This window comes from Nitrosomonas ureae, assembly GCF_900108305.1.
GTDB lineage: Bacteria > Pseudomonadota > Gammaproteobacteria > Burkholderiales > Nitrosomonadaceae > Nitrosomonas > Nitrosomonas ureae_B.
Genome location: NZ_FNUX01000002.1, coordinates 1 through 57671, shown reverse-complemented (window position 1 = coordinate 57671; position 57671 = coordinate 1). Strand labels below are relative to the sequence as shown.

53 protein-coding genes (1 of these 53 running past the window's edge) are annotated in these 57671 nt (G+C 47.4%); 17 read left to right on the top strand and 36 right to left on the bottom strand.

Annotated features, from left to right (window positions below):
* The 5 genes from rhuM to C4S39_RS15215 form a co-directional block, all read right to left on the bottom strand.
* Positions 1-396: the start of a virulence protein RhuM/Fic/DOC family protein gene (gene rhuM, locus C4S39_RS01705; protein WP_103965334.1), read on the bottom strand. Its footprint begins 591 nt before the window's first position; the window shows 396 of its 987 coding nt (coding positions 1-396); it begins with the start codon at positions 394-396; the stop codon falls past the left edge of the window.
* A gap of 71 nt (positions 397-467) precedes the next feature.
* The gene (locus C4S39_RS01700; protein WP_103965333.1) at positions 468-662 is read right to left on the bottom strand and encodes a type II toxin-antitoxin system VapB family antitoxin; all 195 of its coding nucleotides are present in this window, start codon (positions 660-662) and stop codon (positions 468-470) included.
* Between the two features lie 78 nt (positions 663-740).
* The gene (locus C4S39_RS01695; protein ID WP_219817899.1) at positions 741-1910 is read right to left on the bottom strand and encodes a restriction endonuclease subunit S; all 1170 of its coding nucleotides are present in this window, start codon (positions 1908-1910) and stop codon (positions 741-743) included.
* Positions 1907-3535, bottom strand: coding sequence for a type I restriction-modification system subunit M (locus C4S39_RS01690; RefSeq protein ID WP_103965332.1), 1629 nt, complete (start codon positions 3533-3535; stop codon positions 1907-1909). The genes C4S39_RS01695 and C4S39_RS01690 overlap by 4 nt, the downstream gene beginning before the upstream one ends.
* A 190-nt stretch (positions 3536-3725) precedes the next feature.
* Entirely contained in the window at positions 3726-3887 is a 162-nt protein-coding gene (locus C4S39_RS15215) for a hypothetical protein (protein ID WP_181023725.1), read from the bottom strand.
* 18 nt (positions 3888-3905) lie between these two features.
* Between C4S39_RS15215 and C4S39_RS01685 the strand changes: the two genes are divergently transcribed.
* Positions 3906-4511 (top strand): LexA family protein, encoded by a 606-nt coding sequence (locus C4S39_RS01685; RefSeq protein WP_103965331.1) that lies wholly within the window; start codon positions 3906-3908, stop codon positions 4509-4511.
* A gap of 181 nt (positions 4512-4692) precedes the next feature.
* Here C4S39_RS01685 and C4S39_RS01680 read toward each other — a convergent pair whose 3' ends face one another.
* Positions 4693-4878 carry a hypothetical protein gene (locus C4S39_RS01680; RefSeq protein WP_103965330.1) on the bottom strand — a complete coding sequence of 62 codons (186 nt, stop codon included), beginning with the start codon at positions 4876-4878 and terminating at the stop codon, positions 4693-4695.
* A gap of 201 nt (positions 4879-5079) precedes the next feature.
* Complete coding sequence (metH, locus tag C4S39_RS01675) at positions 5080-8790, bottom strand: methionine synthase (protein ID WP_103965329.1); 3711 nt, start codon at positions 8788-8790, stop codon at positions 5080-5082.
* Between the two features lie 432 nt (positions 8791-9222).
* On the opposite strand from metH, the gene C4S39_RS01670 reads away from it, so the two are divergent.
* A complete protein-coding gene (locus C4S39_RS01670; RefSeq protein WP_103965328.1) occupies positions 9223-9609 on the top strand; it encodes an exosortase system-associated protein, TIGR04073 family in 387 nt (128 codons plus the stop codon).
* A 964-nt stretch (positions 9610-10573) separates the two neighbouring features.
* On the opposite strand, the gene C4S39_RS01660 is transcribed toward C4S39_RS01670, so the two are convergent.
* From C4S39_RS01660 to C4S39_RS01635, 6 genes are all read right to left on the bottom strand, one after another.
* Positions 10574-11257 carry an OmpA family protein gene (locus tag C4S39_RS01660; RefSeq protein WP_103965327.1) on the bottom strand — a complete coding sequence of 228 codons (684 nt, stop codon included), beginning with the start codon at positions 11255-11257 and terminating at the stop codon, positions 10574-10576.
* 223 nt (positions 11258-11480) lie between these two features.
* Complete coding sequence (locus C4S39_RS01655; protein ID WP_181023724.1) at positions 11481-11693, bottom strand: hypothetical protein; 213 nt, start codon at positions 11691-11693, stop codon at positions 11481-11483.
* A 98-nt stretch (positions 11694-11791) separates the two neighbouring features.
* Positions 11792-12139 (bottom strand): hypothetical protein, encoded by a 348-nt coding sequence (locus tag C4S39_RS01650; RefSeq protein WP_258039230.1) that lies wholly within the window; start codon positions 12137-12139, stop codon positions 11792-11794.
* A 40-nt stretch (positions 12140-12179) separates the two neighbouring features.
* The gene (gene cbbX, locus C4S39_RS01645; protein ID WP_074719744.1) at positions 12180-13121 is read right to left on the bottom strand and encodes a CbbX protein; all 942 of its coding nucleotides are present in this window, start codon (positions 13119-13121) and stop codon (positions 12180-12182) included.
* 303 nt (positions 13122-13424) lie between these two features.
* Complete coding sequence (locus C4S39_RS01640; protein WP_062558470.1) at positions 13425-13859, bottom strand: ribulose bisphosphate carboxylase small subunit; 435 nt, start codon at positions 13857-13859, stop codon at positions 13425-13427.
* 20 nt (positions 13860-13879) lie between these two features.
* Complete coding sequence (locus C4S39_RS01635; RefSeq protein ID WP_258039249.1) at positions 13880-15355, bottom strand: ribulose-bisphosphate carboxylase large subunit; 1476 nt, start codon at positions 15353-15355, stop codon at positions 13880-13882.
* A 168-nt stretch (positions 15356-15523) separates the two neighbouring features.
* On the opposite strand from C4S39_RS01635, the gene C4S39_RS01630 reads away from it, so the two are divergent.
* The 3 genes from C4S39_RS01630 to ppsR are packed head-to-tail and all read left to right on the top strand — an operon-like array spanning position 15524 to position 19758.
* Positions 15524-16513: a LysR family transcriptional regulator gene (locus C4S39_RS01630; protein WP_103965324.1), complete on the top strand. Its 990-nt coding sequence runs from the start codon at positions 15524-15526 to the stop codon at positions 16511-16513.
* 39 nt (positions 16514-16552) lie between these two features.
* Positions 16553-18934 carry a phosphoenolpyruvate synthase gene (gene ppsA, locus C4S39_RS01625; protein WP_103965323.1) on the top strand — a complete coding sequence of 794 codons (2382 nt, stop codon included), beginning with the start codon at positions 16553-16555 and terminating at the stop codon, positions 18932-18934.
* Positions 18931-19758 carry a posphoenolpyruvate synthetase regulatory kinase/phosphorylase PpsR gene (gene ppsR, locus C4S39_RS01620; protein WP_103965322.1) on the top strand — a complete coding sequence of 276 codons (828 nt, stop codon included), beginning with the start codon at positions 18931-18933 and terminating at the stop codon, positions 19756-19758. Before ppsA ends, ppsR begins: the two co-directional genes overlap by 4 nt.
* A gap of 113 nt (positions 19759-19871) precedes the next feature.
* Here the strand turns inward: ppsR and C4S39_RS01615 are convergent, their stop codons facing one another.
* From C4S39_RS01615 to adk, 3 genes are all read right to left on the bottom strand, one after another.
* Complete coding sequence (locus tag C4S39_RS01615) at positions 19872-21929, bottom strand: sodium-translocating pyrophosphatase (RefSeq protein ID WP_103965321.1); 2058 nt, start codon at positions 21927-21929, stop codon at positions 19872-19874.
* 225 nt (positions 21930-22154) lie between these two features.
* Complete coding sequence (locus C4S39_RS01610; RefSeq protein ID WP_103965320.1) at positions 22155-23414, bottom strand: 6-phosphofructokinase; 1260 nt, start codon at positions 23412-23414, stop codon at positions 22155-22157.
* A 133-nt stretch (positions 23415-23547) separates the two neighbouring features.
* Positions 23548-24201: an adenylate kinase gene (gene adk / locus C4S39_RS01605; RefSeq protein ID WP_103965319.1), complete on the bottom strand. Its 654-nt coding sequence runs from the start codon at positions 24199-24201 to the stop codon at positions 23548-23550.
* A gap of 229 nt (positions 24202-24430) precedes the next feature.
* Here adk and recA point away from each other — a divergent pair, with 229 nt between their 5' ends.
* The 5 genes from recA (at position 24431) to C4S39_RS01580 (ending at position 29530) form a co-directional block, all read left to right on the top strand.
* Positions 24431-25465, top strand: coding sequence for a recombinase RecA (gene recA, locus C4S39_RS01600; RefSeq protein WP_103965318.1), 1035 nt, complete (start codon positions 24431-24433; stop codon positions 25463-25465).
* A 5-nt stretch (positions 25466-25470) separates the two neighbouring features.
* Positions 25471-25929, top strand: a complete 459-nt coding sequence (gene recX, locus C4S39_RS01595) for a recombination regulator RecX (RefSeq protein WP_103965317.1) — start codon at positions 25471-25473, stop codon at positions 25927-25929.
* Positions 25926-26291, top strand: a complete 366-nt coding sequence (locus tag C4S39_RS01590; RefSeq protein WP_103965316.1) for a hypothetical protein — start codon at positions 25926-25928, stop codon at positions 26289-26291. The genes recX and C4S39_RS01590 overlap by 4 nt, the downstream gene beginning before the upstream one ends.
* Positions 26288-28879 (top strand): alanine--tRNA ligase, encoded by a 2592-nt coding sequence (alaS, locus tag C4S39_RS01585; protein WP_103965315.1) that lies wholly within the window; start codon positions 26288-26290, stop codon positions 28877-28879. Before C4S39_RS01590 ends, alaS begins: the two co-directional genes overlap by 4 nt.
* Positions 28880-29242: 363 nt before the next feature.
* Positions 29243-29530 carry a YceK/YidQ family lipoprotein gene (locus C4S39_RS01580; protein ID WP_219817898.1) on the top strand — a complete coding sequence of 96 codons (288 nt, stop codon included), beginning with the start codon at positions 29243-29245 and terminating at the stop codon, positions 29528-29530.
* A gap of 43 nt (positions 29531-29573) precedes the next feature.
* Here C4S39_RS01580 and C4S39_RS01575 read toward each other — a convergent pair whose 3' ends face one another.
* The 3 genes from C4S39_RS01575 to sbcB all read right to left on the bottom strand — a co-directional run bounded on the left by C4S39_RS01575 (position 29574) and on the right by sbcB (position 33466).
* Positions 29574-30710: a PilT/PilU family type 4a pilus ATPase gene (locus C4S39_RS01575; protein ID WP_103965313.1), complete on the bottom strand. Its 1137-nt coding sequence runs from the start codon at positions 30708-30710 to the stop codon at positions 29574-29576.
* A gap of 40 nt (positions 30711-30750) precedes the next feature.
* Entirely contained in the window at positions 30751-31794 is a 1044-nt protein-coding gene (locus C4S39_RS01570; RefSeq protein ID WP_103965312.1) for a type IV pilus twitching motility protein PilT, read from the bottom strand.
* Positions 31795-32029: 235 nt separating this feature from the next.
* A complete protein-coding gene (sbcB, locus tag C4S39_RS01565; protein WP_103965311.1) occupies positions 32030-33466 on the bottom strand; it encodes an exodeoxyribonuclease I in 1437 nt (478 codons plus the stop codon).
* A gap of 115 nt (positions 33467-33581) precedes the next feature.
* Here sbcB and C4S39_RS01560 point away from each other — a divergent pair, with 115 nt between their 5' ends.
* Positions 33582-33974, top strand: coding sequence for a RidA family protein (locus tag C4S39_RS01560; protein WP_103965310.1), 393 nt, complete (start codon positions 33582-33584; stop codon positions 33972-33974).
* Positions 33975-34063: 89 nt separating this feature from the next.
* Here the strand turns inward: C4S39_RS01560 and C4S39_RS01555 are convergent, their stop codons facing one another.
* The 14 genes from C4S39_RS01555 to C4S39_RS01490 all read right to left on the bottom strand — a co-directional run bounded on the left by C4S39_RS01555 (position 34064) and on the right by C4S39_RS01490 (position 47911).
* Entirely contained in the window at positions 34064-34972 is a 909-nt protein-coding gene (locus tag C4S39_RS01555; protein ID WP_103965309.1) for a hypothetical protein, read from the bottom strand.
* Between the two features lie 36 nt (positions 34973-35008).
* Positions 35009-35392 carry a type II secretion system protein gene (locus C4S39_RS01550; protein WP_258039229.1) on the bottom strand — a complete coding sequence of 128 codons (384 nt, stop codon included), beginning with the start codon at positions 35390-35392 and terminating at the stop codon, positions 35009-35011.
* A gap of 8 nt (positions 35393-35400) precedes the next feature.
* Positions 35401-35913 (bottom strand): type IV pilin protein, encoded by a 513-nt coding sequence (locus C4S39_RS01545; RefSeq protein ID WP_103965307.1) that lies wholly within the window; start codon positions 35911-35913, stop codon positions 35401-35403.
* A gap of 5 nt (positions 35914-35918) precedes the next feature.
* Positions 35919-38189 (bottom strand): secretin and TonB N-terminal domain-containing protein, encoded by a 2271-nt coding sequence (locus C4S39_RS01540; protein ID WP_103965306.1) that lies wholly within the window; start codon positions 38187-38189, stop codon positions 35919-35921.
* Positions 38189-38755: a hypothetical protein gene (locus tag C4S39_RS01535; protein ID WP_103965305.1), complete on the bottom strand. Its 567-nt coding sequence runs from the start codon at positions 38753-38755 to the stop codon at positions 38189-38191. Before C4S39_RS01535 ends, C4S39_RS01540 begins: the two co-directional genes overlap by 1 nt.
* A gap of 4 nt (positions 38756-38759) precedes the next feature.
* Complete coding sequence (locus C4S39_RS01530) at positions 38760-39311, bottom strand: hypothetical protein (RefSeq protein ID WP_103965304.1); 552 nt, start codon at positions 39309-39311, stop codon at positions 38760-38762.
* 35 nt (positions 39312-39346) lie between these two features.
* A complete protein-coding gene (locus C4S39_RS01525) occupies positions 39347-39895 on the bottom strand; it encodes a PilN domain-containing protein (RefSeq protein ID WP_103965303.1) in 549 nt (182 codons plus the stop codon).
* Positions 39883-40716 (bottom strand): hypothetical protein, encoded by an 834-nt coding sequence (locus C4S39_RS01520; RefSeq protein WP_103965302.1) that lies wholly within the window; start codon positions 40714-40716, stop codon positions 39883-39885. The genes C4S39_RS01525 and C4S39_RS01520 overlap by 13 nt, the downstream gene beginning before the upstream one ends.
* Entirely contained in the window at positions 40697-42385 is a 1689-nt protein-coding gene (locus C4S39_RS01515; protein WP_103965301.1) for a GspE/PulE family protein, read from the bottom strand. Before C4S39_RS01515 ends, C4S39_RS01520 begins: the two co-directional genes overlap by 20 nt.
* On the bottom strand, positions 42385-43569 hold the full coding sequence (locus C4S39_RS01510) for a type II secretion system F family protein (protein WP_103965300.1): 1185 nt from the start codon (positions 43567-43569) through the stop codon (positions 42385-42387). The genes C4S39_RS01515 and C4S39_RS01510 overlap by 1 nt, the downstream gene beginning before the upstream one ends.
* Before the next feature lie 8 nt (positions 43570-43577).
* Positions 43578-44012: a type II secretion system major pseudopilin GspG gene (gene gspG, locus C4S39_RS01505; RefSeq protein ID WP_103965299.1), complete on the bottom strand. Its 435-nt coding sequence runs from the start codon at positions 44010-44012 to the stop codon at positions 43578-43580.
* A 149-nt stretch (positions 44013-44161) separates the two neighbouring features.
* Positions 44162-44845: a zinc metallopeptidase gene (locus C4S39_RS01500; protein WP_103965298.1), complete on the bottom strand. Its 684-nt coding sequence runs from the start codon at positions 44843-44845 to the stop codon at positions 44162-44164.
* 273 nt (positions 44846-45118) lie between these two features.
* Positions 45119-46525 (bottom strand): GTPase/DUF3482 domain-containing protein, encoded by a 1407-nt coding sequence (locus C4S39_RS01495; RefSeq protein WP_103965297.1) that lies wholly within the window; start codon positions 46523-46525, stop codon positions 45119-45121.
* Between the two features lie 3 nt (positions 46526-46528).
* Positions 46529-47911 carry a DUF2868 domain-containing protein gene (locus tag C4S39_RS01490; RefSeq protein ID WP_103965296.1) on the bottom strand — a complete coding sequence of 461 codons (1383 nt, stop codon included), beginning with the start codon at positions 47909-47911 and terminating at the stop codon, positions 46529-46531.
* Between the two features lie 167 nt (positions 47912-48078).
* On the opposite strand from C4S39_RS01490, the gene C4S39_RS01485 reads away from it, so the two are divergent.
* The 4 genes from C4S39_RS01485 to ribD all read left to right on the top strand — a co-directional run bounded on the left by C4S39_RS01485 (position 48079) and on the right by ribD (position 52106).
* Positions 48079-48780 carry a type 1 glutamine amidotransferase gene (locus C4S39_RS01485; RefSeq protein ID WP_103965295.1) on the top strand — a complete coding sequence of 234 codons (702 nt, stop codon included), beginning with the start codon at positions 48079-48081 and terminating at the stop codon, positions 48778-48780.
* A gap of 343 nt (positions 48781-49123) precedes the next feature.
* Positions 49124-50371 (top strand): serine hydroxymethyltransferase, encoded by a 1248-nt coding sequence (gene glyA, locus C4S39_RS01480; protein ID WP_103965294.1) that lies wholly within the window; start codon positions 49124-49126, stop codon positions 50369-50371.
* 70 nt (positions 50372-50441) lie between these two features.
* Positions 50442-50888 carry a transcriptional regulator NrdR gene (nrdR, locus tag C4S39_RS01475; RefSeq protein WP_062558500.1) on the top strand — a complete coding sequence of 149 codons (447 nt, stop codon included), beginning with the start codon at positions 50442-50444 and terminating at the stop codon, positions 50886-50888.
* A 108-nt stretch (positions 50889-50996) separates the two neighbouring features.
* Positions 50997-52106, top strand: a complete 1110-nt coding sequence (ribD, locus tag C4S39_RS01470; protein WP_103965293.1) for a bifunctional diaminohydroxyphosphoribosylaminopyrimidine deaminase/5-amino-6-(5-phosphoribosylamino)uracil reductase RibD — start codon at positions 50997-50999, stop codon at positions 52104-52106.
* Between the two features lie 2 nt (positions 52107-52108).
* Here ribD and C4S39_RS01465 read toward each other — a convergent pair whose 3' ends face one another.
* Together C4S39_RS01465 and C4S39_RS01460 are read right to left on the bottom strand one after the other, a co-directional pair.
* Positions 52109-52672 (bottom strand): response regulator transcription factor, encoded by a 564-nt coding sequence (locus C4S39_RS01465; RefSeq protein WP_103965292.1) that lies wholly within the window; start codon positions 52670-52672, stop codon positions 52109-52111.
* On the bottom strand, positions 52669-53937 hold the full coding sequence (locus C4S39_RS01460) for an ATP-binding protein (protein WP_103965291.1): 1269 nt from the start codon (positions 53935-53937) through the stop codon (positions 52669-52671). Before C4S39_RS01460 ends, C4S39_RS01465 begins: the two co-directional genes overlap by 4 nt.
* A gap of 266 nt (positions 53938-54203) precedes the next feature.
* Between C4S39_RS01460 and C4S39_RS01455 the strand changes: the two genes are divergently transcribed.
* Together C4S39_RS01455 and ispH are read left to right on the top strand one after the other, a co-directional pair.
* Entirely contained in the window at positions 54204-55322 is a 1119-nt protein-coding gene (locus C4S39_RS01455; protein WP_103965290.1) for a 3-deoxy-7-phosphoheptulonate synthase, read from the top strand.
* Between the two features lie 104 nt (positions 55323-55426).
* Positions 55427-56371: a 4-hydroxy-3-methylbut-2-enyl diphosphate reductase gene (ispH, locus tag C4S39_RS01450; RefSeq protein WP_103965289.1), complete on the top strand. Its 945-nt coding sequence runs from the start codon at positions 55427-55429 to the stop codon at positions 56369-56371.
* 10 nt (positions 56372-56381) lie between these two features.
* Here the strand turns inward: ispH and thiO are convergent, their stop codons facing one another.
* A complete protein-coding gene (gene thiO / locus C4S39_RS01445) occupies positions 56382-57488 on the bottom strand; it encodes a glycine oxidase ThiO (RefSeq protein WP_103965288.1) in 1107 nt (368 codons plus the stop codon).
* Positions 57489-57671: the final 183 nt, after the last annotated feature.

Sequence of the window (57671 nt, the reverse complement as noted above, 5' to 3'; positions counted from 1 at the left end):
GAGCTTTTCTTGTTGTGCTTGCAGTTTCTTTTCATTCAAAGCATAGCCTTGAACCAGGTATTGTTTGAGAATATGGCTGGCCCAGATGCGGAACTGCGCGCCTTTTTTGGAATTGACGCGATAGCCGACGGAAATGATCGCATCGAGATTAAAATACTCAACCCGATAGATTTTTCCATCGGCGGCAGTTGTTGCATTTTTTGCAACAACTGAATCTCTGATTAATTCGCCAGAGTCAAAAATGTTTCTCAGATGACGGGAAATAACCGATTTATCGCGTTCAAATAATTCGGCAATTTGTAGCAAACTAAGCCACAGGCTATCCCGGTCAAACTTGACCTCAATATGAGTTTGTCCGTTTTCGGCTTCGTAGATAACAATTGAGCTTTGGGGCATCGTAACTTCAGTAAGTTTGGACTCTGAGATAATGCCATCAGGTTAATACATATTGCGGTCGTCAGCAGCGTTTAGTCACTGGTTTTTCGACGAAATATCTCGTTCAATTGCGGCTCGGAGCCACCCAGGTTCGCCAGCTTTCTGGCGCTTTCCCGTTCGATCAGGGCTTTCAACGCTTCCTTAACCAATACGGATTTCTCCTGAATCTGAGTCAACACCTGCGCTTTTTCCAAAAGCGCATCATCCAATATGATCGTGGTTCTCATGATTTACCTCCAAAAGAATCACCGAATGATGCACTTTACTGCGCACACAGACAAGTAGAGACGAAAAATCTATTGCCGCTACGCATAATCAACGCGCACCTCGCCGCTCATCAGTTTGGAGAGCAGGGTGTCGCGGAGGGTTTCGAGGGTGCGGATTTGAATATGGTTTTTCTCGATTTTCTCCCATGAACTTTGAGTGATAAATGAAAATTCTTCCAGCTTGCCGCATGGTGGAAGTTGGAAAACAATAGAACCAATATCCGAAGGCTTCAAAGATGGATAAGTTGACGTAGAGCCTTCGGCTATTGTATGTAAATAGTCCGTCATTTCATCATTGGTTAAAAGCAAGTATATGAAGTGTGGATCAATTTTTTTGCATGTTAAAACACAGAAACCAGTAGATACGACTAAATTTTCAATCGGATTTTTGATAATTCCATAGTGCTTTTGATCTGGCCTTACTGTAGAAATCAGAACATCATTGTGTTGAACGAGGCGCTTTGCCCTACTTGGCGCGTCATCCAAGGCAAAAGATTGGAAGCTTTCAATCTTGCCCTCTGTTAAAGATCCAGTATCTAAATATTCAATTGCTTGATACGGGTAGTTCTTGTCGATGCTTGCACGATTTAATTCAACAAAATCACCGATAGTTACCTCTTTCCAATCCTCCTGTGCTTCCTCCACAAACCATTGCCTGAACAGTGTTTCAGCCATGGCTTCGAGGGTTTTGTTCTGGCAGTGCAGCAGGTCGATTTTGTCGTCAAGGCTGCTGAGGACGGAGGCGATGGCTTTTTGTTCAGCGAGTGGAGGAATTGGAATTGTCATATCAAGCAAGTGTGGAACTTTGATGCTTGGTTGAACTCCTCCGATATCTAAACTTAACATCAAATCTTTACCAAGTGGACTTGATAAGAAATAGTAAACATATCTACTATCAACTCCAATTTTTAATCGAAGTGCAATTAAATTTTGTGCGATAGTTCCACGACGCTCTTCAACCAGCGCGACATTGCCTGTTGGAACTAATATATCCCCTGGTTGTGGATGGCCTTTTCTAAACCAATTCCTGTACGTCTCTTCCGAAACAAATTTTCTAATCTTTGAATAATCTGGAGTGCGATTACCATGAGAAATTGCGTTAACTTCTAGCAATTCATGGCCAATTTTAGAAATTGGTGGTGTTTTTCCTCGATTATCTACTACAGTATCAACTAAATTTCCCAGTGAAATTTCATGCCACTCACTCACACCTTCACCCTAGCCAAATTCTCAACAATCGCCTGATTCAACGCCGCTTCTTCCTGCAACTGCGCTTCAAATTCCGCCTTCAACGCAGCAAAACGTTCGGGAAAATTAAAATCATCCTCTTCATCCGGCAGGCCGACATACCGTCCCGGCGTCAGCACGTAATCCAGTTCAGCCACGCGCTCCAGTGGTACGGAGGCGCAGAAGCCTTTGATGTCTTCATACGGGTTGTGGATTCCCGCTTGCGCGGGAATGGCTGCGGGGTTGCGCCAGGCGTGGTAGGTGCTGGCGATTTGCTGGATGTCGTCATGCGACAATTCGCGCGTGCGGCGATTGATCAAATGGCCGAGGTTGCGGGCGTCGATGAACAGAATTTCGTGGATTCGTGGGTGGCATGGTTGGGGCAAATGATTATTTGCCCGTACATCATTTGCCCCTACGTTATTCGCCCCTACGGTTGCGGTAATGCGATTCCGATTCAAAAACCACAATGCCGCCGGAATCTGCGTATTCAGAAACAACTTACCCGGCAAGTTAACGATGCAGTCGATCAGGTTGCCTTCTGCAATGAGGTTCTTGCGGATATCCCCTTCGCCGGAGGTTTTGGAAGTCAGTGAGCCTTTCGCCAACACCACCCCGGCAATGCCGGTAGGCGACAGGTGGTAAACAAAATGCTGCAACCAGGCAAAGTTGGCGTTACCGGCAGGTGGCGTGCCGTATTGCCAGCGCGCATCGCTGCGCAATTGCTCGCCGCTCCAGTCGCTGACGTTGAACGGCGGGTTGGCGATAATGAAATCGGCCTTCAAATCTTTGTGCGCGTCGTTCAGGAACGAGCCTTCGTTGTTCCATTTCACTTGTGAGCTGTCGATACCGCGGATGGCGAGATTCATTTTCGCCAGGCGCCAGGTGGTCTGGTTGCTTTCCTGCCCGTAAATGGAAATATCGTTGATGCGGCCTTGGTGTTCTTCGACAAACTTTTCCGATTGCACGAACATGCCGCCGGAACCGCAGCACGGATCGAATACGCGCCCTTGGTACGGTTCGAGCATATTCACCAGCAGTTCGACGATGCTGCGCGGGGTATAGAACTGGCCGCCTTGCTTGCCTTCCGCCAATGCAAATTCACCGAGGAAATATTCGAACACATGACCGAGTACGTCTTGACTGCGCGCTTTGGCATTGCCCAGTGCGATATTGCCGATCAGGTCGATCAATTCACCCAGTGAGGTGGGATCGAGGTTTTGCCGTGCGTAGACTTTGGGCAGCACGCCCTTGAGCGATGGATTTTCCTTTTCAATCGCATCCATCGCGGCATCCACATGGGTTCCGATATCGGGTTGCCTGGCTTGTGCTACCAGATGCGACCAGCGCGATTCGGCGGGAACAAAGAATACATTCTCTGCTTTGTATTCATCTTTATCTTCCGGGTCGGCTCCGGCAAGATCGCCTTCACCCGCCTTGAGCCGGTCATACCATTCCTCAAAAGCATCGGAGATGTATTTCAGGAATATCAGTCCCAGTACCACATGCTTGTATTCCGCTGCATCAATGTTTTTTCGTAACTTGTCAGCAGCCTTCCACAGTTGTTTTTCCAATGGCTCTTCTTTGATTTCTTTTGCCTTAGCCATGGTTATGTATTCTTTCCTTTTAGTATCAGTATAAACATCATGATGTTTGAATTGGATTGCAACGATACAACAAACAACAAGATATCAATAGCAGATCATTTAATAAAGACCAGAATATAACGACCTGGCGATCTTCATTCATTTATTACAGAGATAATCTTTGCATGTGTGGCGGCATTCAATGCCAGGATCATAAAATCTGATTTCCGCAGTCCGATGCAAAATTGCCGATAAAACCGCGTAATGGCGGCGTCACCTGGATGGTACCCGGCATGGCTATCCAGACATAGATTCTTTCAGCATATTTGACATCGCTATGGCTGGTGTGTTTGAATGCTGTTTCGTATTTCAAACATGGAGTTATTCGAAAATGTCAAATCGTGGCGGGAAAAGAGAGAATGCAGGCAGGCCGCTTGGCCAGGGTAAATATGGTGAACCGACAGTTACCATGCGCATACCGCAAAGTCAGGGAGCTACCATCAAAAACTTTCTGGACGCATACCAGCTTAAACAAACAGGCTCCGATCATGCAGCAACTAACGTGGATGAGTTCTTTATTCCTTCCATTAGCGATCAACCAACCTTGCTACCGCTTTTTTCCACCAAAGTGGCGGCGGGTCTCCCCAGCCCGGCGGATGATCACGTCGAGAAAAGCCTCGATGTCAGTGAATTTCTGATTGATCATGCCGCATCGACATTCTTCGTTACGATAAAGGGGGATTCAATGATTGATGTCGGTTTGCTGCCAGGCGATAAAATTGTGGTAGATAGATCAAAGACACCAGGCATCGGTGACATTGTGCTTGCAGTGGTTGACCGTGAATTCACCATCAAAATCCTTGATTACGGGGCGAACAAAATGCCACGGCTTATGCCAGCCAATTCATCAGGTGCTTACAGACCCATTTACATTCGTCCAGATACGCAATTTGAAATATTCGGCGTCGTTACAGGATCATTCCGCCGTTTTAAATGAGTAGGTTGTTGCCGTGTTATGCACCGTTGGATATGGAAACGACAGGACTACCTCAACCCAGGATCGTATCACTGAAATTGGCTTAATCCGTTGCGAATCAAACATGTCAGCAGACCTGATCCCTGTTTCCCTAAAAAAAAATATGCATAGGGAAAGCAGGGCTGCACTAGAAATTTTCTTGCTATTTTTTCTGTTCCCCGGTGCTACTCTTCTTTTCCTTTGTAATGGGATTCTGCACCCCATAACCTTCTTCCTTAGCCTTGTAGCCGCCATATGCACCGGCTCCCCCTGCAGCAAGAAGCCAGCATCCCGACATCAGTGGAATAGCAAGTAAAATTATCATGAAGCGCATCAATTTTGATTTCATCGCAACCCCCAAAATTTATCCAGATAAAACTAAATTACTATCATAAAATTAAACAGGTTCACACCCAATTCAATCTTAACTATATCGTATAAGATACGTGAGGTACAAGAAAAAGTCGATGGGGAACACCGGCTCCACAATACTACCGCCTGCGTTTTATATGCGCCACTATATCCATGAATAATTGCAAGATCATGACATTTATCGCTCATACGCCAGTACCGGCGCCAACCATCGTTCTGCTTCCTGTACTGACCAATCTTTCCGTTTGGCGTAGTCTTCCACCTGGTCTTTGCCAATCTTTCCGACAGCAAAAAATGTTGAATCAGGGTGTGCGAAATAGAAACCAGACACCGCAGCGGTCGGAACCATGGCAAACGATTCGGTAATGATGATTCCGGCATTCTCGGTTGCGCTCAAAGTCGAAAACAGCGCACCTTTTTCGGTATGATCCGGACAAGCAGGGTATCCAGGCGCAGGGCGAATGCCGCGATATTCTTCATTGATCAGTTGCGCGTTGGTTAAAGCCTCATCTTTGGCATAACCCCAGAATTCACGGCGCACCCGCGCATGCATATGCTCAGCGAATGCTTCCGCCATACGATCCGCCAATGCTTTAAGCACAATCGCACTGTAATCATCATTAGCATCCTCGAAGGCTTTAACGCGCTCGTCAATACCAAATCCCGCGCCTACCGCAAATAAGCCGATCGTATCTTGAATGCCCGTTTCCCTGGGTGCGATAAAATCAGACAAGCACCGATTCGGCTTGCCTGATGGTTTTTGATCCTGTTGCCGCAGACAATGATAAGTCATGGCAAGCTTATTGCGTGAAGGATCAGTGTAAATTTCGATGTCATCGCCGACGGAATTAGCTGGAAACAAACCGATCACTGCATTGGCACTCAACCATTTTTGTTCGATTATTTTCTTCAACATCGTTTGCGCATCGCGAAACAGTTGACTGGCTGTTTCTCCAACCACCTCATCTTGCAGAATATCCGGATAACGTCCGGCAAGCTCCCATGCTTGGAAGAAAGGTGTCCAATCGATATAGGGCACAATTTTTTCCAGCGGGTAATTATTCAGTGTACGGATGCCCATCAGTTCAGGCTGATGAGGCTGGTAATTTGTCCAGTCAGTCTGGAACGCATTGGCGCGTGCTTCAGCAAGCGTCAACAATTTCGCCGGCCCTTTCTTGTTCTTGTGTTGAGTGCGCACTTTCTCGTATTCGTCTTTTATTCCTTGCACATAATTTACCTGCAAATCCTGTGACAGCAGATTACTACACACACCCACCGCACGGCTGGCATCCGGCACCCAAACAGTCGGGCCTTCATAGTGTGGCGCAATTTTGACTGCGGTATGAACTCGCGATGTCGTTGCGCCGCCGATCAACAACGGAATGGTAAATCCCTCACGCTGCATTTCCTTGGCGACATGTGCCATTTCTTCCAAAGAAGGCGTAATCAGGCCGGATAAACCGATAATATCGGCTTTTTCACGCCGCGCCATATCAAGAATTTGCGCGCTTGGCACCATCACGCCCATATTGATCACTTCGTAGTTATTGCATTGCAAAACCACTGTAACTATATTTTTGCCAATATCATGCACATCACCTTTGACAGTAGCGATAACAATTTTTCCTTTAGGCTTGTTATCTCCCGATAATTTCTTTTCGGCCTCGATAAAAGGTAAGAGATGCGCCACCGCCTGCTTCATCACGCGCGCCGATTTAACTACCTGCGGCAAAAACATCTTTCCGGCGCCGAATAAATCACCAACCACGCTCATGCCTTCCATCAACGGCCCTTCAATCACCTGGATCGGACGGCCGCCCTGCCTGTCGATTTCCAAACGCGCAGCTTCCGTATCTTCCACAATAAAGGTGGAAATGCCTCTAACCAATGCGTGCGTCAAGCGCTGTTGCAGAGGCTCATCACGCCACGCCAGATCTTCAACCTGCTCTTTCTTTTGGCCTTTAAAATTTTCTGCGAACTCAACCAGAAGCTCAGTCGCATCCTTGCGCCGATTGAGGATGACGTCCTCCACCTTTTCCAGCAATTCTGCGGGAATATCCGAATAAACTCCCAGTTGTCCGGCATTGACGATACCCATCGTCATACCGGCCTTAATCGCGTGATACAGGAAAGCGGTGTGAATCGCCTCGCGGATCGGCTCATTGCCGCGGAAGGAGAACGAGACATTGGAGACTCCGCCGCTTATTTTGGCGTATGGAAGAGCCTGCTTGATGATATGTGTTGCTTCAATAAAATCGACGCCATAGTTATTATGTTCCTCAATTCCCGTCGCAATGGCGAAAATATTCGGGTCAAAAATGATGTCTTCGGGTGGAAAACCTATCTTATCCACCAGCAGATGATAGCTGCGACTACAAATCTCCACCTTGCGCTGCAAGGTATCGGCCTGACCCTGTTCGTCAAATGCCATCACAATCACCGCTGCACCATAACGGCGCGCCAATTTTGCATGATGAAAAAATTCCACTTCGCCTTCTTTCATGCTGATCGAATTGATAATGGGTTTGCCTTGCACGCATTTCAAACCGGCCTCGATCACGGTCCACTTGCTGGAATCGAGCATGATCGGCACCTTGCAAATATCCGGCTCGGCCGCCAGCAGATTCAGGAAAGTCACCATGGCTTTCTGCGAATCCAACATGGCTTCGTCCATATTGATATCAATAACCTGCGCCCCATTCTCTACCTGACTGCGCGCCACGTTCAGCGCTTCCGCGTAATCGTCGTTGAGAATCAAGCGGGCAAAGGCTCTGGAACCAGTGACATTGGTGCGTTCCCCGACATTGACGAACAATGAATCATCACCGATGTTCAGTGGCTCCAGCCCGGATAAGCGTAATTTCTTCGGAATTTCGGGCACCTGGCGTGGCGCGATATCGGCAACCGCTTGTGCGATGGCTTTGATATGCGCCGGTGTAGTGCCACAGCACCCCCCGACAATATTGACAAAGCCGGATTCCGCAAACCCCTTGATCTGATTCGCAGTATATTCCGGCGATTCGTCGTAACCCGTTTCGGATAAAGGATTCGGCAAACCGGCATTGGGATGCACGCTGGTATACACATCCGCCACACTTGCCAATTCTTCAATATACGGACGCATCAATTCTGCACCCAAAGCGCAATTGATCCCCACCGATAGCGGCCGTGTATGACTGATCGAATTCCAGAATGCTTCCGGTGTTTGCCCTGACAGTGTACGCCCGGAAGCATCGGTTATGGTAACCGAAATCATGATCGGCAGCCGTATGCCATGATCTTCAAAGTATTGATCGATAGCAAATAACGCCGCTTTTGCATTAAGCGAATCGAAAATGGTTTCAACCAGCAGGATATCCACCCCGCCATCGATCAATCCGCGAATCGATTCAGTATAATCAGCTACTAATTGATCAAATGTAATGCCGCGAAAACCCGGATCGTTGACATCGGGCGAAATAGATGCGGTTTTGGTGGTGGGACCGAGCACACCGGCAACAAAACGCGGCTTATCCGGTGTTTTTTCTTCATAAATCCGTGCTGCCTCGCACGCCAGTTTTGCCGCAGCAACGTTTAATTCATACACCACATCCTGCAAATGATAATCGGCCATTGATGCCGCGGTGGAATTGAACGTATTGGTTTCGATAATATCGGCGCCCGCTTCCAGGTATCCGCTATGGATCGATCGAATAATGTCAGGTTGAGTCAATGTCAGCAGGTCATTATTCCCTCTCAGGTCATGCGGAAAAGCGGCAAAACGCTGCCCGCGGAAATCCGCCTCTGAAAGCTTGAATGTCTGGATCATCGTACCCATCGCACCATCCAGAATCAGAATGCGTCGTGCAAATAAGCTTTTCAATAAAGCAGTGCGGGAATCTCTAGTCATCGATTTGAAAATGAGTAAAAGGTAGGGATGCGATATTATAACGTAGATCGCAGCGCTAATAAGTGAAGAGCTATCCACCAGAACAGCTCGAACAGCGCAAACATATTTCAGACTAACAGTCTGCATAGAAAAATTGAGCTGAACTAATTCAGCAAAATAAAATTTTTGTTATTTCCCTGTACTTCGCATTTCAGATGTGTTTTATACTTTAACGTTGGTTTACGGCCAACGTTGCTACGGATATGAATTTGATCAATCGTTAATCTTCTGATTTTATGACAATCCTTAGAATACATCACGTTTAAGCATCGTACTGGATATAATCAGTTCAGCAATCTGCCGATCAAAAAAGCAGTGAAACGCATTCATTGATGATAATCCGCTGACCATCGCCGACAATACCAAGAATCTTACAATTAAAAGGGAGTTTTGATGAGATCCATTTCCAAATTAGCTTTAGCGGTTTCCATGTCTTTTCTTTTTTCGTCTCAAGCTATCGCAAATGAAGAAATAACCGAAGATTCGTACCTTAGCAAAGCAGGCCTGAAATTTCTCTCCGGTGTGGTCAACATAGCTACCGGATGGGTAGAATTGCCCAAAAATATCAACTTAACCGGCCAAAAAGATACTCCGGTTTCAGGATTGACCGCCGTAACCTTAGGCGTACTGCAAGGTGCCTGGTATACCATTAATCGCACTGGATGCGGCGTAGTAGACCTTGTGACTTTTATGATTCCGACCAACCCACTGGTTGATCCCGTTTTTGTCTGGAATGATTTCCTGCGGGAAACGGAATTTAAGGGATACCAGATGAACTGATAGTGTCTATGGATTTTATCAATTCGTCCTTGTTTCTAGCCTGCTTCCGTTTATTTTGTTGAGAGTATTCGGGCGCCAATAATATGTGATCCCTTTCGTTGTTCAAACTCCAAGCACACTGCTCGCTCTCTTACTCCCGCTGAATAGCCGATTCTATTTTTCATCTCTGTCTCTCTTAAATCATCTCACTCCCGGAAAATCCGGGGTCATTCATTTGCATTTCTGACAAGCTTGTCAAGACTGACTCAATGCAATTTTCTTCGTAGACTGACGCCATGACTCAACGACAACTTTATTTGGCAGCTTACGATGTTTCTTGCAACCGAAGACTGCGGAAAGCCTTATGTGTGCTTCGAAGCTATGCATCAGGTGAGCGGGGTCAATATGGGTTATTCAGATTTATTTGAGAATGATAATAAGAATCGTTTGCAATTATAAAAATTATTGTGTAATATGCGAATTGTCCATCAGTTAATGATTGGCATACCGCAGCAACCAGCGCATCCCCACGCGTAGCCGGATGGTAGCAGATTACATTTCTTGTTCTTCCTTGCTGCGTGAACATAAGCCCTCACGCATCACTTGCCCGGCACATTTTGTTCTCCTCCTTTAAATGTGCCGGGTTCCTTTTTGGTATTCGTGTGGTGTTGTCAGTAACCCGGTCATCGCCTTCTCTGTCCTCCGATTGATTTCCAGCAGATAGTCCAGCTGCTTTTTTACAGAGGATTGATAATATATGGCCTGGAGCTATTTGAAGCCAATCCAGATTTACTCGTATTGCTGGTTGAGGGTAGAGATGCGCGGATACTGGCAACGAGTATCTGCTGAAACATACTAAGAAAGTATGTGATTATTACTTGGCTGGGTGGTATCAAGGCAGTCATCAGGATTCTCTGGAGACCGATAGTCGATAGCGTTCTGACAGGAATCACCGTCGATTAGAATCGACGGTGATTGGTTGATTCTACTGTCTTGGTACCTCCGGAGCTGCTTCCGGCGCTGGTTGCATTTCTGTTACAAAAATTTCCACGCGGCGATTTTCCGCTCTATTTTCAGGCGTATTATTTTCAACCATGGGTTCGCGGGAGCCGCGACCATCAATTTGAATGCGGTTAATCGGTATCCCCCGGCTTACCAGATAATCGCGCGTGCTGGCAGCCCGATTAACCGATAACGGATTATTGATTGCATTGCTGCCGGTGTTGTCAGTGTGTCCGATGATTTTGACGGCTGTATCTTCATTACTGATCAGAGTGGTTGCGAAATTATCAAGAATGGGCCTGAAGCCTGGTTTGATGTCCGCCCGGCCGGTGTCGAAGGAGATATCGCTGGGAATATTTAACTTGAGGCGATTGTCTTCGGTTTGCGTGACTTGCACGCCTGTGCCTGCGGTGGCTGTTTCCATTTCCCTTTTTTGTTCTTCCATCCGCTGTGACCACATATAACCGGCGCCAGCACCAAGCAGAGCGCCTGAGCCTGCGCCAATGGCAGCCCCTTTCTTGCCTCCAATCAGTGCACCGATCGCAGCTCCCGTACCTGCGCCAATCGCGGTTCCCTGTGCTGTGCCGCGTTGCGTGTCCGTCATGGTTGCGCAGCCGGTCAACGTCAGGATTATGGTTGGGATCATTAAAATTGAAAGAGTTTTCATTGGTATCTCCTTATTGCGTTATTTCGTTGTGCAATAGCTGAAACAGCTTTCAGATTACTATTGCAATAGGATTCAGAGAATACAACCACCCCTGGATATTTCATAGGCAGTGATGAATATCGTATCAGTAAATACAATAAGATTTTACATTGAAATATAAATAAACTCTCAAATCGCACCATATGCTGACGCCTATCTGATCTAGCGGCATCTGCATTTTATGCTAGATATGCTGTGCCGGAAAAATTCTAATTTCTTCTATACAGGGATTCGGTTCCGCTGGAATTGCAGTGAATGTGATATTGATTTTGTCAGCCTCTGATATACGTGCAAGCTGATCGATAAAGGCAAGATATTCCACATGGGTTTGGGAATTTTTGCTGGCATCGATAGTTGCAAATTGAATACGCCAGAATAGGTGATACCGATCCGACACGGTTAATGCCCAACCGGTGAAAACCTGGCGTATACCTGGAATCGCAGCATATCTGCGAGTGGCATTTATATCCTCTCTGCTTTAAGAGGCTCGTATTACTATCTTAAATCAATCGTGAGTGTTTCGAGTGCAGTGTTCAAATCATCCAGCGCAGATCCCATGATGAGACCGGCGCAGCTATGATATAGCCATAATTCACAGCCAACAGGACGGTGCAGATTACTACGCGCATGTATCTTAAATTCACGCCAGGCCAGAATAGGGCGATCCTCATCATTAGTGTCGACACATAACCACTCGGCATTATCCAGAATCACTTCTAATCCACGATGCTGCCGCAATATGACGCGCAGTGGATGTCCTAAGCGCAGCAGCGCAAGCCGCCCGCGGTTATAACACAACGCATCCATCTTTTTTGGGAAAATGCGCCAGGGTTGAATCAGCATTTCCATCGCTATCAAGATTTTGTTTCAAATTTTTATCTTATCAGTCTGCTTTTTTGGCTTTGGGCCTACTATCGGGCGATGCCTCAAGAAAAACGCGACTGGCGAGAATATCTTCCGCTTCAAGCGTAATAAGATCATTTTTGGACAATGATTTCTTGGTTCCAGAAAATAAACGGTTTGCTTGACGCAGCCTAGCCCGATCAAGGGCGTTGCGCACCGAGCGGGCGTTTGCAAAATGCTCCGATTTCATGCGCAAGCGGATATATTTTCCAAAAGCCTCTTCCCCGGCTTTGCTAAAACAATAATTCTGAGTCTCCAACATCAATTTGGCGATCGAAACTAGTTCATCTGCGCCGTAATCAGGAAAGTCGATGTGGTGCGCGATACGTGAACGCATACCAGGATTGCTATGAAAAAACTTATCCATGCGATCTTTATAGCCTGCCAGGATGACGACCAAATCTTCGCGGTTATTTTCCATCGTTTGCAACAGAATTTCTATGGATTCCGCACCATAATCACGTTCGTTCTCTGGCTTATAGAGGTAATAAGCTTCATCGATGAAAAGAACGCCGCCCATCGCTTTTTTTATTACTTCTTTTGTTTTTGGCGCAGTATGTCCGATATATTGACCGACTAAATCGTCCCGAGTCACTGAAACCAGATGACCTTCACGCACATAGCCCAAGCGGTGCAGGATTTCCGCCATGCGTAGCGCTACTGTCGTTTTCCCGGTGCCGGGGTTTCCGGTAAAGCACATATGTAAACTGGGGGCGCCCGCTGATAATCCCAGTTGCTTGCGAACACGATCGACCAGCAACAATGCTGCAGTCTCACGAATACGAGTCTTCACAGGAATTAAGCCAATCAACTCACGATCCAGTTTATCCAGTACTTCCTGGATATTTGTGTTGCGGAACTCTGCATCCAGATCAATTGATGGATCTTTGGATGAAATTAAGTTTTTAGATTGCTTGGGCATGTTTGATCACTTATTGAGGTCTCATGGATAATGCTTAAATACATAACTACATCATATTAATGAATCTTTCGATGACTTCCATTTAATACTAGCATGTTTGATTTGTTAACTCATTTCTCTCCCCCTCTCAGGAGAGAGAAATTTTACTTTTTACTGCTAGGGAAGCACTGATTAATTGGCTGCACGAGCGAATCACTTCGTTGCACGGTACTCGCGCCTTCGCCTATCTCGTTGATATGTCTCAGTTGCTGCGTTCCGGGCGCCTCGTGCTTCATCTCGTTCGCCGAATTAATCAGCGCTTCCCTAGTAACGCTCGGCTTCCGGTTTGTCAGTTGCATAGGAATGAATGGTGTAACTAACGCTTCGTCCGGCACCTTCCTGGCGTACTAAACTAAACCCTGGTTCTTTCTTGGGCCGGTTAACAATATACGACATGGTCGGGCTTTCCACACCGCGTGTCGAGTTAAATGCAGTCACGCGAATATAGTGGTTTGGAAAAGTTTTGCGGCAACTATTGATTTCCAGCAGAATTCCTGCGGGATCCTTCAAATCAAACATTGGATTGCCGAACATTTCCCAATAGGTATTGCGTGGATGAGGATCATCGGTATATTCAATTCCTATTGCCCAGCCATTTTTCAGCGCGTACTTAAGCTGTGCCGAGATTTGCTTGTCGGTCAGCGGGGGCAGGAAAGAAAATTGTCCCTGTGTAACTATATTGCCTTGATTAGTCATCATAATTGCTTCTCCTGAAAAGATTAAGCGTTTGCAGTTGTGGAAGGCACAAAGTCAGCGGTATCTGTGGAGTCGTAATTAAAGGTGATATCTTTCCACGTATCCAATGCTTGTTTGAGCGGCGTGCACCATTTCGCTGCATCTGCAAGAATTTGTGGGCCTTCTTTTACGTAATCCCGACCTTCATTGCGCGCCATAACCATAGCTTCGAGTGCTACACGGTTTGCTACTGCACCAGCCTGAATGCCTTGAGGGTGTCCAATGGTGCCGCCACCGAACTGCAGTATCACATCTTCGCCGAGATAATCGAGCAACTGATGCATCTGGCCTGCATGGATACCACCTGAAGCAACCGGCATACATTTATTCAGTGATGCCCAGTCCTGATCAAAGAACAATCCATGTTCCAGGCTTTTTTCAGTATGTGTTTCGCGTAAAGTATCGTAAAAACCTTTAATCATAAGCGGATCACCTTCCAATTTACCAACAACTGTGCCTGCGTGAATATGATCGACGCCCGCCATGCGCATCCACTTACAAATGACGCGAAAATTCATACCGTGATTTTTTTGGCGTGAATAAGTCGAATTACCCGCGCGATGCAAATGCAATATCATGTCGTTTCTGCGTGCCCATTTTGCCATCGACTGAATCGCGGTATAACCGATCACCAAATCGATCATGACGATGACTGAGCCCAGAGACTTTGCAAACTCCGCTCTTTCATACATGTCTTCCATGGTGCCGGCGGTAACATTCAAATAATGCCCTTTGACTTCACCGGTAGCGGCAGATGCCTTGTTCACTGCTTCCATGCAATACAGGAAACGATCGCGCCAATGCATAAAAGGTTGCGAATTAATATTCTCATCATCTTTCATGAAATCCAGGCCGCCTTTAAGCCCTTCGTAAACCACGCGGCCATAGTTCCTGCCCGAGAGGCCTAATTTAGGTTTGGTGGTGGCGCCAAGCAATGGGCGGCCGAATTTATCCAAACGTTCGCGCTCAACCACGATGCCCGTTGCAGGGCCTTGAAAAGTTTTCAGGTAAGCTACGGGAATGCGCATATCTTCAAGACGCAGCGCCTTGACCGCTTTGAAGCCAAACACGTTACCGATAATGGACGCGGTTAAGTTTGCGATCGAGCCTTCTTCGAATAAATCGATGTCATAGGCGATATAGGCAAAGTATTGCGCCTCGTTATTGGTACCCGGGCCTGTGTTGGGTACCAGCTCAGACTTATATGCTTTGGCACGATAAAGCTCACAAGCGGTTAGTCGGTCAGTCCATACTACGGTCCAGGTCGCGGTGGAAGATTCACCAGCAACTGCAGCTGCAGCTTCTTCATGATCCACACCGGGTTGTGGTGTAATACGGAACATGGCGATAACATCCGTGTCTTTGGGTACATAGGCAGGTTCCCAGTAACCCATTTTTTTGTACGGAATAACTCCTGATTGGTAACGTTCCTTACCTTCTTTCATCGTTTGTGAAGCCATCATATTCTCCAGGTAATTGATAAAACCACGCTATATACTTCTAGTTAGGAGGTATCTAACAGCGGGGCAGATATAGTGTAGAATCGCCAAATGATAAATAACAATCAATTGTTTCGATAGTTATAATAGACTTTTCTCTATAGATTGTAGAGAAATACAGGGGGCTTTATGCGTCATAGCACGTTACGGCAGCTTGAGGTTTTTGAAGCGATTGCTCGGTTGAAGAGTTTTACCCGAGCAGCTGAGGAATTATTTCTGACACAACCGACAGTATCGATGCAAGTCAAGAAATTGACCGAAGAGATTGGTTTACCTTTGTTTGAGCAAGTCGGCAAAAGAATCTATCTGACCGATGCGGGAGAAGAGTTATATCAAACCTGTCTGGGCATTTTTGACCATTTCTCCCGTTTCGAGATGATTGCCTCTAACATGAAGGGATTGAAATCAGGGAAACTTCGGCTCGCGGTAGTAACTACCGCAAAATACTTCGTTCCGCGATTATTGGGCATGTTCTGCCAGAAATACCCTGGCATAGACGTTGCACTGAAAGTGACGAATCGCGAGCATATCCTGGAGCGATTAACAGGTAATCAAGATGATCTTTATATCTTAGGTCAAGTTCCAGACGCCGTTGATGCGGTGGTAGAAATTTTTCTTGATAATCAATTGGTTGTACTGGCAGCTGCAGATCATCCATTGGCAACTAAAAAAAATATCACCATTGAGCGCATTTGTGATGAACCCTTTATTATGCGAGAGCCAGGCTCCGGAACAAGAATAGCAACCGAGCTTTTTTTCTCAAAACATAATAAGAAGCTGAAGGTTCGCATGGAGTTAGGTAGCAACGAAGCGATTAAGCAAACCGTCGCAGGCAGATTGGGTGTTGCCGTATTATCGCGACATACTCTGGCGCTTGATGCGCAGGTAGGGCAGCTTGCGATACTGGATGTTGAAGGATTTCCGATTGAACGTCATTGGTATTTCGCTTATTCATCCGGCAAGCAGTTGTCGATTGTAGCGCAGACATTCCTGAGCTATTTGCGGCAGGCTAATAGTTTGCTCGATAATTTGATATGCCGCCACGTGACTTCCGGACATTGCCCATTATTAAAAAATGAGACAAACATAAGATCCGGTGGGGTGCGTCAGCGTAATTGAGAAATTACTTTTGATATATTTACGGATAGGAATTTAACAATGACTCAATATATTGCCTGGTTTGGTCAATTGACGATGAAAGATATAAACCTGGTTGGCGGTAAGAATGCCTCGCTGGGGGAAATGATCAGTCATCTTGCGCAAGCGGGTGTTAGTGTGCCAGCAGGCTTTGCCACTACAACGCAGGCATACCGTGAATTTTTGATCGTTAATGGATTGGCCGACCGCATCAATCATTTACTGAATGAACTGGATGTTGATGACATCAATGCGCTGACTGCCGCCGGCAGAACTATTCGGAAATGGGTGCTGGATGCCACCTTGCCGGCCACTATTGTACAAGCGATAGCACAAGCTTACGAAATACTGGTTGCCCATGACGAGAAGCGCGATGAGGTTTCATTTGCCGTGCGTTCTTCAGCGACTGCCGAGGACTTGGCCGATGCCTCATTTGCCGGCCAGCAGGAAACATTGCTGAATGTCCGCGGACTGGATCAAATCATGGAAGCGGTCAAGATAGTATTTGCTTCACTGTATAACGACCGGGCGATTGCGTATCGCGTACATCAGAATTTTCCTCACGACAAAGTGTATTTGTCTGCCGGAATTCAGAAAATGGTACGTAGCGACCTGGGTGCGAGCGGGGTGATGTTTACCCTGGATACTGAATCCGGTTTCCGGGACGTGGTTTTCATTACATCGGCGTATGGGCTGGGTGAAACCATTGTGCAGGGCACTGTCAATCCGGATGAATTCTATGTCTACAAACGCGGACTTACGGCTGGTAAGCCTGCCATTCTATCGCGACGTTTAGGCACCAAAGCCATTGAGATGATTTATGGCGATAGCACAAATGCAACGGATTCATTCACGCTGACACGCGATGTCGAGCATGAGCGGCGTACGCGTTTTTCTCTATCGGATACCCAGGTGGAGGCATTGGCGCGCCAAGCCATGATCATCGAGCAGCACTATGGCCGCCCTATGGATATCGAATGGGCATTAGACGGACTGGATCAGCAGTTGTACATTGTGCAGGCGCGCCCGGAAACCGTAGAAAGCCGTATTACGACGGTTCTGGATCGATACAAACTTACGAGCAGGGGTGTAGTGTTGACCGAAGGCCGTTCGATCGGCAGCAAGATTGGTCAGGGAGCAGCGCGTTTGATCATGGGGGCGGATCAGATGCATAAAATCCGGCCGGGCGATGTGCTGGTGACGGATATGACTGATCCCGATTGGGAACCGATCATGAAACGTGCATCGGCCATTGTGACCAACCGTGGCGGGCGCACCTGCCATGCGGCTATTATAGCCAGGGAAATGGGTATTCCGGCGGTGGTTGGTTGCGGCGATGCAACCGGGTCGATCAAAGATGGAATGGACGTGACAGTGTCCTGCGCAGAAGGTGATACTGGATTTGTCTATGAAGGGATGCTGCCATTCGAGCATACCACGTCCGATACCGGCCAGTTGCCGGATTTGCCGGTCAAGATGATGATAAATGTGGGTAATCCGTCACATGCTTTTTCTTTTTCGCGCATGCCGAATCAAGGAGTCGGATTGGCTCGGCTGGAATTTATTATCAATAACATGATCGGCATTCATCCCAAGGCGTTGCTGGAATTCGATCGGCTGCCCGATACGCTGAAACAGGATATTGGCACCCGTATTGCAGGCTATCAAAGCCCCGTTGACTTTTATGTTGAGAAATTGGTCGAGGGCATTGCTACGCTGGCGGCGGCATTTTATCCGCATGCGGTGATTGTGCGCACGTCCGACTTTAAATCAAATGAGTATGCGAATCTGGTTGCGGGAAATCGTTATGAGCCTCAAGAAGAAAACCCGATGATCGGTTTTCGCGGTGCTTCGCGCTATGTGTCGGCTGCCTTTCGTGATTGTTTTGAACTCGAATGCCAGGCATTACGCAAAGTACGCGACGAGATGGGACTGACCAATGTTGAAATCATGATTCCGTTCTGCCGTACGCTGGAGGAAGCTGAGCAGGTAACCTTGTTGCTTGCATCGCATGGATTGGCGCGGGGGCAGAATGGTTTGCGGCTAATCATGATGTGCGAGATTCCTTCCAATGCAGTATTGGCGGAAGAATTTTTACAGTTCTTTGATGGTTTTTCCATCGGTTCCAACGACATGACGCAATTGACGCTGGGAATTGATCGCGACTCAAGCCTTGTTGCTCATGTGTTTGACGAACGCAACCCGGCGGTCAGGAAACTGCTGAAAATGGCTATCGATGCTTGTCATAAGCAAGGAAAGTATATCGGCATTTGCGGGCAAGGCCCTTCGGATTACCCGGATTTTGCCGCCTGGCTGTATGAACAGGGTATCAGCAGCTTATCGCTAAACCCCGATTCGGTGCTGCAAACCTGGCTTGATCTGGCAAAACTGAGCGAATCATGACGCCGCAGAAACGCACTGTTTTTTACTTGTCCGACCGTACCGGTATTACCGCGGAAACACTCGGACACAGTCTGCTAACGCAATTTGACGATATCAAATGGAGCACTGTCAACGTGCCGTTTCTGGATGATATCGAGCAAGCCCGGGCTGTGCTGGTGCAGATTAATCAGGCGGCTGTAGATGATGGTTACCGGCCTTTGGTTTTTAGTACCTTGTTGAAGCCTGAGATTCTCGAGGTCATTAAACAGGCCAACTGCCGCATGTATGATTTTTTTGAAACTTTCATTCATTCCATCGAAGAGGAGCTGCATCAGCCGTTTATACGTATAGCCGGGCGTTCCCACGGTCAGCATCATCTATCGTATTTCAAACGCATTGCCGCGGTCAATTATGTGTTGGCGCATGATGACGGTGTCAATCCCAAGCATTACGCTGAGGCCGATATCATTCTGATTGGTGTCTCGCGTTCCGGTAAAACACCCACTTGTCTTTACTTGGGATTGCAATATGGTATCGCTGCCGCGAATTATCCGCTAACCCCGGATGACATGATTATTCAACAGATTCCCAAAATACTGGAAAATGTGCGCAGTAAACTGTTCGGCTTGACTTTAACGCCGGCGCAGCTGCATTTCATCCGCCAGCAACGCCGTCCAGACAGCGAATATGCATCGCTTGCGCAATGTCAGCGAGAATTGCAATGGCAGGAAGCGCTGTTTCGCCAGTTCGATATTCCCTATTTGGATACCACGCGCATTTCAATCGAAGAAATCAGCGCAATTATATTGAATAGGTGTGGGCTGAGAAGGCAATTGTACGGGTGATTCAATTCTTCAAGCCTGTGCCTGAGCACAGAGTAAATTTACATGATCAAATAAAAAAGCACATCAGTTGCCTGATGTGCTTTAGCTTTAGTGAATGAATTAATTGATGATCGTTATAGCAGAGGAATGATCAACAATGCCACAATGTTGATGATTTTGATCAATGGATTAATTGCCGGGCCAGCCGTGTCCTTGTAAGGATCACCTACGGTATCGCCTGTTACCGAGGCTTTGTGGGCTTCGCTGCCTTTGCCGCCAAAATGTCCGTCTTCAATGTGCTTTTTGGCATTATCCCAAGCGCCGCCGCCGGTTGTCATCGAAATGGCCACGAACAGGCCGGTCACGATAGAGCCCATCAATACGCCACCCAGAGCTTGCGGTCCCAGGATTACACCGACCAGCAAAGGAATCAGTACGGGCAATAACGAAGGAATCATCATTTCCTTGATCGCTGCTTTAGTCAGCATATCTACGGCGCGTGAATAATCCGGTTTGGCTGTACCTTCCATAATGCCAGGAATTTCCTTGAATTGACGGCGTACTTCGATCACCACCGATCCTGCGGCACGTCCAACGGCTTCCATCGACATGGCACCAAACAAGTAAGGAATCATACCGCCGATGAACAAGCCGATAATCACCATGTGATTGGATAAATCGAAGGATAACTCGAATCCCGCGTGCTCCAGAGCATGGGTGTAGTCGGCAAACAATACTAAGGCTGCTAGCCCTGCCGAGCCGATCGCGTAACCTTTGGTAACCGCTTTAGTCGTATTGCCAACCGCATCCAGAGGGTCGGTGATGGCGCGCACTGAATCGGGCATTTCTGCCATTTCAGCAATACCGCCTGCGTTATCGGTAATCGGGCCGTATGCATCCAGTGCCACAATAATACCTGTCATCGATAGCATGGATGTTGCAGCAATCGCAATACCATACAGGCCTGCCAGTGCATATGCCAGCAAGATACTGATACACACTGCCAGAACCGGTGCTGCGGTTGCACGCATTGAAACACCCAAGCCGGCAATAATATTGGTTGCATGTCCGGTAGTGGAAGCTTCAGCAATATGTTGAACCGGTGGATAATCGGTGGAAGTGTAGTATTCAGTAATTACAACCATCAGTCCGGTCAACGCCAGGCCGATTGCAGCAGCCAGAAATACGCGCAGAACCAGCATACCGCCCGCAATCTCCGTGCCATCCACGATTAGTGACATATCACTCATAAACCAAACGGTCACCGGCAGGTACGCTAACAAAGCGATACCACCCGCAACAGCCAGGCCGCGATAAAGTGCATTCATGATGGTGCCGCCATCACGCATCTTGACGTAATAACAGCCGACAATCGAAGCGATAATCGATACTGCACCGAGCATCAGTGGAAATATAACCGCACTGGTTGCGTTTGCAGTAAACAATAATGCGCCCAGTATCATGGTTGCAATAATGGTAACCGCGTAGGTTTCAAACAAATCCGCTGCCATACCCGCACAGTCACCTACGTTATCACCCACGTTATCAGCAATGACGGCTGGGTTGCGAGGATCATCTTCAGGAATCCCGGCCTCGACTTTACCGACCAGATCCGCACCCACATCGGCACCTTTGGTGAATATCCCTCCACCCAGCCGCGCAAAAATGGAAATCAAAGATCCGCCGAATGCAAAACCAATCAGTGGCTTGATAACATCACTGACAGATTGATTGGGATCAGCGCCATCAAACAGCATGGCACAGTATCCGGCAACACCCAGCAGACCTAAGCCAACAACCAGCATTCCGGTCACTGCGCCGCCTCGGAAAGCAATCGCAAGCGCTTCATTCAATCCAATGCTTGCTGCCTGAGCAGTACGCACATTTGATTGAACTGAGACCGTCATCCCCAGAAAACCTGCGGCACCTGAAAGAACTGCGCCTAGAGCAAAACCAATAGCCGTGTCCCAACCGAGCGCTATCCAGAGCGCAAAAAACAATACTCCGCCCACCATGCCGATTGTCATGTACTGACGTTTTAGATATGCGGAGGCACCTTCTTGAATAGCTTTTGCAATTTCTTGCATACGCTGGTTGCCTGTAGATTGATCAAAAATACCCTTAATCCATATACCACTGAATATCAGGGCTACAATCGCACTGAGAATTGCGATAACTAAACCACTAGCCATAGAGAACTCCAATTAAAGTCAGACCATAAAAATCAAATGTGAAATCCTGGCCTAATTAACTCCACATTATTAACCACTTGCAAAAAATCAGAAATCAGGCTGTATTTTATCTGTTCTTGCTTGCTGAATGTATCAAATATTTATGAAATTTAGATTGCTAGATGATTGAAATCAAATTGTTTGGCTTTCATACAACACCTTAAGCAATCTTATTTTTGCTGATAACTAGATTGTGAATTCACCCAGTTTCTTTGGAACAGCAACATTCTTGAGTCGTACATAGTCCGGCAAGCCATCCTTATAGGGCGGATAATCTTCGCCTTCAATCAGTGGCGCCAAGTACTCGCGGCATGCCTGGGTAATGCCAAATCCATCTTCGCTAATAAAATTATCCGGCATCATTTTTTCAACATTTGCAACATTGGATAGCTGTGCCATCCCTACCGACCATTTATAAGGTGAACTGGATTCGCGCACGATGGTAGGCATTACCGAATTGTGTCCCGCCAGAGCATATTCCACGGCTGCCTTGCCCATGGCATAGGCTTGCTCAACATCAGTTTTGGAGGCAATGTGACGTGCTGCACGTTGCAGATAATCTGCAACCCCCCAGTGATATTTCAGGCCCAAGCCATCTTTGATGATATTGGCCACTACCGGAGCAACTCCGCCTAATTGCGCATGCCCGAATGCATCACGCAGACCCTGATCGGACAAGAAATTACCATCTTCTCCTTTAACGCCTTCTGAGACCACTACCGAACAGTATCCGTATTCCTTGACATAGCGATCCACTGTGGCAAGAAACTTTTCCTTATTGAAAGTTACTTCCGGGAACAGAATCACGATCGGGATCTCACATCCCGGGCTGGATGCCAAACCACCTGCAGCAGCGATCCATCCCGCATGGCGTCCCATTACTTCAAGCACAAAAACCTTGGTGGAAGTCTTGGACATGCTGGCTACATCAAAGCTGGCTTCGCGCGTGGAAACCGCGATGTATTTGGCGACTGAGCCAAAGCCCGGGCAGCAATCCGTGATTGGCAAATCATTATCAACCGTTTTGGGAACATGAATCGCCTGAATCGGATAGCCCAGCGTGTCTGATATCTGCGAAACCTTCAGACAGGTATCTGCCGAATCACCACCGCCGTTGTAGAAAAAGTACCCGATATCGTGCGCTTTGAATACTTCGATCAAACGTTCGTATTCGCGCCGGTTTTGCTCCAGACTCTTCAATTTATAGCGACAAGAACCAAACGCGCCAGATGGCGTGTAGCGTAACGCGGCAATCGCTGCAGCCGAATCGGCACTGGTATCAATGAGATCTTCGGTCAACGCGCCGATAATACCGTTGCGACCTGCATAAACGGTGCCAATTTTATCAGTATGCTGACGCGCTGTTTCCAGAACACCAGCCGCAGAAGCGTTAATGACCGCTGTCACACCGCCGGATTGGGCATAAAATGCATTTTTAATTGCCATGTTTTTCTCCTGATTGATTAAATCGTAAGCAAGTATTGCTAAATCTTTACATACAAAAACTCAGGTGCCATTGCTTGCATCCTGAGTTCTGCGGTTCAAACCTGTTGTGTGAATGAATGGACGAGTATTAAATTTATTTGAGTGCTGCAATAATCTGATCGCGAATTTTCTCAACTGTACCTATCCCGGCTATTTTGATATAGCGGGGCGCGTCTCCTCCGCCGTGTGCCGACCACTGTGAATAATACGCCACCAGCGGTTCTGTCTGTTCGTGATAGACCTCCAATCGTTTTCTGACCGTTTCTTCCTTATCATCATCGCGCTGTATAAGGGGTTCATCCGTTACGTCGTCCAGGCCGGCTGATTTGGGTGGATTGAAATCCACATGATAAGTACGGCCAGAAGCGGGATGTATTCTCCGGCCCGACATGCGTTTAATGATTTCAGCATCATCAACATCAATCTCAACTACAAAATCAATCGGCACGCCTGCTGTTTTCATCGCTTCGGCCTGTGGAATCGTGCGGGGAAAACCGTCAAATAGAAAGCCATTCGCACAATCTGGTTGCGCGATGCGCTCTTTGACCAGGTTAATGATGATGTCATCAGAAACCAATCCGCCGGAATCCATGATCTTTTTCGCCATGATGCCCAATTCCGTACCTGCCTTCACGGCGTTGCGCAACATATCACCGGTAGAAATTTGCGGAACACCGAAATGTTCCTTGATATAATTGGCTTGAGTGCCTTTTCCAGCACCTGGACCGCCTAACAAAATGACTCGGATAGCTATTCCCCTTTATTGCCGATTAGTATTATTTATTGAACGCAGAGACAAAGTACAAAGTTTTTCTGCCATTTCAACGCCCGCATGGGTAATTATATCGCAGGCCGACCACATACTCGAGTATCTTACTATGTTATATCGTAAAGTTAAACAATCTGCCATAACAAGTTACATTGATACCAAATAGGTTATGCGATAATAATCCAATTGACTCTTAACAGGATAAATCATGGACGAAAACAGAAGTAAAGCGCTTGACGTTGCCCTGGCCCAAATCGAGAAACAGTTTGGTAAGGGTTCTATCATGCGGTTGGGCGCTAACGATGTCGCTTATGATATACAGGTCGTGTCAACCGGGTCGCTGGGGCTTGATATTGCACTGGGAGTAGGGGGACTGCCTCGCGGACGGATTGTTGAAATTTATGGGCCTGAATCTTCAGGAAAAACGACATTGACGCTCCAGGTTATCGCTGAAATGCAAAAAGTGGGGGGTACGGCGGCTTTTATTGATGCGGAGCACGCATTGGATCCTCAGTACGCACAAAAAATTGGCGTCAACGTGAAGGAATTATTGATCTCTCAACCGGATAATGGTGAGCAGGCGTTGGAAATCGCCGATATGCTGGTGCGTTCCGGTTCCGTCGATATTATCGTGATCGATTCCGTTGCCGCACTTACGCCGCGGGCAGAAATCGAGGGCGACATGGGTGATCCGCAAATGGGTCTGCAGGCACGTCTGATGTCTCAAGCGCTGCGTAAATTAACGGCCAACATCAAGCGCAGCAATACGATGGTTATCTTTATCAACCAGATCCGTATGAAAATCGGGGTTATGTTCGGTAACCCTGAAACCACCACGGGTGGGAATGCGCTAAAATTTTACGCTTCGGTACGTCTGGATATTCGCCGCACCGGATCGATCAAGAAAGGTGACGAAACCATCGGTAATGAAACCCGTGTGAAAGTGGTCAAGAATAAAGTTGCACCCCCCTTCAAGCAAGCGGATTTTGATATTCTTTATGGCGAAGGAATTTCGCGCGAGAGCGAAATTATCGAACTGGGCGTATTGCATAAACTGATCGACAAAGCGGGAGCCTGGTATGCCTATAAAGGCGAGAAAATAGGTCAGGGCAAAGATAATGTGCGTGATTACCTGAAAGAACATAAAGATATCGCTCAGGAAATTGAACAGAAAATTCGATCGATTGTAGGCATTGCGGATCAAGCCAGTTCCGTGAAAGAAAAAATTGAAAAAGAGAAATAAGTTTTGTGAATGCCCGTACTCCTCTGGAAATTCGCGCACTGCGCATGCTTGCCCGGCGTGAGCATTCACGCCAGGAGTTGGAGCGGAAGCTTGTCGCGCATATGGAATTCTGTGGAATGGACGTGCTTGCAGAGGTATTGGATAAGTTGGAACAGCAGGGTTATCTGTCCGAGAAGCGCGCGGTGGAGCAGATTGCGCGTACTCGGCGAGCGCGCTTCGGAAGTCATCGAATTGTTCATGAACTCAAGGCAAAAGGAATAGATTCCCATTTGATTGACAATGTTCTGCCGACGCTCAAGGAAACCGAGCTGGAAGCTGCGCTCAATATCTGGAGCAAGAAATTCGATCATCCGCCAGTTTCCAGGGAAGAACGCGACAAACAGATTCGGTTTATGATGAATAGGGGTTTTTCCATGGAAACCATACGGCAGGTTCTTGCAAAGGTGGATGAGGCCAGCACATGAAGGGAATTCGGGGCAAGATAATCCTTTTCTGGGCGATACTGCTAATGGGTTTGCAGGTTCATGCGGGCGGGATCACATTGATTCAGGAAATCAATGCCGCACCGGTTGATTTCGATGGCAAGGAAGTTAGATTGAAAGGCATACCCAAGGATCCCACGCGCTTGCCTTTTGTCGATTTGAAGATGTATGTGCTGGAAGACAGCAGCGGAGAAATTACAGTGCTAACCGAGTTTGATTTACCTAAGATGAACGAGGAAATCACCATCCGGGTTAAGGTCAAAAGCTTGGCGATTTTCAAAGGTGAAGCGGTGGGTTTGACAGTGACTGAATTAGAACGATACGAGCGGCAACAGGAAATATGAAAAGCAGCGAAATACGGCAGAAGTTTCTCGAATTTTTCGAATCGCAAGGGCACACTATCGTCTCATCCAGCCCTTTGGTGCCGGGCAATGATCCGACGCTTTTGTTCACCAATGCAGGCATGGTGCAATTCAAGGATGTTTTTATCGGGCAGGATAAGCGTCCTTATGTGCGTGCCGCCAGTTCGCAACGCTGTGTCCGTGCCGGCGGCAAGCATAATGATCTGGAGAATGTCGGTTATACGGCAAGGCATCATACTTTCTTCGAAATGCTCGGCAACTTTAGTTTCGGTGATTATTTCAAGCGCGACGCCATTCTGTTTGCCTGGGCTTTTCTGACCAATACCTTCAAGATTCCACCCGAGAAATTATGGGTTACTGTCTACGCTGAGGACGATGAAGCGGCCAGCATCTGGTTGAACGAAGTCGGCGTCGAATCATCCCGCATAGTGCGGATTGCCACGATGGATAATTTCTGGCAAATGGGCGATACGGGCCCATGTGGCCCTTGCTCCGAAATTTTTTATGACCACGGGCCGGATGTTCAAGGAGGTCCGCCGGGTTCTGCCGATGCCGACGGTGACCGCTACATTGAAATCTGGAATCTGGTATTCATGCAATACAACCGCGACAGCGCCGGCGTATTGCATCCGTTGCCGAAACCATCGGTCGATACCGGCATGGGGCTGGAGCGCATCTCTGCCGTGATGCAGCATGTGCACAGTAATTACGACATCGATCTGTTTCAAAGCCTGATCAAGGCGGCGGCGCGCGTGACCAGCACCAGCAATCTTGACGATAACTCGCTCAAAGTCATCGCCGATCATATCCGCGCTTGCTCGTTTCTGATTACCGACGGCGTTATTCCGGGCAGCGAAGGCCGCGGCTATGTGTTGCGCCGCATCATTCGCCGCGCCATCCGGCATGGTTACAAGCTGGGACAGAAACACCCCTTCTTTCATCAATTGGTGGAAGATTTGGATCAAGTGATGGGGCAAGCTTATCCTGAGCTGACCGCTGCCAAAGCACGTGTTGCCGCCGTATTGCTGCAAGAAGAAGAGCGCTTTGCCGAAACGTTGGAAAACGGCATGCAAATTCTGGAAACCGCGCTCAGCCGGAATATCCAGGTATTGGATGGTGAAACGGCATTCCGGCTCTACGATACCTTCGGTTTTCCAATTGATCTGACTGCTGATATCGCGCGAGAACGCGGCATTACCGTTGACTACGCAGGATTCGAGCAAGCCATGGCGCGTCAGCGTGAACAAGCGCGCGCCGCGAGCAAATTCACCATGCAGGAAGGTATCGAATATTCAGGCGGTCAGACTACGTTCTATGGTTACGAGACACTGCAGCATGAAGGCCAGATATTGGCCCTCTACAAGCAAGGTAGCGCAGTGAATTCCATCGAGGCTGGGGATGAAGCCGTGGTGGTGTTGGATCAAACGCCTTTTTACGCCGAATCGGGCGGTCAGGTCGGCGATTGCGGTGAATTGCTTGCCGCCAATGGCACTTTCGAGGTCACCGATACGCAAAAAATCCAGGCCGGCGTGTTTGGTCATAAGGGAAAATTGCACAGCGGACGCCTGATGATCAAGAATACCGTGCACGCGCGCGTCAATGCGCAAAACCGTATCAGCATCGCCAATAATCACTCCGCCACCCATTTGTTGCATGCCGCGCTACGCGAGGTATTGGGCACGCATGTGACGCAGAAAGGCTCGCTGGTCGATGCCAATCGGACGCGCTTTGATTTTTCTCATAATATGCCACTCAACGCGGATGAGATCCGCGCAATCGAACGCCTGGTCAACGATCAGATCCGTAACAATTGTATCGTCGAAGCGGCCACGATGAAGTACGACGATGCGATCAAGCGCGGTGCAATGGCATTGTTCGGCGAGAAATACTCGGATGTGGTGCGCGTCATCGGCATGGGCGAATTTTCAACGGAATTATGCGGCGGTACGCACGTACCGCAAGCCGGTCAAATCGGCTTGTTTAAAATTGTTGCCGAATCCGGCGTTGCTGCCGGTATTCGCCGCGTCGAGGCGGTAACCGGAAAAGCGGCCATCGATTATGTGCAACAACGCGAAGCGCAACTACTCGAAATTGCGCAGACTTTAAAAACCAATCCGCAGGAAGTCACGCAAAAAATTGCGCAGATTATCGATAACGTGCGCCAAACCGAAAGAGAGCTGGCGCGCCTTAAAACCAAACTTGCCAGCTCGCAAGGTGCCGATCTGGCCGCGCAAGCGCAGGACATCCATGGAATAAAAGTATTGGCCGTCAATCTGGAAAACGCCGATGCCAAAACCCTGCGCGAAACGTTGGATCAACTGAAAGACAAACTCAAAACCTGCGCCATTGTGCTCAGTACCGTTGCGGATGGAAAAATTACGCTGATCGCGGGTGTCAGCGCGGATCTAACGGATCGCATCAAAGCGGGCGAACTGGTCAATTTTGTGGCGCAGCAAGTCGGTGGCAAAGGTGGCGGACGGGCGGATATGGCGCAGGCGGGTGGCACGCAACCGGAGCAATTGCCTGCGGCGCTTGGGAGTGTGAGAGATTGGGTTGAAAGGAAAGAATGATTTGTAAATCAAGTGGTAAATAGTGGATATTATTCATACAAGCCATGTCATATTTCCGAGATTAATGAGTGCGTTGTTAGGATAATGTACATTAAATCTATATTTAGTAAGAAAACTTTTCTGGTTAATCAGGTTGTTATGCTCTGTCGTGCATAACTTATTTTCTAATTGGAGATACTATTGCGGCAGTAATCGAGTCGTGTATGGTTTGTTTTATTTTCAAGCTGATGAGTCTTGTCTTCGGTATAGATAAAATAGTTGATGAGAAACGTGAGAAAGATCTTATCAGTTTCAAAGTTATTGCAGAGAATTAGAACGAAGCAAAGAGTATGGTTTACACTTATTTATGTGATGGTGTATTTTTTGCTCATAGGATGTGGAACCATAAATACCGTCGTTCGCGATGATTCTGTAGCCCGCCATGATCTTAGTCGTGTGAAATCTCCTTGCGGAACGATACCACGTATTTATAGCGGTGTTGCTTATAATATTTGTACTTTGCGTGGAAAGCCGTCGCGCACATCGCTATGGGTTGGAGCAGTTCCTGAATTCGCGTTGGCTGACATCGTGCTATCCGGTGTATTGGATACGGTTATCTTGCCGTATACGATTTATGAGCAAGCTTATAAGGGCAATCTTGATCTTGAGTGAAGAACAGTATGCGCCATGCCCTGAGAGGTGCCAGACTGATTTTTCAGGTAATGGCCAGATGCGCAATGCCAGAATTGAGATCATGTGATTTGGCTTCAGCGCCTTCGAGTTTGATTTGCAGGCGCAGTTCATTCATCGAGTCGGCATTGCGCAACGCATCTTCATAGCTGATTCTTCCGGCTTCATAGAGGTCGAATAGCGCCATATCAAAGGTTTGCATGCCCATTTCGCGCGAACTTTTCATGATGGTTTTGATTTCATGCACATTGCCTTTAAAAATCAAGTCTGAAATCAGTGGTGAGTTGAGCAGGACTTCGATAGCTGCAACTCTTCCTTTGCTGTCTTTAGCCGGAATCAACCGTTGTGCGACCAGTGAGCGCAGATTCAGCGATAAATCCATCAATAACTGTGCCCTGCGTTCTTCGGGAAAAAAATTGATGATACGATCGAGCGCCTGGTTGGCGCTGTTGGCGTGTAATGTTCCCATGCAAAGATGGCCGGTTTCGGCAAACGCAATCGCGTGTTCCATGGTTTCACGATCACGGATCTCGCCGATCAATATGACATCGGGGGCTTGCCGCAGTGTGTTTTTCAGCGCCGCTTCCCATGATTCGGTGTCGACCCCTACTTCGCGCTGGGTGATGACACAGTTAATGTGTTCGTGAACATATTCGACCGGATCTTCAATGGTGATGATATGGCCATAGCTATTCTTGTTGCGATGCCCGATCAATGCTGCCATGGAGGTCGATTTTCCCGAACCTGTTCCGCCGACAAAAATCACCAGGCCGCGCTTGCTCATCACAACCTCCTTGAGCACTTGCGGCAGGGCCAAATCATCAAACTCAGGGATTTTAGTGGTGATCGTACGTAATACCATACCGACGCGTTGTTGTTGAACAAACGCATTGACGCGGAAACGTCCGATTCCCGCTGGGTTAATTGCAAAATTGCATTCCTGCGAGGTTTCAAATTCGCCAGCTTGTTTCTCATTCATAATCGCTTTGGCTAACATTTCGGTGTGCTGTGCCGTCAGGGATTGCTGCGAGACCGGCGTCATTTTTCCATCGATTTTGAATGCAGGCGGGAATCCGGCTGTAATAAACAAATCCGAGGCTTTCTTGCTTAGCATTAAGCGCAGTAAATCTGACATGAATTTTGCAGCTTGTTCTTTATCCACTGGTTGCTCCTGAAATTTTCAATGTTCCCGATTGATCCGATTAAACCCTGAAATTGTCCTTGTTCATCGCTTGAGTTCTGGCTTCGGCGACTGATACGGCATTGCGCTTTACCAGTTCGGTCAGGTTTTGATCCAGCGTTTGCATGCCTGCGTTCTGGCCCGTTTGTATCGCCGAATACATCTGCGCGACTTTGCCCTCACGGATTAAATTTCTGATCGCCGGAGTACCGATCATAATTTCATGCGCGGCGACGCGTCCCTTGCCATCCTTGGTTTTTAACAGAGCTTGGGAAATTACCGCGCGCAAGGATTCGGATAGCATCGCGCGAATCATTTCTTTTTCTTCCGCCGGAAACACGTCGATGACACGATCGATAGTTTTGGCAGCCGAACTGGTATGCAGTGTTCCAAATACCAAGTGACCGGTCTCGGCGGCGGTCATCGCCAAACGAATGGTTTCAAGGTCGCGCAACTCACCCACCAGGATAATGTCGGGATCTTCACGCAATGCGGAACGCAATGCATTCGAGAAGCTCAAGGTATCCCGGCCCACTTCGCGCTGATTGATCAGGCATTTCTTGCTTTCGTGCACAAATTCAATCGGGTCTTCAAGCGTCAATATATGGCCATACTCGTTTTCATTGATGTCATTGATCATTGCTGCCAGCGTAGTCGATTTGCCTGAACCGGTGGGGCCTGTCACTAATACAACGCCGCGCGGTTGCTTGGCAATTTCAGCGAAGATCCTGGGCGCACGTAAATCCTCCAGACTCAGCACCTTGGATGGAATCGTCCGCATGACCGCCGCTGCACCGCGTTGTGTATTGAATGCATTCACGCGGAAACGGGCGAGATTCGGTATCGCGAAAGAAAAATCACATTCCAGATGCTCTTCGTAAAATTTGCGCTGACCATCATTCATAATGTCATAGATCATCGCGTGCACTTCCTTATGGCTCATTTCCGGTAAATTGATGCGGCGGATGTCACCGTGCACCCGAATCATCGGTGACATGCCTGCGGATAAATGCAAATCGGAAGCGCTGTTTTTAACCACAAAAGCAAGTAGCTCAACAATATTCATTAGGTGTCCTTTGAGTGACGATGCGAAGTGTAACGGGAATGCTCTACAAGAACTGATTGTTTTGCCCTGTACAGATTTTCTTAAGAACGTGCTTCAATTGCCTGTCAATGCGATCAGTCGTTAATCAGTTTGTCTGTTAACGGACAGAGCAAATAAAATATTGAGAAAAGTTGGCTGGCGATTGTTTTTAAGAATATCTTCTGAGGTTACATTGGCTTAACTTTCGATCAAGGAACTATGAAGAGCCTAGCAAATCATGGCTCCAATCTTTTACCGCATCAAGTATTCGCTCAACCTGCTGATCGCCTTTTCTGGTCTCGCGTAATAGCGCAATCTGCGTCGAAAGCTCATCAAAAGTAATGCTCCCGCCGCCATCTGCTTGCGTCAGACGCTGCAACCGCATCGATTCCCATCGTTCCGCTTCTGCGGGTTTTAATGTTTCCGGCCAATTACGGGCGCGGTAGCGGAGCAGCAACTCGGGCAGCCGCTTGTCATGAAAATCAAATTGCATTTCTCCCAGTTGCTTCGGGGATGCAGCCCGTATTTGCCCTAGTGATGCTGCATCCGCATTGTCCAGAAAACCGTCGTACAGGGCTGCATCGACGTCGCCGGAAGATTCGAATGTGCGGCTGGTATAAGCAGCCGCCACACGCTGGAAAAAATCAGGCATTGCGCATAATGTCTGCCAGTGCCGGTAACATGCGTCCAGATCGAGCGCGATGCGTTCGGCAACTTCATTATCCAAGGTATTGCGCGGCGCCAGTGCCGGGGATTTATTGATCTTTATCGATTTGACCGGCAGCCGCTGCATGCCCTCGGGCAAGTCGTCGTTACGGGTAAACAGCAACCGGGCCAGATCGTCCGCATTCAACGGCAGGAACATTCCGGGGTCATGACGCAAGTCGTACACCAACACGCTGTTGTTGTTTCCCGGCTCGACGATCAAGGGCATGACGAGCGATGTGCAGCCGGTTTTAGCCGGATACATGCGCGTGGTGTGCAATACCGGGTTATGCGTGATTAAATCAAGTTGCGCTGCAGCCTTGCGTTTATCGCGCAGTTGCAACAACCAATCAAAAAGGCGTGGTTGTTGCGTGCGCAGCAGCCGCGCCAAAGCAATCGTGACGCGCACGTCGGATAGAGCATCATGTGCGGATTCATGCCAAATGCCATTGGCGGCAACCAGATCTTCCAGTTTGAAGCTGGGTTGCCCGTCTTCATGTTGCGGCCAGGTGATGCCAGCCGGGCGCAGCGCATACGTCATGCGCACCAGGTCGATGATATCCCAGCGTGAATTGCCTTGTTGCCATTCGCGCGCATAGGGATCGTAGAAATTGCGATACAAGGTAAAGCGCGTCACTTCATCGTCAAACCGCAGCGAATTGTAGCCCACGCCGCAAGTGCCCGGTTGCGCCAATTCAGCATGAATGCGTGCGATGAATTCCGGTTCCGGCAGACCTTGCGCATCAGCCAGTTGCGGCGTAATGCCGGTGAGCAGGCAAGCTTCCGGATGCGGCAGGAAATCCCGCGCCGGCTTGCAATAGATCATCAGCGGCTGGCCGATTTCATTCAGCGCTTCATCGGTGCGTATCCCGGCAAATTGCGCCGGACGATCACGCCTGGGATCGGCGCCAAACGTTTCGTAGTCATGCCAATAAAATGTCATCGTCATGGGTCAATACTCAGATTTGGAAGCGCGGGTTCAGAACTCGTTTTACAATAACGCATTGCGCCATTATAGAGGCATCTTGCGCAAAATCTTCTCAACCAGATAAAAAGGACACACTATGGCACGTAAACTTATCAGCTCAGGTTCCACCTTTGAAAAGGAAATCGGCTATTCCCGCGCGGTAGTCGAAGGTGATTGGATTCTGGTATCCGGTACAACCGGTTTTGATTACAGCAAAATGACTATTTCCGACGATCTCCTGGAACAAGCGGAGCAATGCTTCAAGAATATCGAATCGGCATTGCAGCAAGCAGGAGCGGGCATGAAAGATGTGGTGCGCGTTACGTATGTGTTTCCCAAAGCGGAAGATTTTGAGAAATGCTGGCCGGTTATGCGCAAGTATCTCGGTGATGTCAGGCCCTCGGCGATGATGCTGGCGGCCGGTCTATCCGATCCCCGCATGAAGATTGAAATTCAGGTAACGGCTTACCGCAATGCCGGGGCTGAATGATACGGAAATATATCTCGCGATATCCCTGAGTCAGGGAAAAAACTTGAATCAGTAAGAATTCCCATGAATGAGCGCGTGTACTACTTGATCTATTGCGATCCAAAAGGTGAAGCGCCTCCGCCTTTAGCTGGCGCTGGTGAAGATGGCGAAGCAGATGAACCTTGAGAGGATTGCGGTGAAAAGGGAGATGCTTTCGCTGGCGCCGCTCCAGGGGCTGCGGGTTGATTCTGCGGCGATGCCGCTCCTTTTGTACCGGTACCTTCTCCGGGTTTGTAGATAAATTTCCAATCCTGATAGGTTTTAGCTTCAGAGAACTTGGCGTAAACCTCCGGAAATTTATCTTTTTTTATGGGTTTCCTCTCGGAAAGACTATATACCCCGATGATTCTTTTCCCGATATTGGAACTCATTCCGGAACTGGTCGTTGGTGCCGGATTATTGCCGGAAGTCTGGCCGGTAGCGCTGCCCGTTGCCGGATTGGCATTAGGGGCTAAACCGGAACCCGCTGCTGCGCCCGGATTTGCAGCGGCGTTTGGATTATTCGAGGTTGCGCTGGAACCCGAAGTTGCGCCCAATCCTGATGCTGCACCGGGATTCGTGGCTGAACTGGGATTTGTCCCCGGTTTTTGGTTCGACGCGGCGTTGCTTTGCGATGCTGCGGCACCTGTCTGAGCATTGGCCGGGGTTTCTTCGATCAGACCCCATTCTTCCGAGTTGGTGATCGGGTCCAGATAGATTTTACGTATATGACGTTGAACGTTGATGGCACGGCTATCGTGCAGTAAGTCTTCCAGTTTTTCCGGGTATTGCTTGGTTCCGGTATTGTGGTATGACATGATGGCTTTGCGGAATTGTTCCCCGATAAACAGCAGTTCAGCCTCCTTATCGCGCTGGGATTTGGCTTGCCATACCTGTGCCGCCCCCGCCATGATAACTCCGGACAGGGCGACCGAAAATAATGCCCAGAGATAGACGAAGCCATTTTCTAACCGGGGCATTCCAGTTCCTAAGAAATTTGACTGCGTGAGAACCGCTTACCATTCTTCATAGTATGTACCGTCCTCCGCTTGGCCTGTATAACCGCTATGAACGTCATAAACACCCGATTCCGATTCATTCTTGGGGGGCATGACAATCCAGGTTTTGTCGCTCTCGGTAAATGGATCCAGCGGAACCCTGCGTAAATAGTGCTTATCCACCAGTTCCTCCAGATCGATTGGATATTTACCGGTATCGGAATAAAATTGATCGATTGCGCTGCGCATAATGACGAGATCCTGCCGCAATACGGCTTCTTTGGCTTTGTCGAGCGAGCTGAAATAGCGTGGGGCTACAAGACTCAATAACGTAGCGACAATAGCCATGACAACTAACAACTCGATCAAGGTAAATCCCCGCCATCGCAGATTTCCTGGCATACGATCAGTTACCATTGCCGGTAAGGGATGCCATTCATGCCGATGGCTTCCGAGTGTGAAAAAACATCAAAAACATCGTCACCTTCTTTGGGGCTATCCCAAGGGCTTTCATAACTGCGCTTTCCCCAGGTTTCTTCCGCCGGAGTCAATTGTACACCCTCAATTTCCAGTTCCGTGAACATAGGGTCCCGGGGTAAGCGGCGCAAAAAATAGATAATTTTCTTTTTCGGATCTTTGATGTCCTGAACGCCCATATAAAGCTCTTCAAGCCTGGGAGGATAACCGGATTCATCAACTTTCTTGGCGATGCGCCCTTCGTCGGTAGCTAGTTTGTACGCATCGATTGCCGTGCGTATCTGGCGCAGAGCGACACGTAATTCTTGCTCCTTTTCCCGCTTTATCATGAGTTCCCGCAACGGCATCGCCGCTGTCGCCAGAATTCCCATGATGGCTACCACAATCATCAATTCAATCAGCGTGAAACCTTTGGACTTACGAAAGATCGTCAATGAACTCCGCATGAAAATTATTTAATATTTATGGTTGCTGTTCCAGGCAATGCCACATCAACGAATTCTCCGGTTTCCAGATCTTCGGCGGTAACATTCTGAATATTGATTTCCGTGACGCTAGGATTGGCTGCAATCACTTTAAACCGGATTTGCGTTGCCAGGCCGGTGGTTTGATCTCGGCCCAGCTTGATAGTGCGCGTGCCGGACTTATCCCCGCCGTCGAGCGCTTCCAGAACACTGGCCTCGTAATTTAAATGCAGCTCGGAATTAACCATCGGTTTTGCGCCGACCAGCCGCACATTGACCGAAAACTCCTTATCCAAACCAACCGTGGTCGGCGCTTGCAGCGTCAATGTCGGCGTTGTCGCCGCTACATTGGCAAAAGGATTGGGAATGTCCGATTCTTCCCGTGCCGCAGCAAAGGGATTCAATCCCCTCGCAGCCGCTGAACCGGAACCTGATCCGGCTGGCGCGATTGCCAGAGACTGCGCTGCAGTTTTTTTGATAGCAATCGGTAACTTACCGGCTTCGCTGGCGGTGCCGAAGTGGTATTCGTTTTCCAAGTTAGATGGTCTGGCAAGATTGCGAATAATACGAGGCGTAATGAGCAACACCACTTCATTTTTTGTTCTCTGAATATCTTGATTGGATGTCAATCGATCCAATCCAGGGATATTTAATAATCCTGCAAGACCTTTCATATCTTTTCTTTCCCGATTATCCAGAAGCCCTGCAATAATCTGCGTTTCCCCGTCTTTTATAGTGAGAAGGGTTTCAGCGTTTCTCGTCCCAACACGGGGAGCGGTTGCTCCTTGCGGGCTTTGGATTGTGCTTAATAGTGAACTTACTTCCAAAGTAACTTTTAGCGTAACATCATCATTTAATCCAATACGCGGTTCAACATCGAGCTTGACGCCCAAATCGATAAAAGTTGGCGTTGAAGTAACAACGGCAGAAACACCAGCCTGCACATTGGCTGTAAAAAAAGGTTCCTTGGTGCCCACATGGATTTTCGCTTTTTCCCGATTATTGACTCGTATCCTGGGGTTGGCCAATATATCTCCCGTTGAAAAATTTTGCAGAAAATCTATTTTAGCTTGCCTCGTCATACCAAAACTTGAGAGGCCTTCAAAACCAAATTGACTGATTAAAGCCGGTGCTGGGGCTGCAGCTGCTGCCCCCGCCCAGCTAAATTGCAGTGACTGGGGAAAATTAGGTCCCAATAAGAATGAGTTAGTTCGAGTAATATCCAGAATCAATACTTCGAGCATGACCTCGGGCTCTGCATAATCATTCAGGCTTACCAGCCGCTCAGTTAAGCGGATCGCTTCCAGCGTATCGCGCATGATAAACAGATTGAGTTGCTCGTTGACATAAATATCCTTGGCCTTGACGATACCTCTGACCATCGCAACCATTTGTTTCACATCGGTATGCGCTATCTGGAAACTGCGCACGACCAGTTCCTGATAATCTTTCAATTTGGCCGGGGTATTCGGATAAATCAATAATGAATTACTATTGAGCACCTTGTAGGCTAATTGATTCGTCGTCAGGATTAGCTTGAGAATATCTTCAATGGTATTGTCGCGCACAAAAATAGAAATCTTTCCGTCCTGACGAATATCCTTGTCAAACACAAAATTGATGCCGGCGGTGCGCGACATGATTTCAAATACCGATCTCAAATCAGCATCCTTAAATTCCATCGATACCGATTTCTTAAACGCGGATTCCAATACCAGATCAGTCACCTCAGGGCGGGACAAATTCGCGTTGATCTGTGCAATCAATTGCCGCGCATGGGATTGCTGGGGATTTTCCTGCAAAATTGCCCGAACCATCGTTTCCGCCCCCAACACATCGTTGCGGGCCAATAATGCTCTTGCGACATCAACCGAAGCAATATGGCGGCGCTCCAGCGCTATCTGCTCGATACCTTCTTTAGCGCGCTCATTAAACGGATAGAGATTTAAGATGCGTTGGAATCCCTGTTCTGCACGTTCCAGATCTCCGGACAGGCGTAAGCTCTCGGCATCAAGCTGAAGTTTACCAATCACTTCTTCGTGCAAGCGTATTGATACCGTTTGAATTTCCTTATTTTGAGGTTCTTCACGTCGCGCTTGCTCTAATTTTGCAAGTCCGTTTTCAAACTGGCCTTGGGCAATCAGCTTTTGCCCGTCATCAAACGCAGTGTTCCGGGTACCGAATGTTCGGTTATTGATTGCGCATCCTGCAATCGATATGAACAAAATGATAAGGACGATCGTTTTCCAGCTTCTCATCAGAAAGTTCCTGCGATTTGATTGTTGATCGTGAGTGTTTGTTTGATATTCAGCGGCAAATAAGTCATCGTGATGGCATTGTCATTGATCGAATCGAGCCGGTAGGCATCGTTAATTTTTCCGCCAATCTTGGTTATGAGATTTTCTCCGGATTGCGAAAGAAAAACCCAGGTTTCATTATCCGCAATCGCTTTACCGGCGTATTTGAATTGCAAAGGCGGCGCGGTGGGGGCGGGAGGCACCATATTTTTTGCGGCTTGCGCTATTTTAGCCGCGTGTTCTTCAGGGTCGTCGATAACGACCCGCTTCGGCACCCAGTTTGTAGACATGAAAAGCTCACCGGCAAGCGGGCTGAATTTCCGTTGTCCGAGCTTGCTTACGTCCAATTGTGCAGCAGCGTTCGAGTCAGTTCTTTTAGTTCTGTCCTGAGTTGTTCTGCCCGATTGCAGGGCCTCCGGAACATGGAATTCGGGTTCGTCATCAACCTCGACCAACGCCGCGGCGACCAGTGTCGCCACCAGTATTCCCCCAATGATCATTTTGCGTTTCTTTTCCGCTACATCCATTGTGTTATTTATTCATATAAAGATTAATTTCCAGCCGTACTTCAAGCTTATCAATGGCCGTATTCTCACGCTTCATGGCGATCGCCGATATGGCCATAGCCGGTACGGCTTCCAAGGCGTCGGCAATAAAGGCGCGAATCTGGGAATATTTGCCTCTCACCGGCAGAACCATTTCGTAGCGCGCCAGACGCGCATCCTTTTCATTAATCAACCGGTATTCACTGCTACTCAGTTCCACCCCTTGTTTCTTAGCTACCCGCACCAATTCACGAATCCAGAAGGGTGAGGAATCGACTTGCGGGAAAAAGTCATAAAACACCTGTAACGCCTGATCACCGCTCATTTTTTTACCGGCCTCGGTATCCCCGCCCTCGTTGGGATTATTTTTCGATGCTGCTTGCGCTTGCAACATAACCGCTCGATTTTTGAGCTTTTGCAACTCTGTGTCTTGTGGCATCACAACCAAAAAATAATAAATGCCTGCCGCCAGCATCAAACCCATGCCGGTCTTGCCCAGATTGCCCAAGCGTTCCAGTTGCCAGCGCAATAATGGCATGAGCCGGTTCCACGATATCTGTGGCCATTCTCTTTTTAAGTAGTTTGAATCCATTCGGCATTTAACAGAAAAATAATCGGACGCTGCGGGTTCTCTTGTTTGATTTTGTAATTTAACAAGTGCACATTTTCAAACACCAGCTCTCGTTCCAGCGCTTCCACAAAATCCAGCAATTCGGCCATGCTTTTCGCTTCACCACTCAAGCGCAAGCTGCGGTTGGTGAAATTGGGCTGTAATGACAGTAAGGCAATATCCTCGGTTGCTGCGTGTTCGATTGAGTCAAACAACATCTCCCAGGGCAAATTCAGCTGATCCAGAATTGCATTGGCTTGTGCGATTTCTTTCTCGATTTCCTGGCTGAATTCACGGATACGGGATGTAGCCCGGGTGCGGGGAGAAGCCTTTTGTTGCTGCTGTTTCTCCATGCGTTCAACCCGGTTACTCCAGAAATTGATTTCTTCAACCTGATGGCGGAATTGAAAATATACCACCACGACAATCAGGAAACCAAGAAGCAACAGCGCAAAATCAAGCTGTGGCGCGGATTGTTCCCGGTAAGGAAATCTTAATCTCAGGCGGGACATTGATTAAGCCCGGAATGATCGGTTGGGGCGGATGGATAATGCGCCAAGGGTAATACCTTTCCTGCAGGAAGTGCAATGATACACCAGCCACTTTCCTGCGGTAAGGTCATTTCAGGATGCTCGGGTGCAAATAGATAAACAAATTCTGTCGCTTCTTTTGTTCCGGACCAAATGACTTCCTGATCCAATGCCGCCAGGAGATCGTCGGCGGCATTGTGCGTAATTCGTTGATTTCTAACATTTTGCCACTTGCCGTGATGAGTGATCGCGATACAAATGCGCCCGTTTTCAATGACCGCCAAATAGATTTTATCGCCTTTCAATTGCGCTTGCCAGCGATCATAAACCGACGCCAGATAGGGTTCTATGACTTTAATCTTACAATCATGGCGCGAGATCATTTGCTCCAGCTGCATTATTAAATCGCGGGGCATCGCGGCACTAACCGCGCCATCGGCGGGACTCCAATCACTGATGCTGATTGCCCAGGAATCAACCCGCTCGGCATAGACTTCGCGCATTCTGAATTCAGCATAAGACCTGACTTCCTCCGGAGTGGTGATTTCGTTTTGCGGTGGCAACGCTGCATAGCGCAGAAAATGATTGGACAGGATCAACGATACTTCCGTCCCGGCTGCTTCTGTCAAAACCTTTTCCAGTTGCTGCATTGCGGCATTCCAGATGGCAACATTCGCAACCGGCTCGAAATATACTGTTGATTTGGCAATCTGAACGGGTCTGAGGCCGCGTTTCAAACGCACCCAGTCGAGCCGTCCTGGTGCCAGAAATATCTGAATCTGATCACGCCACAATCGTGACACGATTAGCCTCCTCCAAACTGGTTAATCCCTGCTTGACCATATCCAATGCCGCCTCGCGCAAGAAGCGGGTGCCGTTATCCCGGGCCGCTTCCTTGATGCGCCGGATAGGCTCGTGAGCGACGATCAATTCACGAATTTCATCGTTCAGCAACAAAATTTCAGCAATGGCATTTCTACCGCGGAAACCGCTGCCGCGGCATTGTCCGCAGCCTTTGCCATTGCGGAATTTATAATGACTCGCCTGATCCGCCGGAATGCCGGATTCCTCGATTACACTGTCCTCCGGGCGTTCATCCACGGCGCAATGCGTACATAGCAAGCGCACCAGTCTTTGCGCGACAATTCCGTTCAAGGCGGATACAAAACTATAGGGGTCTACACCCATATGTGAGAACCGGCCAATCACATCAAACACGTTGTTCGCATGCACCGTAGTAAACACCAGGTGACCGGTCAATGCGGCCTGTATGGCAATTTGCGCAGTTTCGGCATCGCGGATCTCTCCCACCATGATTTTATCAGGGTCATGCCGCAAAATTGAGCGCAAACCGCGAGCGAACGTGAGCCCTTTTTTCTCATTAACGGGGATTTGCAAAACACCCGGAAGCTGATATTCAATCGGATCTTCAATCGTGATGATTTTGTCATGACCTTTGTTCACTTCCGATATCGCGGCATATAAAGACGTCGTCTTGCCGCTGCCGGTCGGGCCGGTAACCAGCAGCATGCCATAAGGCTCGGAGCTTAAGCGACGAATGCTCGCTATCGCTGCCTGATTAAAACCCAATTGGTTTAGGGTTAAGCCTTCAAGCTGATCGGATAGCGCCTGACGATCGAGAATACGCAGCACGGCATCTTCACCAAAAATACTCGGCATGATGGAAACCCGGAAATCTATTTCCCGCCCTTGAATAGCAATTTTAAACCGGCCATCTTGCGGCACCCGGCGCTCGGCAATATCCAGCTCGGACATCACCTTAATGCGGGAAATAACCTGCTCGGCCAGATCCGCGCCCTGTATGGTGCCAATAGCCGTCAACACGCCATCAATACGGTATTTGATCGACAACAGGCCCGGAGACATCTCCAAGTGAATATCGCTGGCTTGCGATTTATGCGCATCATACAATGTGGAGTGTACAAGACGTACTACTTTACTGGTACCTTCGTTGATGCTCTTCAACGATAAATCTTCAATGCCGCTTTGTATCTTATCCAGCTCCGCCGATGACAGCACTTGATCCATAGCGCGCATGGTTTTTTCTTGCTGGGTGAAGAAAGCGCTCAAATCGGCCGGATGTACCAAATACCATTCAACCGCCCGATCAAACCGTTCTTCCGCCCATGCACGCAGTTTTCCGGAAAAAGGGTTGCTGATCGCGAATAAATAGCTCTGGCCATTGTAAAACAATACGCATTCATGCCGCATCGCTTCACTGAATGGCAAAATATCAAAAGCGGGTTGCAATGTATGAATCTCTTTCATCTCCAGAACGGGCATGCGCATCAATTGACCCAGCTGCTGCATCAGTTCATCGGGTGTATAAGCGCTATCTTCTTCCAGAATCTGAATGACAGAAACACCTTGAGCAGCCGCTTTGAGACGGATTCCGGCTAATTGATTGAGATCAATTGACTGCTTGCTTGCGATGTGTGCTGACGCTTCCATTAATTGATGCTTCCCGCCAATTCAAAAATAGGCATATACATGAGAATAATAATGCCGCCGATTACAATACCGATAAATGCCATTAACAGCGGCTCAATCAGTTTGGTTGTCCATTCCACCCAACGGGCAATCTCCTCATCATGAAAATTGCCGATTCGTTCCATCATATCTCCCATCAGTCCGGTTCTTTCACCGACACGGAGCATACGATTTCCCACTGCGGTCGTAAGACCCTCCTGTTCCATTGCGCTGGAGATTGTTTTACCTTCACGGATATGCTTGGCAGCAGCAGCAACTTTGGGCCGGAAATGAGGTTGCAGCAAGCCGCTGACCATCTCCAATGCTTGCGTGACAGGAATTCCGCCACGAAGCAGCATACCGAGCGTTTTATAGAAGCGGGCTAATTGATAAACCCGCATGTGCTCCCCAATCGCAGGAATGCGCCACAAAAGCTGCATGACATTCGCCCAGAACGTTGGCCGGGTGACGCTATATCCTATTACCACTATCAGCGCCATCGCAACAATGGTCAATTCCCAACCACGCTCATGAACAAACTGCCCCCACTTGATCAGTAACAACGACAACCAAGGTAAATCGCTACCCATATCGTCATAAATGGCACTGAATTTGGGAACTACGAATACCATTAGAAAAATCGAGACAAGCAAACCAACTACCAATAACAATACGGGATAAATGGATGCACCCACAAGTTTTTTGCGGACAAAATCCATTTGTGTCTGATAAGTAATGAATCGTGTTAAAGCTTCGGCAAGATCGCCAGTCCGCTCGCTGGCACGAACAGTTGCAATGTATAGCGGCGGAAACGTCTGGGGATAATCTTCCAATGCTTGTGAGAAAGTTATGCCTTCGTAGAGCCGATCCAGAATATTCTGGATAATTTTGCGATTGCCGGCATCTTGTTCTTTCTCCAGCAAAGTTTCAATGCTTTCTACCAGACTCAATCCTGCAGTTTGCAATGAAAGCAGCTCCTGGCTGAAATGCACTAATGGAAAATGAGTGCGCGATTTAAACGTAAAGCCGGAAAATCTCCGGCGTACGCTCAACACCATGCCGCCTTGTTCCATTACTTGCCGGCGTGCTTCAGCTTCACTGTTGGCTTCCAGTTCTAAATGTACGGTTCCTTGTCCGGAAATAACTGCTTTCACGTCAAAACGCATAAGGCTGATTACCAATTGGTGATATCGGCTGCCTCGCCATCGCCACCCGGTTGCCCATCTCTGCCATACGAAAGCAAATCAAACTCGGAACGTTCGCCAGGGTATTTATAAACGTACGGGCGTCCCCAAGGGTCGGCTGGGGGTAATTTGGATAGATAAGGTCCTTGCCATCTGGGCTCATTGCTCGGACGATTCACCAATGACACCAAACCCAGCTCAGTCGCCGGATAGCTGCCTACATCCAGGCGGTATTGGTGCAATGCCTTTTCCAAGGCATCGATCTGCGCTTGGGCCATTTTGATTTCTGATTTGCCGACTTGGGAAAAGTACTTCGGTCCAACATAAGCAGCCAACAAGCCAATAATAACCATTACAACAAGTAACTCGAGTAGCGTAAATCCACGCATATTGTTTGCTTTTTGTCGCTTAACCGAATACATCATGTTCATCCTTTATCTACTATATTGACTAATTTAACTAATAAGATTTGTAACATTAAACTTTTGCATATTATGTTGCTTATATGACACGGTCAAGACAGGATTCAGCATTTCAATGTTGCAATGTCGGGAATCCTAATGCCAGAACCACGCTAGCGCCGCAAAATGGCCCACCATCGGCCGATATTGAGTAGCGTCATCAGGGAAGCTGAAACATATGTCCAGGCTGCCGCACGTAAAATCCTGCGTGCATGGGGTTCGTCCCCTCGTATCAAATACTTGCCTTGCTCCAACATCGGCATTGCCCGCGCGAAGCTGGCATGCAGTTCCATTGGAAGTGTTATCAGGTGTATAACCGTGGCTGTGCCCAGTGTCAGCAAGCCACCTGCAAAAAACAGTGCGCCTGTAACCGGCGCCCGTGTAATTACCGTAATGAAGGGAGCGATCATCAGAATCGCCGCGCCTAATTTTTCAACCGGAGCAGCAATCTGAACCAGCCGTGTGCGCAATTTTAGTGGCAAATAACCATCCCGGTCTTGTATCGCATGTCCAACTTCGTGTGCTGCCACAGTAATTGCCGTCAGCGACTTGCCGTTAAATTTTTCAGGAGTTAAGCGGACTATTTTTTCAACTGGATCATAATGATCGCCTTGCTCAGTTATTTCAACCTTGACCGCTTGCAAGTTTGCCCAGTCCAGCAATAGGCGCGCCAATTCGGCGCCCGTGCCTGGATACCGGTCTTCGGGGTAACTATACTTCGTCAGAGTGTGTTTAACCCAGTAGGAAGGCCCCAGAATGAGTATGGCAATGGCAACAATGAATACTAAATAAAGCATAAAACTCAGATATTCGCATGAAAGATTGGTTCCGCTTGTAAAAAGCGCGCGGCATTAAAGCCACAAGATTACACACACTTCATAAATCCAAATAATGAATCAGACCAATCAAAAGGCGCTATTTATCCAAACCCCTATTAATTTTATCTGCTGGCCTGGCATAAAACTGAAGAAGGCATTCTAAAATAGCTAAAACGTAACCAAGAAAATACTGAATTTCGCTGTAATTAAATTTTTCTCAATAACTTATTAAGCTATCCTTATTTTTAAAAATCATTTCTCATCCAGCAACTCGCCCACCAGTTTAGTTTCTATCTGTTGATATTGCGGATTGCTGTTGCGCGTGGCGGAATGTTCTTGCCAGCTTGGGTTCTGACGCAAGGTGCTGATCAGTTTGCTCCAATCGTTAGGTAGTTTTTCGTCATCAGCTTTATCCACTTGTAAGGTATCCTGTGCCGCATGACCACGATGCATGAGTTTTTTCAATAAGTGTTTCTGGCGTAAATACAATACTTGTAAAGTAGTTTCGTCAGCGCACTGCCATTGGGTGCCTTTGACAGTCGCCTTGATTTCATCGCCATAGCGCTTGAAAGTCGACCAACCGGCACCAGCGATGGCGCCCAAAGCGCTCGCTGCTCCCAGGCTCATGCCGCCAACCATCAGATCAATTCCGACGCCTGCTGCAGCGCCCTTGGCTGCGGCGCTTCCAACATCCAATCCATATGCTTTAAGTATGCCGGGTGCGAAGATATCCAGCTGCCACTGGCCATTGCTGACAGGGATGTTCTGAATTTCAACATCCTTTTCCGAGAAATTGAAAATCGCCAATAAATCATGCAGACAATGCTGCTCAGCTTTACGGACAAAATCGTGCAAACGGTTTTCAATCAATGAATCTGCAATTAAATTGTTTTTAGTCGTCTTGCTTTCGCGATAGCAGGCGACATTTGCAATCAACTCAGCAATTCGCTTGGCGCTCGACAAGCAGAGCTGATTCCATAATGTGGCGCGATAATCAATCAGTTTCTGCAATCGCTCATAGTGAGGTTCCAGTAAGGTCTGCATTTTCTGATACAAACGTTTTTCAGCGTCAAAGGTAAATGCAACCGTATCGAATTCAAGCGTTGCATGCATATGAAAAGCAGTCAAATGCTGGCGCCATTGCGTTAGCTCCTGATCATGTCCGGCAATAAAATTAAACACTGGAATAATCGGTTTACCCGATTGCGTGAGGATTTCCAGTTCCAGGCGGTATTTCTCCAGAAAAGGTTCGCGTACATCGATGATGTATAAAAGAATATCGCTGCGCAGCACTTGGCGGATAACCTTTGCTTCTTGTTCCAAGGGATCACTGACAGAAATATCAGCCACAAACTGCTCCAGCACTTGTATCGGTGGCGATAATTTTGATCGGGCCTGTAGCTTTTTGATCTGCGCAAATAAAGCCCTGGAATCTTCCAGACCGGGCGTGTCATACAAATTAAGAATCGGTTCGTTGTTAGCGCTAATTGTCGCTTGCTCAACATGTCGCGTGGTGCCTGCGGCATCTTCAATAACACCGAACGCCGTGCTACGCAGCATGGTGCGAATCAGTGATGTTTTTCCGGTATTGGTATGTCCTACAACAGCAATATTCAGCAATAACGAGGTATTCAGGCTATTGGTTTTCTTGATCATCATGATTTATCGGGTAATGACATGTTCCGCCGGAATACCGCAGGCTTCCGCCAGGCGAAACCAGGCAAATTCACGTGCACTGGCAACAGGCGTTGATGGTTTACTCAATAAAATCAACCAGGGTTTTGTATTGCTGCTATCGACCAATTCTTTAATCATGCGCTGTATGCCGCGATCCGGCAGGCGATGCGCTGCCACGCCCAGCAATACTGGAGTTTTCATGCTATTGATCAGTGCAATCGCGGCATCATGAGATTCCTGATCGATAATATTTAACCGGCAAGCCACCCGCTCTGGCCAAGGTGTTGCGGTATCCAGCTCAATGCCAAAGGCCTGTGCATTGGCTGGAATGGAGACATTCTCAGGCGGACGGGTTATGTCAACAGGCTTTATGCCTGCCCGCGGATCGGCATCGATAATTTCCGCTTTAACATCCCGTCCCATTAAATGCTGGCGTAACTCAATATAATAAGGCAGATATAAATCCAGCTTAAACCGGTATTCACTCCATTTTTGCATGACCCAGGAAAGGCCGAGCGCTAACAGTCGTGGAAATATACCGTAAACTATCAAAGTGCCAATCAAAAAAGTAGCCCAGGCCATTCGTGTTTCCGCATCCTGTTTGCCTGTTCCTATCCTGCTTGCAATTGTTTGCGGATCATCCGGTATTTTTAAACCGGCAGCTTCCAAGGGTGAACCCAGAATCTGGGTTAGTTTGGGTAACGTGCTGTCCGGCAATAATGTCGTGCCCCAGATGAAATTGTATTGCTTGGCGAGCATGAGCAATATCAACAACACTAATCCGGCCGTTAAGTAGCTCAGCCAGAGTTGGTGCGTTAGTACACTGATACGCCATTTGCCTACATTTCCTATTAAGCAGCTTTCACACCAAGCGTGCGATGCTGATGATGCAATTGTGGGATCATGCTTGCGCCTGTAAGGCAACCAACGGGTTAAATGCGCTATGATGCCGCCGCTCAAACTCTGTAAATTCAATGTGATGCCGGATATCCATAGCAATAGGGAAATCAGATTAAATCCCAGCAGTACCGCAAGTAACCAGTAAATATTCAGCGTGGAGGACTCACTTACCGCCTGGCTTGCTGCTAAACCACCCAGGATCATCGCTATGATCAAACCTATCCGGCGTGCGCGAATAAACTGTTGATTCGGCTGCCGTAGCGTGTTTCCCAGCGCATTCTCGTAAATCAGATGATTGGCACGAATTTTCAATCGATGGATAAATTCGGGATAACTAAAATCACTGCTTGTAGAGCCGGGCATATTCTTGATGCTGGCATAGGATAGTTCCTCTGCTTTGGTTGATTCGATTTTGCGTAATTGCTCAATTCGCACCAGATCAGAAAACGTATATTTTTTTACTGACATTGCGCGATCAATTCCAGACAAATAAAATAATCAAATGGTTGTGGTTTATGGCGAACGAAAGATTCACGGGTATTTAAAAAATTAACCTAAATTTTCAGCAAAAAAATTGCTGGAAAACAAGCTAAAATTGATCATCGTATCATTCAAAATAATGGCAGGAAAATTCCATGAAGCCGGTTGCAATTTTTAGACATTTGCCCATCGAAGGGCCAGGCTATTTTGCCACATTTCTCGACAACAATCATATTCCTTGGCGCCTAATTAAAGTTGACGCGGGCGAAAAACTACCCAATAGTATCGATGAATTCAGCGGTTTAGTATTTATGGGGGGGAGCATGAGCGTCAACGACGATTTGCCCTGGATCAAATCGTCGTTGTCATTGATTCGCCAGGCGGTTACTCAAGATATGCCGGTATTGGGTCATTGTTTGGGTGGGCAATTGATGGCCAAGGCACTGGGGAGTGTTGTCAGAGCTAATCCGGTAAAAGAAATGGGATGGGGTGAAGTTACTGTGCCGAATCATCCAATTGCGCGGGAATGGTTCGGTGATCTAGCCACTTTTAACTCTTTTCATTGGCATGGCGAAACTTTCAGTCTACCCCAAGACGCTACGTGCATCTTATCCAGTCAATATTGTGAAAATCAAGTTTTTGCGCTCGGCATGCATTTAGGCATGCAGTGCCATGTCGAAATGACAGAACGTTTAGTGAGAGACTGGTGCAGCGTGGCCGCAGAAGAGCTGGCCAGCTTAAACGAAGCATCAGTGCAATCAATGGATGAAATTGAAAAAAACTTGCCGGAGCGAGTGGCGGCATTAAATTCGGTAGCTGACAGGCTGTACAAAAAATGGATTGTACATTTGAAATAATTTGTGGGGATTATTTGTTGTTATCAAGTCATTTTCGGCAGATTGGCATTTTTAATCCATCGATAAAGCGCAATGCGCTTAATTGTGATCCGGCATCGATTTGCTATGCTTGCTTGAGAGATAGTGCTGACTATAAATGATATATTGAGAATCCACGTTTTTTGTCATGGTTCTGGCTGGTAGTTGTGCCGGCAAATTTAGAGCCAGGGATTGAGATAAAAGAATGATTTGCAGCAAGGAAACTTTATTCTTTTTTTGTTGCTTTCCGATCCGCTATCTGCGTTTCAATAGGTAATGTTACTATACAGGCTTTTATAATAATTTTCGAAGGATTGGTAATCACATGTTTTCGCAGAAACACACTATAGAAAATATCGACCCGGATTTATGGCGGGCAATTAAAGGCGAAGTACAACGTCAAGAAGAGTATATCGAATTAATTGCCTCGGAAAATTATGCCAGTCCCGCTGTGATGCAGGCTCAGGGTTCCGTTCTGACTAATAAGTATGCCGAAGGCTATCCAGGTAAGCGCTATTATGGTGGTTGCATGTATGCGGATCAGGTGGAACAGCTCGCGATTGATCGATTGAAAACGCTTTTTGGCGCTGAGTATGTAAACGTGCAGCCGCATTCTGGTTCTCAAGCCAATACAGCGGTTTATCTCTCGGTGTTAAAACCGGGCGATACCCTGCTGGGTATGTCGCTAGCGCATGGAGGGCATTTGACGCATGGTTCTAGCGTTAGCATGAGCGGGAAGATTTTCAATTCGGTTTCTTATGGATTGATTCCGGAAACCGAATTGCTTAATTATGATGAAGTCGAGAGATTAGCCCATGAACATAAACCAAAAATGATTGTGGCTGGCGCTTCTGCTTATGCAAGAGTGATAGACTGGGGACGTTTCCGTAAAATAGCTGATGCTGTTGGAGCCTATTTATTAGTGGATATGGCGCATTATGCCGGATTGGTGGCAGCGGGGTTTTATCCAAATCCAGTTGGAATTGCTGATTTTGTCACCAGCACCACACACAAAACACTGCGTGGTCCGCGAGGGGGCATCATTATGGCCAAGCCTGAGCACGAAAAAGCATTGAATTCTGCAATTTTCCCGCAAACTCAGGGTGGCCCATTGATGCATGTAATTGCAGCCAAAGCTGTTTCATTTAAAGAGGCTGCAAGCAAGGAATTTAAGGACTATCAGGAACAGGTGATTGATAACGCGAGAGTCATGGCCAAAGTGTTAATCAACCGCGGATTGAGAATTGTGTCTGGTCAGACCGATTGTCATTTATTTTTGGTTGATTTGCGTGCGATGAACTTAACAGGCAAACAAGCAGAAGAATCACTCGAAATGGCGCATATCACGGTTAACAAGAATACCATTCCCAATGATCCGCAAAAACCATTTGTTACCAGCGGCATCCGTATTGGATCACCCGCAATAACTACACGAGGTTTCAGAGAACTGGAAGCGGAACAATTGGCAAACATGATTGCAGACGTTCTGGCCGCGCCCGAAGACACGGCAGTCATATCGCGTGTAGCTACCGAGGCAAAACGGCTATGTGCAAAATTTCCAGTGTACGGATAATCCCGGAGTGAGCTTGAGCAGCCATAAAAGTAACGTGACTTGAGTTTATCGCTACAGATCATGATTAAATATGAAGTGTCCCTTTTGTAATACCGATGACACCAATGTCATAGACTCGCGTGTCAGTGAAGATGGTCACAAAATTCGCCGCCGGCGGCGATGCCTGGCTTGCGATAAGCGCTTTACAACCTATGAAACGATCGAGTTGCGTTTACCCCAGGTAGTGAAGCATGATGGTACTCGTGCGGAATTTGATCGTAATAAATTGTTAACAGGCTTTAAGCGGGCACTTCACAAACGCCCGGTTCCAACCAGTTATGTGGATGCGGCAATTGACCGTATTGTGCAGAAGTTCCTGGCTAAGGGGGAACGTGAAGTTTCATCGCGCAGTATTGGGGAAAGCGTGATGGAAGAGCTTTATAAGCTTGATAAGGTAGCGTATATTCGATTTGCGTCTGTTTATAAAAGCTTTCAGGACGTCGATGATTTTCGTGATGCGATTAAGGAAGTGCAATAACCGGGGCCGCTACAACAAGAAAAGTATCCCGAATTCATCAGCGCTTCCCTAGTGAATGTTTATTAAGCTGGATTAACCTGTCTTTTATCTTGTGAGAGATAATTCTAGATGTTCTCTTCCGTCGATTATACCTTTATGTCGTATGCACTACGTCTGGCAGAAAAAGGACTCTACAGTACAACACCTAATCCTCGTGTAGGATGCGTACTCACGCTGCACGATCGAATTATTGGTAGTGGCTGGCACGAGAAAGCGGGGCAGCCGCATGCGGAAATTAATGCGCTAGCCTCAACCTCAAGGGCGGCACGCGGTGCAACAGCCTATATAACATTGGAGCCGTGCAGTCATTATGGACGCACGCCACCCTGTGTTAACGCCCTGATTGATGCTGGAATCGCTAAGGCCATAATAGCCATGGAAGATCCCAATCCAATGGTAAGCGGACGCGGCTGCGCGCTTCTGGCGCAAGCAGGAGTCACTGTGCAAACAGGTTTATTGCAAGCACAAGCACAGGCGCTTAATACGGGGTTTATGACGCGCATGATGCATAAGAAACCATGGATCAGATTGAAAACGGCTGCTAGTCTGGATGGTAAAACGGCACTGAACAATGGCGTTAGCCAATGGATTACGGGTGAAGCTGCACGACAGGATGGGCATCGATGGCGTGCGCGCTCATGCGCTATCATGACAGGCATCGGCACAGTGAAATCCGATAACCCGCAACTGTCAGTTCGGCATGTTGAAACAGTGCGTCAACCTAAAAAAATCATTGTGGACAGCGATTTGTTCATACCGCTAAATGCGAAATTGCTTCAAGGTGGCGGTGAAGTATTAATTTTTGCTGCGCATGATAGCGATGTGGAGAAAAAAGAGATGCTGGATAGAATGGGTGCCCAAGTTATCGTTATACCTAATGGGAAAGGTATGGTTGATCTGAGAAAAATGATGACCGTATTAGCTGATATGGAAATCAATGAAGTGCTGGTAGAAGCTGGGCGTGAATTGAATGGTGCATTGATTGAAGCGGAATTGATCGATGAAATGATTTTTTACCTTGCGCCACATTTGCTCGGTGACGATGCGAGAGGAATGATTAAACTACCTGAATTAACATGTCTTGAGCAAAAAAAAGAATTGAAAATTCAGGATATGCGCATGATCGGGCAGGATATCCGGATCATTGCAAAATTTCCATCAAATCTGAGCCAATCGTAGATTTATTCCCGCAAGGGTCTTTTTGCAAGTTTGCGTTGTAGCGTGCGACGATGCATATTCAATATTCTTGCTGTCACCGAGATATTATTATCATTTTCTGCAAGAATACGTTGAATATATTCCCACTCTAAACGACCTACTGATAAAGGATGCGCACTGATAGGTATATCCGGTTCTCCAACTGTACGTTCAAAAGCTGACAAGATTTGATCGGCATCGACGGGTTTTGCAAGATAATGGGTGGCACCCAGTTTAATTGCTTCAACAGCTGTGGCGATACTGGCATAGCCTGTTAGCATGACAATGCGGGTACCCGGATCGAGAATTCTTAATTTTTCAACCAATACCAATCCAGATTCGCTGGATAATTTTAGATCAATAATGGCATATTCGGGTGTGGATTGCTCAGCCAGGCTTAAGGCATCTTCAATAGTATGTGCGCACGCCACGAAGAAGCCGCGTCTTTTCATGGCCTTGGCGAGTACTTCGCAGAAAATGGTGTCGTCATCGACGATTAATAAACTGGGATCTTCGGTACTATTGTCCGTTAATGAAGATTCGATCATGCTACTGATCCTATCAATGGTAAAACGACTTGTGTGCAGGCCCCGCCACTTTCAAGATTAAATAAGCGGACGCTGCCACCAAATCGTTCTATGTTGGCATTCGCCAGAAATAAGCCGATACCGAATCCCTGTCCTGGCGCTTTGCTGGAAAAAAAGGCCTCGCCGGCACGCTGTAACGCTTCTGCTGACAATCCTTTGCCATCATCAATAATCTCCAGGTGCAGTAATTGATTATCCCAATGGCTGTTGATTTCAATACATTCTGAAGAAGCATCAGCGGCGTTATTCAGCAGATTGAGGATAGATTGATTTAATAGTTGATTATCCATAATTCGAGGTATGGGTTGTGCGCCGGTACTTTGATATGTAAATTTAACAGCGGGGCGTATCAGTTTCCATTTGTCCAGTATTTGCCGGAGAAATTCGTCAACTGCAAGTTCGCTACCATGTTCGGCTCTTGTTTGCCCCGCTTTGGCCAGCAAATGGGTCAAAGTTTGCTTGCAATGAGCTATCTGATCTCGCAGAATACGGATGTTGCTCTGGAATTCAGCGTCATGCGCGTATTCCTGCTGCAATTCTCCGGTTACTACCGCCATCGTCGAGAGAGGCGTGCCTAGTTCATGGGCAGCACCTGCAGCCAGCGTGCCCAGAGCGATAATTTGTTCATTACGCAAAGCATGTTCGCGTGCCTTGGCTAGGTCGCGGTCTCGATCTCGTATGGAGGAACTCATTCTAACGACGAACCAGGCAATTATTACTGTACTTAATACAAATGCTAGCCACATTCCGGATACATGCAATGCAAATTCTATAAGATGATTGCTATGCTCGTGCGGGAGCGGGATATAAACGAATAATAACAATGTATAGCAGGCTATCGTGATAATAGCCATGATCCAGGTATAGCGCCACGGCAGTGTAGCGGCTGCGATGGTCAGGGGTAGCAAGAATAATGAAATAAATGGATTGGTTGATCCGCCACTGAAATATAGCAGGGCGCTCAGTGCCAGAACATCAATCAGCAATTGAAAAAAGAACTCCAAGTGAGAGACAGGCCATTTACGGTGTAGCCGTATCCATGTAAGCAGATTAATTACTGCAAGTAGTACCACAACAAGAATCATAGGCAGCCAGGGAATTACAATATCAATGCTCCAATACACAATGGTAAATGTGAGGCACTGAGCAAATATAGAGATATTCCGGAGCAGAAATAATCGATGTAAGTTTTTGCTAAGTGGTGATTGACTGAGATCGCTGAACATGACGCATGTATAGGGTGAATTTTTGATCTGTTTGGGGATAGAACATTAGCTGAAATTTTCCAAAATAGCTATGCGACAAATTGTCTCAGGGTGACCAGGGTGACCAGGGTGAGTCAGGCAGCGATATAATTGCTTATTGGCAGTCCTGAAACATTCTGCAATCTGAGCATATACTGAGATCATGGTAACTGATGGTTTTTTCGGTTAAAATCTTTGATCGTTTATCTTGTGCTTGAAAATTAGCCTTATCTTTTTGAAATTACTTTATGATTCTTATTCTTGTTCCCAATACCCGACCTGAAAGTCCGGAATATAAGCAGTTGATGGCGCATTTAGCTAATTTATCGGGGATATCAACACGCATTCATACCGAAGTCGGTGTCGAGCAAACACTAACGGAGATATATTTGATCGGTAACACCAAGGTATTGTCTATTGAAGATATGGGTTGCTTACCATGTGTCGATCGCGTTGTACGCATATCCGAGGAATATCGCGTTCTAGGCCGGCACAAAAATGACGACCGTCCAGCTTATTTTGAATATAACGGTGTTTGTTTCGGACAGGAAACGCTGAATGTGTTTGCCGGCTTGTGTGCTGTAGATACTATTGAGCACGTTGAAATGATGATGAAGACATTGCGCGAGCATGATCAAGTTTGTACGCGCATGGGTGCTTATAAGCCACGTACCAGTCCATATTCATTCCAGGGGCATGGTAAAACTTGCTTGCCCTATGTATTTGACCTGGCAGGGAAGTACGGTATAAAAGTGATTGCTATGGAGATTACGCATGAGTCTCATTTGGAAGAGATACGTAATGCACTTTATCAGACAGGCAACGCGACCGGTGTTATGCTGCAGATCGGAACCAGGAATACACAAAATTTTGAGTTATTGAAAATCGTTGGTCGTCAGCAGATTTTTCCGGTATTGATCAAACGGGGTTTTGGTATCACTTTGGATGAATCTTTGAACGCTGCAGAGTATCTCGCTTCGGAAGGGAACCGGAAAGTGATTTTCGGTTTGCGCGGCATGAAGACAAACATGGGTGATCCACATCGTAATTTTGTCGATTTCTCGCATGTGCCGGTCGTCAAGCGCTTGACACGCATGCCGGTCTGTATAGATCCCTCACATTCAGTGGGGACGCGCGCAGGCTCGCCGGATGGCATAATGGACATTATGCATGTAACTGCACAAGGTATCGTTGCAGGCGCCAATATGGTTCTGGCGGACTTTCATCCGGTGCCCGCTAACGCATTGGTGGATGGCCCACAAGCATTGCTGATGAAAGAATTGCCGCAATTTCTGGAGGATGTTCAAATTGCCCGGGAGGCTTATGAAAAACGTATTCTTTTGGCTGAGCGTTATCGAGAAATATAGAATCCCGGTGTAATTTAAAAAAAACTGGTAAGTTTTGTTGTGAGCAAAGTTTTTCTATTATCAAATGAGTGCAAACACAATATCCATTGTTGGAGAATGAAAAAATGATCAAAGTACTACTCTCAAATCCAAGAGGTTTCTGTGCCGGCGTGGACCGTGCGATCGAGATTGTAGAAAGAGCGCTTACTATGCATGGCGCACCGATTTATGTGCGTCATGAGGTGGTGCATAATCGATTTGTGGTAGAAAACCTGGAGAAGAAAGGTGCAGTTTTTGTAGAAAACTTGGATGAGGTGCCACAAGATAGTATTCTGATTTTTAGCGCGCATGGTGTTTCTCATGCGGTACGCAGAGAAGCGGCCGATCGTAAATTGAAAGTGTTTGACGCAACGTGCCCGCTGGTTACCAAGGTGCATGTTGAAGTAGGTAAGATGCGTAAAGAGGGTAAAGAGATCATTATGATCGGACACCAAGGTCATCCTGAGGTTGAGGGTACCATGGGTCAGATTGAAGGCGAAGGCAAGGGGATGTATTTGGTAGAAACGGAGATGGATGTTGAGGTTCTAACGGTACAGGATGAAACCAATTTGGCTTATGTGACCCAAACCACGCTATCTGTCGATGATGCCGCACGCATTGTTAATGCCCTAAAAAAACGTTTTCCGATGATTACCGGCCCTAAGAAAGACGATATTTGCTATGCCACGCAGAATCGCCAAGATGCCGTTAAGAAAATGGTTGACCAATGTGATTTAGTTATCGTGGTTGGTTCTCCCAACAGCTCGAATTCAAATCGTCTTTGTGAAGTGGCGAGAAATGCCAATGTGGAATCTTATATGGTAGATCGTGCCGAGCAGTTGCAGGAGGCATGGTTTATTGGAAAGAAAATTATTGGTATCACGGCTGGAGCCTCAGCCCCCGAAATTCTTGTGCAGCAAGTGATTTCCAGACTCAAGCAAATAGGCGCTGATCAAATTGGTGAAGATGTCATGATAGAAGAGTTGAGTGGGGTAGTGGAGTCGGTTGTATTCCCATTGCCCAAGGCTTGACTGGGTGTGATCAGTTAATTTTCCATCCTGCTTGGTACGGGGAGGTATCGAAGGGTTGTTTAGCGCCCGTCATTTCATTGACCAGGATTTCAGCACTGGCAGGTGCCATCGTTACTCCATAGCGGTAGTGCCCGCTATTAATCAGTAAATTACGAATAGCCGGATGCCAGCCGATCGTGGGGATATTTCTGGGTGAGGCAGGACGTAGTCCCGACCAGTGTTGCTTAATGCGCATTTTTTTTAGTGATGGCAGAATCTTCCCAGCATGTCTTAATAACTGGTTAAATGCTGATACCGTTGTTTGTTTGTCAAATCCTACATCTTCGAGTGTGCTGCCGATGAGTACATGGCCATCCCGGCGAGGTATTATGTATAAATCATTTTGTACCAGAATGTTGTGTATCGGCGGTACATCAAATTTAAATAATAGCATCTGCCCTTTTACTGGCCTGATATCGAGTTGCAGGGCATGATCTCCTAATATCCCTACACTCCAGGCACCAGCGCTAACAATATAGTGATCAGCGGCAAATTCACCACAAGATGAGGTAATGGATTGTATTTGCTGACAATCCGTATTAAGGCGGTAAACCGTGCAATTTTCTAATATTTTTCCGCCTAATTGTATGACTCGGCTGATTAATGCGCGTAATAGTCTGGGGTTGCGCACTTGGGCGGTATTTGGCAAAAATAAAGAACGGTCATGCGGTTGCGTTCTATTAAAGTCAGAGTCGTTTCCGGCAGGAAAAATATTAGAAATGGTGAATTGTTCGATTCCAATACCCCGAATCGAGCACCATTGTTTGGCAATTTCTAAATCGTAAGGCGGCAATATAAACATGCCGGATATTTCATATTCCGGATCTATCCCAGAAACCTCTCGCAAGGATGAAATCCAGGCTGGAAATTGCTTTGCACTATAGCTGGTAAGTTGTGTGACATGATCGGAATATTTCCATGGTAAAAGTGGAGATAAAATACCTCCACCTGCCCAGGATGACTCTTGTCCTGCATGATTGCGTTCGAGTATCGTAACATTCGCGCCATGTGTCAAAAGCCTTTCTGCCGTTGCAAGCCCTATGATTCCCGCACCAATGACAACTACATCCTGCTTCATGATGGATTGATTATTTGCTCATAGTGAGGAATCGAGAAGCTCGTTAAAGAAAATTTTATCTTTCCCAGGTTTTATATATAGGACTGTTTGAACCGCCCCGATTTTTCCGGAGACTCGTTAGTTTGAGTCAAGCTGTGATGCCTGACACTTTCAGTTGCGAATAATACGCTCTTTCCAACTCTG

Bases quoted from the DNA above. Each gene is read 5' to 3' on its own strand.
- C4S39_RS01540 (WP_103965306.1), bottom strand. From the start codon at position 38,189: ATGAGAAGCTGGAAAACGATCGTCCTTATCATTTTGTTCATATCGATT.
- C4S39_RS01525 (WP_103965303.1), bottom strand. From the start codon at position 39,895: ATGTCCCGCCTGAGATTAAGATTTCCTTACCGGGAACAATCCGCGCCA.
- ppsR (WP_103965322.1), top strand. From the start codon at position 18,931: ATGACGCCGCAGAAACGCACTGTTTTTTACTTGTCCGACCGTACCGGT.
- C4S39_RS01535 (WP_103965305.1), bottom strand. From the start codon at position 38,755: ATGGATGTAGCGGAAAAGAAACGCAAAATGATCATTGGGGGAATACTG.
- C4S39_RS01485 (WP_103965295.1), top strand. From the start codon at position 48,079: ATGAAGCCGGTTGCAATTTTTAGACATTTGCCCATCGAAGGGCCAGGC.
- C4S39_RS01630 (WP_103965324.1), top strand. From the start codon at position 15,524: ATGCGTCATAGCACGTTACGGCAGCTTGAGGTTTTTGAAGCGATTGCT.
- gspG (WP_103965299.1), bottom strand. From the start codon at position 44,012: ATGATGTATTCGGTTAAGCGACAAAAAGCAAACAATATGCGTGGATTT.
- C4S39_RS01550 (WP_258039229.1), bottom strand. From the start codon at position 35,392: ATGCCAGGAAATCTGCGATGGCGGGGATTTACCTTGATCGAGTTGTTA.
- C4S39_RS01570 (WP_103965312.1), bottom strand. From the start codon at position 31,794: ATGAATATTGTTGAGCTACTTGCTTTTGTGGTTAAAAACAGCGCTTCC.
- C4S39_RS01495 (WP_103965297.1), bottom strand. From the start codon at position 46,525: ATGATGATCAAGAAAACCAATAGCCTGAATACCTCGTTATTGCTGAAT.
- cbbX (WP_074719744.1), bottom strand. From the start codon at position 13,121: ATGCCCAAGCAATCTAAAAACTTAATTTCATCCAAAGATCCATCAATT.
- C4S39_RS01460 (WP_103965291.1), bottom strand. From the start codon at position 53,937: ATGTTCAGCGATCTCAGTCAATCACCACTTAGCAAAAACTTACATCGA.
- thiO (WP_103965288.1), bottom strand. From the start codon at position 57,488: ATGAAGCAGGATGTAGTTGTCATTGGTGCGGGAATCATAGGGCTTGCA.
- C4S39_RS01560 (WP_103965310.1), top strand. From the start codon at position 33,582: ATGGCACGTAAACTTATCAGCTCAGGTTCCACCTTTGAAAAGGAAATC.
- C4S39_RS01670 (WP_103965328.1), top strand. From the start codon at position 9,223: ATGAGATCCATTTCCAAATTAGCTTTAGCGGTTTCCATGTCTTTTCTT.
- recA (WP_103965318.1), top strand. From the start codon at position 24,431: ATGGACGAAAACAGAAGTAAAGCGCTTGACGTTGCCCTGGCCCAAATC.
- C4S39_RS01640 (WP_062558470.1), bottom strand. From the start codon at position 13,859: ATGATGACTAATCAAGGCAATATAGTTACACAGGGACAATTTTCTTTC.
- C4S39_RS01590 (WP_103965316.1), top strand. From the start codon at position 25,926: ATGAAGGGAATTCGGGGCAAGATAATCCTTTTCTGGGCGATACTGCTA.
- glyA (WP_103965294.1), top strand. From the start codon at position 49,124: ATGTTTTCGCAGAAACACACTATAGAAAATATCGACCCGGATTTATGG.
- C4S39_RS01465 (WP_103965292.1), bottom strand. From the start codon at position 52,672: ATGATCGAATCTTCATTAACGGACAATAGTACCGAAGATCCCAGTTTA.
- C4S39_RS01650 (WP_258039230.1), bottom strand. From the start codon at position 12,139: ATGCTGATTCAACCCTGGCGCATTTTCCCAAAAAAGATGGATGCGTTG.
- C4S39_RS01545 (WP_103965307.1), bottom strand. From the start codon at position 35,913: ATGCGGAGTTCATTGACGATCTTTCGTAAGTCCAAAGGTTTCACGCTG.
- C4S39_RS01635 (WP_258039249.1), bottom strand. From the start codon at position 15,355: ATGGCTTCACAAACGATGAAAGAAGGTAAGGAACGTTACCAATCAGGA.
- ispH (WP_103965289.1), top strand. From the start codon at position 55,427: ATGATCAAAGTACTACTCTCAAATCCAAGAGGTTTCTGTGCCGGCGTG.
- ppsA (WP_103965323.1), top strand. From the start codon at position 16,553: ATGACTCAATATATTGCCTGGTTTGGTCAATTGACGATGAAAGATATA.
- C4S39_RS01680 (WP_103965330.1), bottom strand. From the start codon at position 4,878: ATGAAATCAAAATTGATGCGCTTCATGATAATTTTACTTGCTATTCCA.
- metH (WP_103965329.1), bottom strand. From the start codon at position 8,790: ATGACTAGAGATTCCCGCACTGCTTTATTGAAAAGCTTATTTGCACGA.
- C4S39_RS01515 (WP_103965301.1), bottom strand. From the start codon at position 42,385: ATGGAAGCGTCAGCACACATCGCAAGCAAGCAGTCAATTGATCTCAAT.
- alaS (WP_103965315.1), top strand. From the start codon at position 26,288: ATGAAAAGCAGCGAAATACGGCAGAAGTTTCTCGAATTTTTCGAATCG.
- C4S39_RS01455 (WP_103965290.1), top strand. From the start codon at position 54,204: ATGATTCTTATTCTTGTTCCCAATACCCGACCTGAAAGTCCGGAATAT.
- C4S39_RS01555 (WP_103965309.1), bottom strand. From the start codon at position 34,972: ATGCCCCGGTTAGAAAATGGCTTCGTCTATCTCTGGGCATTATTTTCG.
- C4S39_RS01685 (WP_103965331.1), top strand. From the start codon at position 3,906: ATGTCAAATCGTGGCGGGAAAAGAGAGAATGCAGGCAGGCCGCTTGGC.
- C4S39_RS01490 (WP_103965296.1), bottom strand. From the start codon at position 47,911: ATGTCAGTAAAAAAATATACGTTTTCTGATCTGGTGCGAATTGAGCAA.
- C4S39_RS01500 (WP_103965298.1), bottom strand. From the start codon at position 44,845: ATGCTTTATTTAGTATTCATTGTTGCCATTGCCATACTCATTCTGGGG.
- ribD (WP_103965293.1), top strand. From the start codon at position 50,997: ATGTTCTCTTCCGTCGATTATACCTTTATGTCGTATGCACTACGTCTG.
- C4S39_RS01700 (WP_103965333.1), bottom strand. From the start codon at position 662: ATGAGAACCACGATCATATTGGATGATGCGCTTTTGGAAAAAGCGCAG.
- C4S39_RS01615 (WP_103965321.1), bottom strand. From the start codon at position 21,929: ATGGCTAGTGGTTTAGTTATCGCAATTCTCAGTGCGATTGTAGCCCTG.
- C4S39_RS01530 (WP_103965304.1), bottom strand. From the start codon at position 39,311: ATGCCATTATTGCGCTGGCAACTGGAACGCTTGGGCAATCTGGGCAAG.
- sbcB (WP_103965311.1), bottom strand. From the start codon at position 33,466: ATGACGATGACATTTTATTGGCATGACTACGAAACGTTTGGCGCCGAT.
- C4S39_RS01510 (WP_103965300.1), bottom strand. From the start codon at position 43,569: ATGCGTTTTGACGTGAAAGCAGTTATTTCCGGACAAGGAACCGTACAT.
- C4S39_RS01690 (WP_103965332.1), bottom strand. From the start codon at position 3,535: ATGGCTAAGGCAAAAGAAATCAAAGAAGAGCCATTGGAAAAACAACTG.
- C4S39_RS01660 (WP_103965327.1), bottom strand. From the start codon at position 11,257: ATGAAAACTCTTTCAATTTTAATGATCCCAACCATAATCCTGACGTTG.
- nrdR (WP_062558500.1), top strand. From the start codon at position 50,442: ATGAAGTGTCCCTTTTGTAATACCGATGACACCAATGTCATAGACTCG.
- C4S39_RS01610 (WP_103965320.1), bottom strand. From the start codon at position 23,414: ATGGCAATTAAAAATGCATTTTATGCCCAATCCGGCGGTGTGACAGCG.